This window comes from Xanthobacter aminoxidans (assembly GCF_023571765.1).
Lineage (GTDB): Bacteria > Pseudomonadota > Alphaproteobacteria > Rhizobiales > Xanthobacteraceae > Xanthobacter > Xanthobacter aminoxidans.
Map to the genome: position 1 here is coordinate 1 of NZ_JAMJXC010000023.1, position 56,966 is coordinate 56,966.

A 56,966-nucleotide genomic window follows, 5' to 3' on the forward strand; every position below is an offset into this window, starting at 1 on the left:
GCCGTGACCCGTTCAACCGCCTCCCGCTTGAACGCCTCTGGAAACACCCGACGCCGTGCGCCCATCGAACACTCCTGTGAAGCTCGCCAAAGCTAGCATGGGTGTCCACCAAAACGGGGGACGATCAAGTTCGGACTCTGCGGTCGCATCTGGCTTTTCGGTCGGTCGAGCGGGGGCTTCGGCGGTCGTCATGGCGCGATAACTCGCCGAGATTTCGAATGTTCCTGAGACGCCCCAGCTTACGCAGCGTGAATATCCAGAACGGTATCCAACTCATGGAGAGCAGACTCCCCCGCCGAATAAGCGGGCTGGGCCGCCTCGGGCGACCGGGGAGAACATGCCAAAGTGAATGATCTCTCCCGTTCCGATTGACGCCCGTCTGCAGCCCCTATTTTTGGCTGTGAGTGGCGCTGCCATCATTCGGCGCGTCTTCAGCGGGTCGAACGCTCCGCGGGAAAGAACCCCGTGTCAGGCATGCGGCATGGCGAGTTCCAGGCCGTCCAGTTCCGGCCCCACGCGCAACTGGCAGGAAAGACGCGATCCGGCGCGCGTGTTGAAGGCGCAGTCCAGCATGTCCGCCTCCGCGTCCTCAGGCTCGGGGAGGCGCGCGAGCCAGGCGGCATCCACCCACACGTGGCAGGACGCGCAGGCCGCTGAGCCCTCGCACTCTCCTGTGATGCCGATGCCGAGCGGGCGCAGCACCTCCATGACGGAGAGGCCGTCCTGCGCCTCTACGTGATGGCGGCTGCCGTCGCGGGCGGTGACGATGAGGCGTGTCATGGGCCGAAGGGCTCCTCAGACGTTTGCAGCGCGCGCGGCCGGGTCGCCACGGCTGGTGGAATGCTCGAAGTGGCGCGCCGCGGCCGGGCGCAGCAGGGCGAGCGTGCTGTGGGCGGCCCGAGCGGCCTCCGCGAAGCCGGTGAGGATCAGCTTCAGCTTGCCGGGATAGTCGGCGACGTCCCCTACGGCGAATACGCCGGGGCGCATGGTCTGCATGCTGGCGGGAGCGACCGGGATGCCGGCGGCGCCCGCAGCGATGCCGAAGCTGGCGAGCGCCGAGAGATCCTTGGCGAGGCCGTAGAAGCACAGGAGCGCATCGGCCGCCACCTCTTCCTGTCCACCCGCGCCATCGGCGAGATGCACGGCCTCGATCCGCGCGCCGGTTCCAGACACGCCCGCAAGGGTACGGGGCGCGCAGATGCGGATGCGCCCCTCCTGCACGAGGCGCTCGATCGCGGCGAGCGTCGCAGGCGCGGCCCGGAAGACGGGCCGCCGATGCACAAGCACCACCTGAGCGGCGATGCCGGCGAGGATCACCGCCCAATCGGCTGCCGAGTCTCCGCCGCCCGCGATCACCACCATCCGGCCGCGAAACCGCGCGGGGTCGTCCACCGCATAGAAAAGGCTGGTCCCCTCGAAGGCCGCAAGATTGGGGATCGGCGGACGGTTGGGGCCAAACGCCCCGGCGCCCGCCACCACCACCACGGCGCGGGCGCCCACCTCGCTTCCGTCGGAGAGGGCGATGCGGAACTGTTCCCCCTCCTGCCTGAGGCCGATGGCGCGGCGGCCGAGGAGATAGAGGGGGTCATAGGGCGCCGCCTGTCCCACCAGATCGGCGACCAGCGCGCCCGCCGTCACGGAGGGCCGGCCGGGAATGTCATAGATGGGCTTTTCCGAGTAGAGCGCCGCGCACTGGCCGCCGGGCACGTCGAGCGCGTCCACCACCAAGGCGTCGAGCCCCGCCTGGCCGAGGGCGAAGAGGGTGAACAAGCCCACGGGCCCCGCGCCGATGACCGCCACGTCCCGCACGGCGGCCGTCCGCAATGGACTCATTCCGCGGCCTCCGCGCGTATCAGGCGCGCCTCCGTACCGTGGACGGTGGTGCTCTCGGCGATGTCGCTCTTGTGGCCCGGCACCAAGGCGTTGACGTTGGCATCACCCGGCGAGAGGCTCGGCCAGCGGCCCTTGTGCATCAGGACGACGCCCGGAAGGGTGCGGTCGGAGATCGCGACCGTGACCGGCACGCGGCCCTCGCCATTGGCAAGCACTACCTGATCGCCCTCCGCGAGGCCTTCGCGCGCCGCGTCGTCCGGATGGAGCGCCACGGTCGGCGGTCCGAGCCGGCGCCGGATCACCGGATCATTGCCGTAGCTCGAGTTCATCTGCCATTGGGAGGCGGGAGAAAGGATGCGCATCCTGCCATCCGCAGGCGGCGCGTCGACGTGGGCCATGGGCAGGCGCGGCAGGCCGAGGGCGGCCGCCTGCCCGCTCGCAAGCTCAATTCGTCCCGAAGGCGTCCCGAAGGCGAGGCCTTCGAACTGCACCTTCGGCTCGGGGAAGACGGTGGCCGTACCCACGGCGGCCAAATCGGCGAAGGTGCCTTCAAAGGGCGTCTGGGCGAGAAGCCGCGCGATGAGGTCGGCATCGGTCTCAAACAGCTCCGGCTCGGCGAAGCCCATAGCCGCCGCGAGCCGGCGGAAAATTTCCGAATTCGGCAGCGCCGTGCCGGGAGGATCGCCCGCCTTCACCTGCGCCGAGACGGTGAGGTCAAAATAGGACAGCACCAGGTCGTCGCACTCGAGAAAGCTCGCCGCCGGCAGCACGATGTCTGCATAGGCGGTGGTGTCGGTGTGAAACAGGTCCACCGCCACGTGGAACAGGTCCTCGCGCATCAGTGCCCGGCGCAGGCGGGCCTGCTCCGGCGAGGAGGCGGCGGGGTTGTTGTTCCAGTTCACGAAGGCACGGGCGCGCTGCGGATCCTCCAGCGTGGCCGCGAGGTCCATGTGGCTTATGGCGGGCGGCGCGTTCGTCGCAAGCGCGGGGCAGGTTAGCGTCGCCATGTCGATGCCGCGCCCGCCGGGGCCGTTCATGTAGAGAAACCCGGCGCCGGGCTTGCCGAGATTGCCGGAGAATGCCACCAGCGCCGCCAGCGCACGGAAGGCGTTGCCGCCATACGGCTGGCGCTGCACGCCCTGCCCGAGCCACAGGAGCGAGGGGCCCGCTCCGTAGGCGCGCGCGGCCTCCTCGATCAGCTCCGCGGGCACGCCGCAGAGCGTCGCCGCGCGCTCGGGGCTCATGGCGGCGATGGTTGGGGCAAGGTCCTCCGCCCCCAGAACGTGGGAGGCCAGGAAATCCCGGTCGTCGAGCCCGTCGCGGAGCAGCACATGGATGAAGGCGAAGGCGAGCGCCGCATCGCTGCCGGGCCGCAGTTGCAGATGCAGGTCCGCGGCGCGCGCCGTGTCGTGGGCGACGGGATCGACGGCGATGATGCGCGTGCCCGCGGCCTGCGCATCCGCGAGCCAGCCCTTGTTCTGGTGCGGCGCCGAGAAGGAGGGGTTGGCGCCCCATACCAGGATGGTGCGGGCATCGCGTGCGGTGCGCGGGTCGAAGCCTTCGAGGGAGTTGCCGAAGGTCATTTCCAGCGCGACATGCCCCGCCTTGTTGCAGACGGTGTCGGGATCGACCTCCGTCGCGCCGAGGCGGTTGAAGAAACGGATGGGAAACCAGCCGCCCACCAGCCCCACCGTGCCGGTGTAATGGGTATGGAGGATCGTGCGGGCCTCGCCTTCGGCGCTGAGCGCGCCGAAACGCTCGGCGATCAGCGCCAGCGCCTCGTCCCAGCCGATGGGCTCGAACGTCCCTTCGCCCTTGGCCCCCACGCGCTTGAGCGGCGTCGCCAGCCTGAAATCTGTCGCGCGCCAGCTGCCGTTGTAGACGATGGCGCACTTGCCGCAGAGGGCGCCCCGGGTGACGGCGTGGTCGGGATCTCCGAGAACCTTCCGGATCATGCCGTCGCGGCGGCCCACGACGATCCCGCAGGCGTCGTAGCAGTCCCTCGGGCAAGTGGTCTTGATGAAGTCCGCGTCCGCCATGGCGCTGGTCGGCCTCGTTCTGGTGAAGGGAAGAGCGGTCGCGGCCGCCCACATCGGCCGGCTCGCATGGAAAACTTATGCGAAGGGCCTCCCGCCCCGAAGCCCTCCCTGAGCTGGTCCTATCGATTTTTCCCAAAGCGGAACCATCGCACGCCTTGTGAACCGGACATCCCGGGCTCAGGCTTCATAGTGAAGACGGGGAGCCGAGGCATGACCAGAATGAATATCGAGGGTGTTGTTCTGTTTTCAGTGACGCCGGTCGCGGCGGATGGCTCCATCGACTACACTCGGTGGAAGAAACATCTTGATGATGCACTCGCGGCCGGCATCCACAGCGTCACCCTGTTCGGAAGCACGGGCGCGAACGGCTATTTCACCGAAGCCGAGAAGATGAAGGCGCTGGAAGAGGTCGCCACGCATCTGGGCGGCCGGGTGCCGGTGATGACGGGCATCGGTGCCATGACCACGGCGGAAAGCGTCCGCCTTGCAAAGCACGCGGCCGACCATGGCGCGGATGCGGTGCTGGTGGTGCCGCTCAACTACTGGAAGCCGACCGAGCGGGAGATCATCACCCATTACGAGACGGTCGCCGCAGCCAGCGACCTGCCACTGTGGCTCTACAACAACCCGCCGCTCGCCGGCATCGACCTCACCCCGGCGCTGGTGAAGACGCTCTCCTCCATCCCGACGCTGGTGGGCATGAAGGACTCCTCCGGCGACCTGTCGCGCGCCTTCATGGTGCCCAAGATCACCGGCGGAAAGGTCCAGGTGGGCATCGGCCAGGATACGCTCATCCTGGAGCCGGCGCTGGCCATCGCGCCGGCCTGGTTCACTGGCCTTGCCAACATTTGTCCGGCCGAGTGCGTCGCCTTCTGGAACGCAGCCAAGGCCGGCGACGTGGCGGCGGCCTATGCCGCCGCGGCCCGTCTCTTTCCCCTGAGCGAGATCGGCGGTCGTTACGGCATCATCCGCGTGGCCCATGAGGGCTTGGCGCTGATGGGCAAGAGCGCGGGGTATCCGCGCCCGCCGCTTCTGCCGCTGGAGGCAGCGGCCGCCGCAGAGGTGAAGGCGGCTATCGATGCGTTGGCCGCCTGAGGCGGACCGGCAAGGCCATTCATAGGCAAGGCCCATTCATAAAAGCATAGAGCGCCAAAGGCGCCGCTTCTCCAAACCTTCCGGAGATCGACATGGACCCGAAATCAGGTATCGACCCGAAATCAGGTATCGACCGTCGTGGTGTCCTCAAGGGCATGGCGGGGCTGGCGGCGGGAAGCGCCGTCGGCGCCTTTCCCATGCCCGCCCTCGCCCAGAATACACCGTTGAAGGTCGGCATCATCGCGCCACGCGCCGGCACAGCGGCCTACATCGGGGCCAACGGCCTGCGCGCGGTGGAGTGGAGCACCGAGAAGATCAACGCGTCCGGCGGCATCGCCGGCCGCAAGGTTGAACTGGTGGTGGAGGAGGAGACCAACGCCAAGGAGACGCTGGAGCGCGCCCGGCGCCTCGTGCTCCAGGAAAAAGTGGACTGCATCCAGGGCGGCTATTCCACCGGCGTGACGCTGCCGATGGCGCCGACGCTGGAGGACATGCAGGTCCTCACCATCTTTTGGGACGGCACCACTCAGGACGGCGTGAAGGAGACCATGCCGTCGCCGAAATACGTGTTCAAGAGCGCCGACAACGAGTGCGAAGCGGTGATGGCCTCGCTGATCGCGCTCAAGCATCTGAAGGGCCAGTTCAAGCGCATCGCCGCCATCAGCCCGGACTATACCTACGGGCGCAACGTGTGGACCGCCTTCAAGGCGCTCAACAAGAAGTTCGGCATCGACGCCGAGGTGGTCTCGGAGCAGTGGTCGAGCTTCAGCCAGCTGGACTTCACCGCCAACGTGGCGGCGCTGAAGGCGGCCAAGCCCGATCTCATCTATTGCGTGCTGGGCAATGCGGACCTGCCCATCTTCATGCGCGCGGCCACCAGCGCCGGCCTCACGGATACCGCCCGCATGGTGCTGGTGCAGGCCGGCCACCAGCACGGCCAGTTGAAGAAGCCCTTCACGCCGGTCGGCACGCTGCTGTGCTACAACACCATGTATTTCGCGCGACCAAATCCCTCTCCAGCGCAGAAGGAATTCGTCGAATACTACATGGACAAGTACAAGGACTATCCCCACTGGGAGAGCGACCGCGCCTTCTTCGCCATGAACGTCTACAAGGCGGGCGTGGAGAAGGCGATGGCCGCGAAAGGCGGGTCCTGGCCGAAGCCGGAGGAGATCGCCCAGGCGATCGAGGGCATCAAGGTGGAATCGTTCGGCGGGCCGGCCGGAATGCGCAAGGACCATATCGCCGAGGAGATGTTCTACGGCGGCTTCGCCACCCACGACAATCCCTATGACGTGTGCACGCTGAAGGACACCTACAGCTACGACGCCTCCGTGCTCCAGAAGCCGCCGGGCGCCGATTTCTGGGGCTGGCTCGAAACGGCCAATTTCCCGGTCTGACCGGCCGGGAGCAGAGACGCGACATGGCCACGGTCGACCTTCTGTTCGCCGCGCTGTTCAACGCTGCGGTCCTGTTCCTCGTCACGGCGGGACTGCAGCTCATCTTCGGTGTCCAGCGCATCGTCAATCTGACCGCCGGCTCGCTCTATGCCCTCGGGGCCTATTTCGGGGCCTCGGTGTTCGAGTGGTTCTCGGCGCAGGGCGGCTCTCCCGTCCTGCTCCTGCCGGTGCTCATCCTGTCCGGCCTCCTGGCGGGACAGGTGGGCTTCATCGTCGAGCGGGTGCTGCGCACGGTCTACGGCCGCGACGAAGCCTTCCAGCTGCTCATGACGTTCACCTTCGTGCTGATGTTCCAGGATGTCCTGCGCTACGTCTGGGGCGCTCAGCCGCGGCTGCTCGGCGATCTGCCATCGGTCTACGGCACACTCGTGGTCGGCGAATTCACCTTCCCCGTCTACAACCTGCTGGTGATGGCGAGCGCGCTGGTGGTGGCCGGCCTGCTCTACTGGCTCATCGAACGCACAAGTCTCGGCCACGTGGTGCGGGCCACCGCCGAGAACGGCCGCATGGCGGAGGCGCTGGGCGCCAACACCCGCCGCATCAACATGCTCGTGTTCGTGCTCGGCTCCATGCTCGGCACGGTCGGCGGCGCGCTTGTCATTCCCACCACGGCGGCCTCGCTGGAAATGCCCATCGCGCTCATCGTCGAAGCCTTCGCGGTGGTGGTGATCGGCGGGCTGGGCAGCATCCGCGGCGCCTTCCTCGGCGCCATCATCGTCGGCGTGCTCAGGGCGCTCTCGCTCACCTATTTCCCGGAGCTGGAGGTGATGTCCATCTATCTTGTGGTGATCGTCGTCCTCGTGGCGCGGCCCTACGGACTGTTCGGGAAGGCCGAGGCATGAAGACCATCCTCGCCTTCCTCGCCGTGCTCGCGGCCTTCGTCGCCGCCCCGTTCGCGCTGGGGCCCTACTACACCACACTCATCATCCCGATCCTCGCCTATGCCATCGCTTTGACCGGCCTCAACCTCCTGTTCGGCTACGGCGGGCTCCTGTCCTTCGGCCACGCCATGTTCCTCGCCATCGGCGCCTATGCGAGCGCGGTGATGGGGGCGAAGCTCGGGGTTCGCGCGTTCGAGGCGCAGCTCATCGTGGCGATGCTCGCGAGCGGCACGGTGGCGGCGCTGATCGGCCTCCTCTGCCTGCGCTATACGACCATCTTCTTCTCGATGCTGACGCTCGCCTTCGGCATGATCTTCCATTCCTTCCTGTTCAAGTTCTACGACCTGACCGGCGGAGAATCCGGCATCTCCGTGCCGCGCCCCAGCTTGTTCGGCGCCAGCTTCGCCTCCATGAGCAAGACCGCCTTCCTGGTGGGGCCGTTCTACTGGTACGCGCTCGGGCTGTTCTCGGTCATGTTCCTCCTCATGGCGCTGATCGTCTCCTCGCCCTTCGGGCTCGCGCTCAAGGCGGGGCGGGACAACGAGCGCAAGACGTCGTTTCTCGGGGTGCCGGTGTTCAAGGTGCGCTACGTGGCGTTCATCCTGTCCGGCATCTATTGCGCGGTCGGCGGCGCGGTGCTGGCAGTCAGCATCGGCGCTGCGGATCCGGAGCTGTCCTACTGGACACAGTCCGGCAACATGATCTTCATCATCATCCTCGGAGGGCTCGGGCAATTGTTCGGCCCGATCGTCGGGGCCGTGTCCTTCACCCTGCTGCAGGACACGCTGATGGCCAATACCGAGTACTGGCGCTTTGCCCTCGGCGCGATTCTCGCGCTCATCATCATCTTCGCCCCGCGCGGTATTCTCGGCCTCATCACGCGTGCACTGGAATGGAGGCGGCGATGACCGAGATGCTGCTGCGCGCGCTGAACATCACCAAGCGCTACGGTGCCTTCACCGCGCTCGCGGGGGTGTCGTTCGATATCTCGAAAGGAGAGGTGGTGGCGGTGGTCGGCCCCAATGGCGCCGGCAAGACCACGCTGGTGAACACGCTCTCCGGGCTGTTCATGCCCGACGAGGGCGGCGTGATGTTCGAGGGGCGCCCGGTGGCGGGGCTCGGGGCCAGCGCGCTCGCGTTGCGTGGGCTGGCCCGCTCCTTCCAGCTCGTCACCATCTATCCGAGTTTCACCGTGGCCGAGATGATCTCGGTCGGCGCCTTCGCCCGCGCCGGGCAGACCTTTCGCCTGCTGAGGCCGTCCGCCACCTGCCGGCGCGAACAGGCGCAGGTCCGCGAGGTGGCCGCGGCCTTCGGCCTGGAGCACCGGCTTGAAACCACCTGCTCCGCCTTGTCCCAAGGCGAGAAGAAGCTGGTGGATATCGCGAGCGCGCTCACCCTGCGCCCGCGCCTGATGCTGCTGGACGAGCCGACCAGCGGCATCTCCAGCGCCGACAAGGACCGCATCATGGAGACCCTGCTCGCGGCGGCCCAGCGGCTCGGCGTCGAGAGCCTCGTCCTTGTGGAGCACGACATGGAATTGATCGCGCGCTACGCCACCCGGGTGATCGGCCTGAAGGCCGGCAGTCTCGTCGCCGACATGCCACCTGATGCCTTCTTCCGGGACCCGGCGGTGATCGAGACCCTCGTCGGCAAGGTACCTCACAATGCTCTCGGTTGAACGCCTCAGCGTCGACATCGCCGGAACGTCGATCCTGCGCGCCATCTCGCTGGAGGTGGCGGCCGGTGAGATCGTCTGCCTGGTCGGCCGCAACGGGGCCGGCAAGACAACGTTGCTCCGCGCACTCATGGGGCAGCTCGCGCCCCGCGCCGGCACCGTCCTGTGGCACGGGAACGCGCTGGCCGGGCTTCCGCCGCACGAGGTCGCCCGGCGCGGCATCGGCTTCTCGCCCGAGGAAAGCGAGGTGTTCGCAAGCCTCTCCGTGGCCCAGAACATCGCCTTCGGCACCTGGACGCGGCCATCGCGGGAGCGTCCTGCGGCCGATCGCATCGCCTTCGCCTATGAAGTCTTTCCCAAGCTCCTCACCTACATGACGCGCGGCGGTGCTGAACTCTCCGGCGGCGAGCGCAAGATGGTGTCCATCGCCCGCGCGCTGGCCCTCGATCCGGACCTGCTGCTGCTCGACGAGCCATTCGAGGGCCTCTCGCCCGCCATCATTCCCACCATCGCCGCCGGCATCGCCTCCATCCGCGCCTCGGGCCGGGCGGTTCTGATGGCGGAATCCAACGTCCAGCATATTCCCGACTATGTTTCGCGCATCTATGTGATCGAGCGGGGGGAGATCATCTTCCACGGCAGCCTGGAGGCGGCGCGGGCGGATCCCCTGGTCCGGCAGGTGGCTTCGGGCCTCGCCTGACGGGGATCTGGAGGCGTTGGATGGCACGTGAATTGCTTTGCTCACCCTTGGGGCAAGGATCGAGCAGGCACATGATTCCACTGCATCTGGACCCGGCCGCGGGCGTCACGCTCCAGGAGCAGGTCTACGACCAGGTCCGTGCGGCCATTCTCGCCCGCACCCTGCCGCCGGGGGCGGCACTGCATTCGACCCGGGAACTGGCCCGCACGCTCAAGGTGTCGCGCAACACCATCGTGCTTGCGTTCGAGCGCCTCGCCAAGGAAGGCTACCTGGTGATGCGCCCGGGCGCCGGCACCTTCGTGTGCGAGGTGCTGCCGGAGGCCTGCGTCGGCCTGTCGGGATCGCCCAATCCTGAGGCATCGAGCCCCTCGCCGCGCCGGCCTGAGCCCACAGTCGTGCACCCGCCAGTGCTGCTGCGTGCAGCGCCGCTGCGCATGGTGCAGACCGGCCCCACCCGCATGCAGGTGGATTTCTGGTACGGCAGCGCCAACAGCCGGAATTTTCCGATCCGTGAATGGCGGCAATTGCTGCTGGAGAACCTTTCGCGCGCCTCCGGCAACCTGTCCGGGTACGGTCCGCCGGAAGGCGCGATCGAGCTGCGCCGCGCCATCGCCAGCCATGTCTCGGCAAACCGCGCCATTCCGGCCGAGCCGGATCAGGTCATCATCACCGCCGGCGCGCAGGAGGGCTTCAACCTCATTAGCCGCCTGTTCGTGCAGCCGGGGGTGAAGATCGCGATCGAGGACCCCTGCTATGCCGGCGCGGCGCATGTCTTCTCCAGCTTCGGCGGTGCGCTGGTCCCGGTTCCGATAGATGCGCAGGGCCTGTGCACCGAGTATCTGGCGGGCTGCGGCGCATCGCTCGCCTACGTCACGCCCTCCCACCAGTTCCCCACCGGCGTCACCATGTCGTTCGGGCGCCGCCGTGAACTTCTGGCCTGGGCCCGCAGCAGCGGCGCCTATGTGGTGGAGGACGATTACGACAGCGACTTCCGTTATGACGGTGCCCCGCTCGCCGCGCTGGCGGGCCTCGATGCCAACACCTCGGTGATCTATCTCGGCACCTTCTCCAAGTCCGTCGGCGCCGGCATCCGCACCGGCTACATGGTGGTTCCGAAGCAGCTGGTCGGGCCCTTGCGGCAGGCCAAGAGCCTTGCCAACTACGGCCATCCCTGGCTCGACCAGATCGTGCTCGCGGACTTCATCGACCAGGGCCGCTTCGCCCGGCACGTGCGGCGCATCCGCCAGACCTACAGCGAGGCGCGCCAAGCGTTGGTGGAAAGCCTGAACAGCCATTTCGGGCCCACGCGCATCTCCGGTGCCGATGCCGGCATGCACGTGATGTGGACGCTGCCGGACCACCTTCCGCCGGTGCGCGAGGTGGCGCGGATCGCGGCCGATGCGGGCGTCGGGATCTACACGCTGGAGGCGGCGGGCGCTCACGAGATCGTCCCGTTCCGCTACCCCCGCGCCGTGGTACTGGGATATGCGGCGCTGACGCCGGAGGCGATCCGCAAGGGCATCGCCCGGCTTGCATCCGCCTTGTCCCGGGAGGGCGTTGACCTCTCCCCCCGCTTCGTGCGGCAGCGGCCGAGCGTACTGGCGGCGCCGGGACCGCAGCGATAGCGCGTCAAAGCTCCTCCCGCCCGTCCAGACGGTGACCGGGTGCAACGCAAACGTTGCCCCGCCATCACCCGCCGATGGCTCCACCGTCCCAGGCGATCTCATAGAGACGGACGATCTCGTCCTCGGACGGGATCCGCGGATTGTTCCCCGGGGTGCCGGAGGCGAGGGCCTGGCGGGCCATTTCCGGCCGCAGGCGGAAATAGGCCTCCTCATCCACGCCATAGGCCTTGGGCGTGGGAACCTCGAGGCGGGCGTTGAGATCCCGGAAGCCCCTCACCAGGGCATGCCCGGCCTCTTCATCCCCCATGGTCGCCGGCGCCCAGCCGAGCGCGCGGGCGGCGGCGGCGTAGCCGGCGGGCGCAGCGGAGAGGGAATATTCCGTCACGAGCGGCAGGAGCATGGCGTTGGAGAGGCCGTGCGGCACGTGGAAGAAGGCGCCGATGGGCCGGCTCAGCCCATGAATGAGGGCGGTGGACGTGTTTGACACCGCAAGCCCCGCATGGGTTGCCCCCAGCATCATGGCCTCGCGCGCGGCGCGGTTCGACGGTTCGCGCGCGACCGTTTCCAGATTCGCGCCGATCAGCCTGAGCGCGGAGAGCGCCAGCGCTTCAGCGTGGGCATTGCCGTTGCGATTGATGAGGGCTTCCAGCGCATGGGTCAGGGCGTCGAGCCCCGTGTCCACGGTGACGCGGAACGGGCAGGAGAGGGTCAGTTCGTAGTCAACGATGGCTGCGGCCGGAAGGGCCGCGGTACCGAGGATCAGCATCTTCTCCTGCGCAGCCGTATCGGACACGACGCAGGCGCGGGTGACTTCGCTGCCGGTGCCGGCGGTCGTGGGGATAGCCACCAGCGGCATCACCTGAAGATCCACGATGCGCGGCACTTTCAGGGCATGCACGTCCTCGCCCGTGCTCGCGAGGATCGCCGCCGCTTTCGCCGTGTCGATGGCGCTGCCGCCACCGAAGCCGATGACGCCATCATGGGAGCCGGAGCGGATCTCGTCGGCCGCCGCGATCACGCTGGTGTCGGTCGGATCTTCCACCACCGCCGAGAACACGCCGAGGCCCAGCCCCGCCTCCCGCATGGCGGCGATGGCCGTATCGACGAGGCCCAGCCTGAAAATGGTGGGGTCGACCACCAGCATGGGCCGTCTCACGCCGAGGCGGCCCAGCAAAGGCACGAGCTGGGAGAGGCTGCCGCCGCCGATAAGAAGCTCACGCGGGGTCAGGATGCGGTTGATCATGCAGCGGTCCTCAGCGCATCACGAAGGGATCGGGGATTGGGGCGTCGGACGTGTTGATCCACACCGATTTTGTGCGCGTGTAGTCGCGGATGGAATCCATGCCCGCCTCGCGGCCGAGACCGGACATGCCATATCCGCCGAACGGCACCATGGGTGAGACGGCGCGATAGGTGTTCACCCAGACGATGCCGGCGTGGATCTTCGCCGTCATGCGATGGGCGCGTGCGAGATTGGTGGTGAAGACACCGCTGGCGAGGCCGAAGACGGTGTCGTTCGCCTTGGCGACCGCCTCCTCCTCCGTGTCGAACACGGTGGCGCTCAGGACCGGACCGAAGAATTCCTCGCGGAAGCAAGGCAAGTCTGTGTCGTGGGAAAAGAGGATGGTGGGGCAGACGTAATAGCCCTGGGAGAGGCCCCGGGGCCGGCTGCCGCCCGTGATGCACTCGGCCCCCTGCACGATGCTGGCGGCCACCGTGCGCTCCATGTGGGCCACCTGCCGCGCGGTCGCGAGCGGGCCCATCTCCGTCTCCATCCGCTGCGGATTACCGATGCGGATGGCGCGAGCCTTGTCTGCCAGCAGTTTCAGGAAGGGCTGTGCGACCTTCCGCTCCACCAGCAGCCGCGAACCCGCCGTGCAGCTCTGCCCGCTGGCGGCGAAGATGCCTGCAACCACGGCGTTGGCTGCGCTTTCGAGATCGGCGTCGTTGAACACCACGACGGGAGACTTGCCGCCCAGCTCAAGGGTCGTGAAGGCGAGGTTCTCCGCGCTGTTGCGCACGATATGCCGCGCCGTCGCCGGCCCGCCGGTGAACGCGATGCGGGACACGAGCGGATGGGTGGTCAGCGCTTTCCCACACTCGGGCCCGAAGCCGGTCAGGATATTGACCACGCCCGGCGGGAAGCCGGCCTGATGCACGAGCTTGGCGAAGGCGAGAAGCGGCGCCGGGCCATCCTCGGACGCCTTCAGCACCACGGCGCAGCCGGCGGCAAGCGCGGGGGCGAGCTTCACCGCGGACAGGAAGAGCTGCGAATTCCAGGGCACGATGGCCGCGACCACGCCGATGGGCTCGGGGCGCAGCGTGACGTCGAGGTCGGGCTTGTCGATGGGCACGACGGCGCCCTGGTGCTTGTCCGCAAGGCCGGCGAAGTAACGGTAGTAAGCCGCCACATAGCCGATCTGCGCCTTGGTCTCGCGGATGATCTTGCCGGTGTCGCGGGTTTCCAGCTTGGCAATCTCGGCCGCGTTCTCCGCCACGAGGTCGCCGAGCTTGTAGAGCAGGCGCCCGCGCTCGGTGGCGGTCATGCGCGCCCAGGGCCCTTCATGCATGGCACGATGGGCGGCGGTGACGGCGCGGTCCACATCCGCCGCGTCGGCCTGGGGCATCAACGCCCACGCCGCCTCGGTAGACGGGTCCACGCTCTCGAAACGCTCGGTGGGATAGGAGAAGACACCATCGATATAGTGCTCGAATGTCTGCAAGGCGTTCATGGCTCGGCCCTCGCAAGGCTCGCGGCAGGCGCCTGCGCTTCGGCCAGGAAGGCGAGCAGGCTGCGATTGACAGCATCGGGATGGGTGAGGGCCATCATATGGCGCGCGCCGGCGAGAATTTCCGCCCGGCCACCTGGAGCGCGGGCTGCCATCTCCAGCGACATGGCCGGGGAGGAATTGGCGTCGTGCTCGGCCGTGAAGAACAGGGCCGGCGGGACGAGTTGCCGGAGCGCCTCGGCAAACACCGCATCGGAACTGGCGAACAGCCGGTAGGTCAACCGATAGCCTTCGGGCCGCACCTGCTCCAGCGCCGCGCGGGTCAGGGCCGAGGCCTCGACGAGATCGTCCGGCACGGGATCGCCGAACCAGCGGGCCAGGGTTGGATCGATGGAGGCGGCGACGCCCTTTTGGTCCAGTTCGTCGGCGCGGGCCTCAACGGCGCGCTTCAGTTCCGGTGGCCGGCAGAAGACGGCGTTCATCGCCACCAGCCGGGTGACGCGCGCGGGATGGCGCAGGGCCGCCTGCATCGCCACCAGGGCCCCCATGGAATGCCCCACCAGGGCCGCCCGCTGGATGCCCAGCGCATCAAGCAGCCCGACGACCGCCTCGCCATAGTCCTCAAGGCGCGCCGGGTCCGGCGGCAGGGTGCTTTCGCCGTGACCGGGCATGTCCACCGAGATGACGTCGTGATGCGCGGCGAGGACACGGACCTGCGGTCTCCAGACGTCGGCATTCATGCCGACGCCATGGATCAGCACCACGGGCGCGCCCTGACCCGCCCGAAGATAGGCGACCGAGGCCTCCACGGCGCCACCGCGCAGCCGGACGGCGGCGTGGCGGCGACCTGCGTCTGCGACCTCAGCCATGGAGGTCCTTCAGGGTCTCGAGGTCCTTGTAGCGGTCGCCGATGCGATGATGCGGTCGCCCACCGATGGAAGCGCCGAGCGCAATCACCAGTTCGTCCGGCGCGGGAGCGTCGGAGATGGCGAAGTGGACCGTCAGGTAGTGCGAGCGCCGGCCCTCGTCCTGCTTGTCCATCAGCGGAATCATGATGGGGCAGCCCGGCCCCCCGCGGACGTTGGTGAAAGCGAGATAGGTCTTCGCCCCCACCGCACGGCGGAAGTGATTGCCGAAATGCAGGGTATGGATGAGCGCGGAGGCGTGCTCGATTTCGCCGGAGGTACCGCACAAAGCGGCCTTCCCGTAGCCCTCCACCGCGTCGCCGGAGCCGACGCGGCGCAGGATCTCGTCGGTCAGGAGCGCACCGAGTTCCGGCGCGATGGCCATGATCTCCGGCTTGAGGTCGTCGACGAAGCCGCGGCCGGCCCAGGGATTGGCGATCACCGCCGCAGCACCGAACAGATGGAGGGGGGTCGGCGCCGCCTTGCCACCCTCGATAAGCACCTTCTCGTCGTAGCCGACGATCTTGCGAAGCTTCAGCATGATCTCTTTTCCAAATTCCGGATTACGGCATGCCAGGACAGGAGGCGCGCAGGGGCATGGCACCGCCCCCGGCAGCCTCAGTGAGACAGGATCTTGGAGAGGAACGCCTTCGCCCGATCGCTCTGCGGATCTTCGAAGAAACGCGCCTTCGGCGTGTCCTCGACGATCTCGCCGCGATCCATGAAGACGACACGATCCGCGACCTTTCGCGCGAAGCCCATCTCGTGGGTCACGACCATCATCGTCATCCCCTCCTGGGCGAGGGAGACCATCACGTCGAGCACCTCGGTGATCATCTCCGGATCAAGCGCCGAGGTCGGCTCGTCGAACAGCATCGCGATGGGGTCCATGGCGAGCGCGCGGGCAATGGCGATGCGCTGCTGCTGGCCGCCCGAGAGCTGGAGCGGATACTTGCCCGCATGGGCCGTCATGCCGACGCGCGCGAGCAGACCCATGGCCTTGTCGCGGGCCTCCTCGCTCTTGCGCTTCAGCACCTTCTCCTGGCCGATGCACAGATTCTCCAGCACGCTCATGTGCGGGAACAACTCGAAGTGCTGGAACACCATGCCGACGCGGGCGCGCAGCTTCGACAGGCTGGCCTTGCCGTCGGTGATGGAGGTCCCCTCGATGAGGACGTCGCCCGTGTTCACCGGCTCCAGTGCGTTCACGCACTTGATGAGGGTGGACTTGCCCGAGCCGGAGGGCCCGCACACCACCACCACCTCGCCGCGCGCCACCGAGAGCGAGCAGCCTTTCAACACCTGAAAGGTGCTGTACCATTTGTCGACACCGCGGATTTCGACCACGGGTGTGGTGGCGCGGGCGGATGTGCCGTCAGCTGCATTCATGGCGCCCTCACCTCTGCTCGACCAGGCCGGCCTGGGGATCGTAGGCCCGGCCGAAGCGGCGCTCGATGCGGCGCTGGATGAACTCCCAGGCGGTGGTCATGATGAGGTAGTAGATCGCCGCCACCACGAAGAGTTCGAGCACCAGAAACCGCTCCTGAATGAGCACCTGCGTGCGCCGTAGCAGTTCCTCCATGGAGATGATGGAGGCGATGGAGGTGGTTTTCAGCACCCCGTTCACCGAGTTGCCGAGCGGCGGGATGATGATGCGGAAGGCCTGCGGCGCCACCACGTAGCGCATCACCTGGAACGGCGTCATGCCGATCGCGCGCGCTGCGTTCACCTGGCCCCGGGACACCGCCGCGATGCCGGCGCGCACGATTTCCGAGAGGTAGGCCGCCTCGTTCAGCGTAAGTCCGATGAGGGTCGACTCCACCACGGTGAACTTGATGCCGAGCTGCGGCAGGCCCGTGTAAATGATGATGAGCTGCACCAGAAGAGGCGTGCCCCGCATGATCCAGGTGTAGAAATACGCGGGAGCGGAGAGTAATTTGTATTTCGACATGCGCATCACTGCGATGACGAATCCCAGGATGAGCCCGAAAAATATGGAGAAGACGGTGAGCCCGAGGGTCACCAGCGCACCCTCTATGAGGTAGCCGTTGGTGAGATACTCGAAGAAGCCGTCCCAATGCCAACCCTTCACGTCAGCCTCGCGGGAATGAGAGAGGTCTCGGGCTGCGCGGGGCGCCCGGCGAGGCGGCGGGGACGAAATCCCCCGGCCGCAATGAGGAAGACGTCATGTATTGGGGCCGAGAACGCGCACCCCGCCCTCGGCCCGGCCGACGCCGTATTCGCCGAGCAGCTTGTCGAGATAGCCGTCCTTCTCCATGTCCTTCATCACCTCGGCGACGGCGTCCGCCACCACCTTGTCGCCGAAGGCCAGAGACCCGGGGGTGGGGTACAGACGCGACAAGGCGTGGGTGAACTCGCCGCGGTCCTGATACTGCTTCGCCACAGGATCGATGGACACCGCAGCATCCACCTGCCCGGCGCGCAGCGCCTGATAGACGGTGGCGTAGCCATCGAAGAGGTTGATGGTCATGGGCTTCAGGCCCCGCGCCTCGAAATCCTTGTTGAGGTCGCGCATCTTCTTCTCGGCATAGCCGCCGATGTCGGTGCTCACGGCCTTGCCGGAGAGATCGTCGAGCTTGGTGATGGGCGCACCCGACTTCACCGCCGTCGAGATGGAGATGGCGAGGTTCTCATACGGGATCATGTAGAGAATCTTGGTGCGCTCGGGCGTCACGAAGAGGCCGGCGTTGATCATGTCCCAGCGCTTGCCCTGGAGACCGGGGATCATCGCTGCATACTCGGCGCTGATGTATTCCGGCTTCAGGCAGAGGCGCTTGGCCACCTCATAACCGAGTTCGATCCTGAGCCCTTTCAGCACGCCTTTCTGGTCGGCATAGGCCATGGGCGGCAGGGTCGGGCTCGTCGCCATCACGAACGTGCCAGGCTTGACGAGATGACTGTCGGCGATCTTCGGCTGACAGGTCTCCGCGCGGGCGAGCCCGGCCGTGAGGCAGACTGCGGCGGCCGCCGCGAGGGTGGCCGCACGGCGCGCGGACCGGGACAGCGAGGTCGGAAGCGTGATGGGGGCCATGAGTTCACCCTGAGGAATATTATTGTATGCCGTACTATGGCATACCATAATCTGACGTCAATCGGCCTCAGCCAGCGACGATTGGTTTTCTGAGATGGCGCTGGGTTGAGTTGAATATTCGGCGCGGCTGCGGCACCAGTGCCGGCAAGAGGGAATGCGAGAAGATGAACGCTGCCACTGAACCCCTGAGGGTTGATCGCCCCGCCAAGACGCTTCGCGAGCTGACGCTTGAGAAGATGCGCGAGGCCATCTTCTCGCAGCATTTCCGGCCGGGCGACCGGCTGGTGGAGCGCGACCTGTGCGAGCGTCTTGGGGTGAGCCGCACCATCGTTCGCGAGGTTCTGCGGCATCTGGAGACGGAGGGCCTGGTCTCCAATCTTCCGGCGCGTGGTCCCATCGTCTCGCGCACCACGGCGGCGGAGGCCTTGCAGATCTACGAGATCCGGGGGGCGCTTGAGGCCATAGCCGCGCGCGCCTGCGCCGAGGCCCGGCAACCCGCGACGATCGCGGCCCTCGATGCCTGCCTCGCCCGCATCCTCGCCGGCTACGCCCGGGGCAACTCGACGTTGGTCCTGGAGGCGACCTCGGACTTCTACCGCACCCTGTTCGCCAGCTCCGGCAAGGAGGTCGCCTGGAACATCGTCAACGCTCTGACGATGCGCATCAACCACCTCCGCTCGATGACGATCAAGACCCCAGGCCGAGAGGTGGAAGGCCCCAGGCAGATGCAGCGCATCGTGGAGGCGATCCGCGCGGGCAAGGGGGAGGAAGCGCATGCCGCCGCTCTGCAGCACGTCGCGAGTGCCTCGGCCATTGCCCAGCGCCTGTTGCGGGAGCGGGAGGGCGGGTGATTGAGATTGGGTGCAGGCGCCCCGAGAGCCAGTAGGGAAATCGGCGGACTGAACCACCCCTGGGTTCACAGGCGCCTTCTTCCCTGGGGTCCGGCCCCTAACGCCCGGCTTGACGGGCGCTCCGTGCCGCTCTTGGCCTCCAGCGAAGCGCTCACCGCGTTCATCGCCGGACCATGACCAAGCCACTGAAGGGCAGATGACCTATGACGCCACCAAATGGCGGCATCTAACCAGGCTCGCGCCCACCTCAACTACTCTTCAATTGATCTTCTGCGCCCGCCACATCTTCAAGGTGCTTCAACAGCCATTTCAAGCCGGCATCTCGGTTGCCCCGCTGATGCCAGATCGCTTCGACTACGGCTTCTTGCGGAGCGTGAGGGAGAGTCAGCATCACATGGTGCCCCGCTTCAACCAGCCGACGGGCGAAGCGCTCGGGCAACGTGGCCACCATGTCCGTACGCGACAAGATATCCGCGACGGAGGCATAGTGCGGCAGTGAGACCGCGATATGAGCTACGGCCGCGTCATCTTCGTCCGCCTCCATGAGCAGTCGATCGATCCACACCCTCCGCCAAACTCCGCGCTCATCGAGGAACCCGTCGGCGGACTGATCGCCTGAGCCGGTCAGTTCCACCACAACGAACGGGTAAGAGAACAACCGCTCCCGGGTCACGGCGCTTCCTTCCAGTGGATGACCGCGCCGGGCCACGAGCGCCTCTTTGTCTTTGAGCAGCGGCGACCGGTGGATGCGTTCAGGGAGCTCCGAAAACCAGCCTATTACCAAGTCGAGTCGCCCTTCGTCCAAATGCTGGACGACGTCGATGCGGCTGTAGGGAAAAATTCGGAGTTCAAGCTGGGGAGCCAGTTCCGCGATGCGCTGGACGAGGCCCGGAAGGATGATGCTGCTGCTATACTCGCTGGCGGCGACGCGGAAGGTTCGCACGGCTTGGCACGGTGAAAACGGCGTCGCTGAAATCGCCTCATCGAGGCGCCCGAGACCGTCGCGAACCATGGGAGCGAGTTCGCGCGCCCGCGCCGTCGGAACCATGCCGTCATCGCCATAGATGAACAGATCGTCCCCAACCGCAAGGCGCAGGCGTGCCAGCGCATGGCTGACGGCAGATGCCGTCACGCCCAGTTCCCTGCTGGCGCCGCTCACGCTGCCGGTGAGCATGATCGCATCGAAGACGCGGAACAGGTTGAGATCAACGCGCTTCAGAGACATTCGCCACCCTGTGATTGAAATTCATTGCTGCACTGAAGCAAATTCAGCATTTACGGCCCCGCTTCACATTGGCATGGTTCGCTCGCGAGAAAAATGGCGGTAGCAGCGTGCGAGAATCGAGTGGCCGGCCCATAAATCGTGAGGCGGGAGTCCTGAAAAACGGCCCCACATCAAGGTGATCCGCGCTATCAGCAACGCCCCTCGCATGAAATCTCCGCTGCAGCACAGTATAAATACGCCGCGATGCAATATATGTCTGAAATCATTATCATTCAAAAAAGAATGGCGGGTTGAGACTCTCTGCCTCCGCGCATAAGCTTCGGTTAGACGCTTGGCATCTGACCTGCCCGTCGTTCGCGTTTTTGCTTTTGTTTGAAGGAGAATGGCAGCACGCCGTCTCGGCGAGGCCCGATCAGGCTTCATCAAAACACGCCCAAGAAAAACGAGGAAACGCTCATGTTCAGAGACGACGATCTGCCTTCGCCCGCCTACATTTCCACAGGTCACCTACCCGAGGCAGACGAGGTCGAGCGCCTTGTGCGGCGGGCTCACGCGCGTTTCAAGGACAATGACGAGGGGGCGAACTCCAAGGTCTATCCGGCGCTGGAGCGGGTACCGCGCGACCTGTTCGGCATCTGTATCGCCGGCACCAGCGGGCGCATCTACGCCGCCGGGGACGTCGAGCACGAATTCACCATCATGAGCGTGTCGAAGCCGTTCATCTTCGCCCTCATCTGCGAACTCATTGGCCCGTCGCAGGCGCGTGCGAAGCTTGGCGCCAACGCCACCGGCCGCGCCTTCAACTCGCTCGCGGCGATCGAGGCCATGCCGGGTGGCATCACCAATCCCATGGTCAATCCGGGCGCCATCGCCGCCACGAGCCTGGTTCCCGGCGCGACCAGCGCGGAGAAGTGGGCATTCATCCACGGCGGGCTCTCGCGCTTTGCCGGCCGCGCGCTTCCTTTGAACGAAGAGGTATACGCCTCCGCGATCGCGACCAACTTCCGCAATCGCTCCATCGCCCGCATGCTTCAAAGCGTCGGCGCCATCTACAGCGATCCGGACGAGGCGACGGAGCTGTACACGCGCCAATGCTCCCTCAATGTGAGCGCGCGCGACCTCGCGGTGATGGGCGCAACGCTGGCTGACGGCGGCGTCAATCCCATCACCAAGGAGCGTGTGGTGGAACCGGACGTCTGCCACTACGCCCTCGCCGTGATGGCGACCGCCGGCCTCTACGAGACCTCCGGCGACTGGCTTTACGAGATCGGACTGCCGGGAAAGAGCGGCATCGGCGGCGGTATCCTCACGGTCTCGCCGGGCAAGGGCGGCCTCGGCACCTTCGCCCCGCCGCTGGATGCCGCGGGCAACAGCGTGAAGGGGCAGTTGGCCGCGCGCTACCTCTCCCAGCATCTCGGCATGGATCTGTTCGTCTCGCGCCCTGAAGAGTGACGGCGCCGCCTCGCCACCGGCTCCCGCGCACCAACACCAGATTTCGGAAGGAAAAGCCCATGACAGGTTCGACCCCGGCGCAATCGCTGGCGGGCCAGCCGGCCGGCCAGGACGCCAAGGAAAGCTGGGTGCCGATGATCGCCATCGCGCTCGGCCAGGTGATCATGTCCTTTAACGTCGCCTCGCTGCCTGTCGCGATGGGCGGCATGGTGAAGAGCTTCAACGTGCCGCCCACCACGATCGCCACGGGCATCGTGATGTATTCCATGCTGGTGGCGGGCTTCGTGATGCTCGGCGCCAAGCTCAATCAACGGTTTGGCGCGGTCAATGTCTTCCGTGCCACGGTGGTTCTGTTCGGCTGCGCCCAGGTGCTGATGACCTTCAGCCCCAATGCGACGGTCATGATCACCGCGCAGGGCCTGTCAGGCGCAGCAGCGGCGGCCATCGTGCCATCGCTGGTAGCGTTGATCGCGGAAAACTATCGCGGCACCCAGCAGGCGACGGCGCTCGGCGCGCTGGGCTCGGCCCGCGCGGCGGCCGGTGTCGCCGCCTTCCTCATCGGCGGCGTCCTCGGCACCTTCATCGGCTGGCGCCCCGCGTTCGGCATCCTCATCGTTCTTTCAGCCGTGGTGTTCGTCCTGAGCTTCCGTCTCAAGGCGGACCATGGCCGGCCGGAAGTGCAGATCGATCTGGTGGGCGTGGTGCTGGCGGCTGCCGCCATCGTGCTGATCTCGTTCGGCTTCAACAACCTCAACCGGTGGGGCCTCGCGGTGGCGACGCCGGCCGCGCCCTTCAGCATCGCGGGTCTTTCGCCCGCGCCGGTCTTCATCGTGGTCGGCATCGTGCTCGGCCAGTTGTTCGTGCGCTGGACCCGGCGGCGGCAGGAAGCCGGGAAGACGCCGCTGCTGGCGCTGGAGGTCATCACCTCCGGCCAGGAACGCGCGGCGGTGATGGCCATGTTCGCGGTGGTGGCGCTGGAGGCGATGCTGAACTTCTCCGTGCCGCTCTACATCCAGATCGTGCAGGGGCGCTCTCCCCTCGCCACCGCCATCGCCATGATGCCGTTCAACCTCACGGTGTTCTTCTCGGCGATGCTGATCGTGCGCTTCTACGACAAGCTCACCCCGCGCCAGATCGGCCGCTACGGCTTCATGCTCTGCACGGTGGCCCTTGTCTGGCTCGCCTTCGTCGTGCGCAACGACTGGAGCGCGGTTCCGGTGCTGTTCGGCCTCGTCGTCTTCGGGATCGGCCAGGGATCGCTGGTGACGCTGGTGTTCAACGTTCTGGTCACGGCCTCGCCGAAGGAGCTGGCCGGGGATGTCGGCTCCTTGCGCGGCACCACCAACAACCTTGCCGCCGCCGTCGGGACGGCCGTGGCGGGAGCGCTGCTCGTCGGGCTGCTCTCCACCATCGTGCTGGGCCGCGTCGCGGCGACGCCGGAACTGACCCCCGAGGTTCAGGCCATGGTGAATCTCGACAGCATCAACTTCGTTTCAAATGATCGCCTGAGGACGACACTGGAAACCGCCGGTGCGACGCCTGAGCAGGTCACGGCCGCTGTCGTGGTGAACGCAGAATCCCGGCTGAGGGCCCTGAAGATCGGCTTGCTCCTGATGGCCGCTATAGCGCTCCTCAGCATCATTCCCGCCGGACGCCTGCCGGACTACAAGCCCGGGGAAATACCCGATCCAGACACGCCGCCGCCCGCCAAATAGGGCAGAGTCTGCCGAGGTGCGCCCTGCCTATTCAACAGCACCTCGGCAGGCCCAGGAAAGGCGTCGGCTCGTCATCAACGAGAAGAGGTGACCTCGGTCGGCAAAGCCCCCCAGGCGCCTCCCTCGGCCTCTTGGACTTGATACCGAGACGGTCGTCGCAAAGTGCAAAGGGCGAAGAAGGCCCCGCCCCGTGGCAGGGTCGAAGCAATCCTTTGGTCGCTTGGTTTTGGCTAGCGCGAAGGGAACTTCAATCCTCTCTCGCAGCACCGTCCCAAAGCATTGAAATTGCACGACGCAAAGGCTTGAAACGGCACAGCGCATGCCTGTTTGTGATCCCCCGGCTGGCCCGTGCGCGCGCACTCTCCGACCCGCCACGACAGACATGCCAGCCGCCTTTCCTTACGGCACCCAGGGTTCGCGCCCGGAAAGGCGGAGGTTGCAGTTCTGGCGGCAAGGGGCATGATCGCGCCCCTCGGTCGCGGCGGGAGCCTTCAGGGCGCATGAACATAAGGTTCCTTGAAACCTTCCTCTGGGTCGCCCGGCTGCGCAGCTTCTCCAGCGCGGCGGACCGGCTCTGCACCACGCAGGCGGCCGTCTCCAATCGCATCGCGACGCTGGAGAAAGACCTCGGCGTGCGGCTGTTCGACCGCGACCTGCGCAACGTCAGCCTCACGCCGGCCGGCGAGCGGGCGCTGGCCCAGGCGGAGACCATCGTGCGACTCGCAGCCGATCTCAGGCTCGGCGTGGGCGACCCCCAGCGGCTGCGCGGGCGGGTGGCCATCGGCACCATCGATACCGTCGTCTATGCGTGGCTGCCGCGTCTCGTGGAGCATGTGAAATCCATCTATCCCGAGGTGGACCTGGACCTCACCGTGGACAACAGCCTCACGGTCGCGCGCATGCTGCTCGAGGGCCAAGTGGACCTTGCGCTCATCGCGGGGCCGGTGCTGGCACCGGGCTGCCGCAACATCGAACTGTGCAGCTACGGCTGCGTCTGGGTCGCCTCCCCGCGCCTCGCCCTGCACGGCCGCCGGCTGTTGCTGGAGGACATCGTGACCCAGCCCATCTTCGCCTTCTCGCGCGGGTCGCAACCGCACCAGAACGTGCAGAAGCTGGTGGAATCCTCCGGCCTCGACCCGCACCTCGTCCGCATCCTCAACTCCAACTCGCTGGCCACCATCACACGCCTCGTCCGCGACGGCATGGGCGTCGCGGTTCTGCCGGATGTGGTCGTCGCCGAGATGCTGGAGCGGGAGGAACTCGTTCTGCTGGAGGTGGATGCGCGCATTCCGCCGCTGAACCTGCACGCCATTTTCCGTGACGAACCCGGCAGCCCCCTGCCCGGTCTGATCGCCCACATGGCCGCAGCGATCGCCGCCGGCGACCCTCTCGACGGGCATGCTGCACTGCACACGGAATAAGCAACCCCCGCCTATGCCGCTCTCATAAGCATTGCTTGTCACGGCGGACAATTATTTCGCGTTTGTCGGACCTTGGTGGCTCTGCTCTGCTTGCCTCACCAGCAAGGAGGCAGGTGCGTGAAGGTTTCGCTCATCCAGATGAACAGCCAGGGCGACAAGGCGGCGAACCTCAGCGCCGCCAAGGCCCTGATCGAGGACGCAGTCGCTCTCGAACGTCCCGACCTTGTGGTCCTGCCGGAATATTACGCCTGCCTCGGCGATACGCCCGAGGAGACTCAGGCCTCCGCCGAGACCTTCCCCGAGGGAGAGTCCTACCAGCTCATGTCCGGCCTCGCACGGCGCCTGAAGGTGGCGATCCATGCCGGCAGTGTCGCCGAAAAAGACGGCAACGCCTTCTACAACACCACCCTGGTGTTCGGCCCGGACGGCAGCGAGATCGCGCGCTACCGCAAGATTCACCTGTTCGACGTGGAGATTACCGGCGGCACGGTCTACCGCGAATCCGACACGGTCAGCCGCGGCGACGAGGTCGTGACGTACAAGATCGGCGACACCACCGTCGGCTGCGCCATCTGCTACGACATCCGCTTCCCCGAACTGTTCCGCAAGCTGGCCGACAAGGGCGCCGACGTGATCGTGCTGCCCGCCGCCTTCACCCTCATGACCGGCAAGGATCATTGGGAAGTGTTGGCCCGCGCCCGCGCCATCGAGACCCAGACGTGGTTCCTCGCGGTGGGCCAGACCGGCTCGCATGCCGGTGGCAGAAAGTGGTGCTGGGGCCATTCCATGGTTGTCGACCCCTGGGGCCACATCGCCGCCCAGTGCTCCGACGGGGTGGGCTTCACCTCCGCCCGCCTCGACTTTTCCTACACCGGCAAGGTGCGCGCCAACGTTCCCGTTGCCCGCCATCACGTCCTCGCCTGAGCGGAGCCTGCCCCATGTTCATCGTCAACCCCATGCCGGAGCAGATCGCGCCGGACCTCGTCGCCGACCTTGAGAAGTGCGAAGTGGCGACCATCGGCCACGTGCTGCATTCCGGCTTCGTGGACCCCGACATCCGCGCCGTTCTGCCGGGCAAGCGGGTGGCCGGCACCGCGGTGACCCTGCGCATTCCCCATGCCGATTCCACCCTGCTGCACTATCTCACCGCCTATGTGCGCCCCGGCGACGTGGTGGTGATCGAGCGCTGCGGCGACGCCCGGCACGCCTGCTGGGGCGGCGTCATCACCAATGCCATGAAGATGGCCGGGGTGACGGCCGGCGTCATCGACGGCCCGGCCACCGACTTCTCCGAGATCGTGCGCGTGGACATGCCCATGTGGTGCCGTGGCCCCTCGCCCATCACCACCAAGCTGCTCGGCCTCGAAGGCGCGCTGAACGTGCCGGTGAACGTGGGCGGCCAGACCGTTTCGCCCGGCGACGCCGTGCTCTGCGACGAGAGCGGCGTGGTGGTGCTGAAGCCGGCCGAGGCGCCGGCGGTCGCGGCCCGCGCCATCGCCATGCAGGAAGCGGAGGTCGTCCTCCTGTCGCGCCTCGCGGCCGGCGAGAAGCTTCCCGACATCTCCGGCGCCCGCGCCATGGTGGAGGCGAAGCTCCTGTCCGCCTGAGCCCGCCCAACCGCTGATTCAACACTTCACGAGAGGCCGCCCGAGCGGCCCGGTCACCTTTCCAGAGGGACAACGAGATGAACGCAGCATACAAGTTCGGAACCCTGTGCCTCCTCGCCGCCGGCCTCATGGCTGGTCCGGCCGCGGCGGAAACCAACCTGACGGTGATGGCCTATTCCGGCCTGTTCCAGGAGCGCTACACGAAGGCCGTGATCGAGCCTTTCATGAAGGCGCATCCGGACATCAAGGTCACCTTCTTCCCCCTGCCCTCCTCCGCCGCCATGCTGGGCAACCTGCGCGCCCAGAAGGCCGCGCCGCAGGCGGACGTGGTGATCATGGACGTGTCCGTCTCCAAGGCCGGCACGGATGAAGGCCTCTTCACCAAGATCGACGAGACCAACATCCCCAACGTGAAGGATCTCTACCCCAACGCCCGCATCCCCAGCGTGGCCGGCGTGGGCGTGACCTTCGACAACCTCGTGCTGCTCTACAATGCCGAGCAGGTGAAGGAGGCTCCCAAGTCCTGGATGGAGATGGCCAAGGCGCCCTACAAGGGCAAGGTGGTGATCCCCGGCGTGCCTGATATCCAGGGCCTCGGCCTCGTGCTGATCCTCAACAAAGCCAATGGCGGCACCGATTATCTCGCCAATGTGGACAAGGGTCTCGCCGCCGTGGCCGAGATCGCGCCCAACGTGCAGACGTGGGAGCCCAAGCCAGAGGTCTACGCCCCCATCATCACCGGGCAGGCGGCACTGGGCGTCGGCTACAATGCCCGCGCCCAGGTGAACAGCGAGCAATCCGGCGGGAAGATCAAGGCAACCATCCCGCAGGAAGGCACCATCTTCCAGATCAACACTATCAATTTGGTGGCCGGCGCCCCCGCGGCCGACGCGGCGAAGACCTTCGTGAACTACGCGCTCTCCCCCGAAGCGCAGAAGAGCTTCACCGAGACCATGTTCTACGCGCCCACCAATTCCAAGGCCGAGATCACCGGCGCCGCGCTCGACCGCACCGCCGTGAAGAACCTCGACAAGGTGATGTCGGTGGACTGGATCGCTCTCGCGCAGGTGCGCGACAAGATCGCGGAGCAGTGGCGCCGCCGCGTCCTGCCGGCGAGCCGGTGAGGGCAGCCATGATCCACGCCGAGCCCACCGAGATGACGCGCCTGGCGCAGGGACAGGGCTTCCTGTCCCTGCGGGGCCTCACCCGCCGCTATGACCATTTCACCGCGGTGGACGACCTCAATCTCGATGTGGCCAAGGGCGAGCTCGTCGCCTTCCTCGGCCCGTCGGGCTGCGGCAAGACCACGTCGCTGCGCATGATCGCCGGGCTGGTCCCCGCCTCCTCCGGCCATATCGTCGTGGACGGCCGCGACCTGACCGGCGTGGCGCCCTACAAGCGGGACATGGGGCTGGTGTTCCAGTCCTATGCCCTGTTCCCGCACATGGATATCGCCCGCAACGTGGCCTTCGGGCTGGAGATGCGGAAGGTGCCGAAGGCGGAAGCGGCGCAGCGGGTGAAGGAGGCCATCGCCATGGTCCGCCTCACCGGCCGCGAGCACCATCGCCCGGCCCAGCTTTCCGGCGGCCAGCAGCAGCGCGTGGCGCTGGCCCGCGCGCTGGTGGTGCGCCCCTCCATCCTGCTGCTGGACGAGCCCCTCTCCAACCTCGACGCCAAGCTGCGCGACGAGATGCGCACCGAGATCCGCGACATCCAGAAGCGGCTCGGCATCACGGCCATCTTCGTCACCCACGACCAGATGGAAGCCCTCACCATCTGCGACAAGGTGGTGGTGATGAACCACGGCCGGCTGGAGCAGGTCGGCACGCCCCACGAGATCTACGAGCATCCCAAGACCGCCTTCGTGGCCGGCTTCGTCGGCCGCATCAATCGCCTGCCCGGTCGGGCCTCCGGCGGTGTGGCGCAGGTGGCGGGGATCACCGTTTCCGCCCCCGGCTTTGACGGCCCCGTGGATGTGATGGTGCGGCCCCATCGCATGATCCTCTCCACCGGCCCGGTGCCGGCCGACGCGGGGCTGCACCAGCTCTCCGGCACCGTGACCCGCGCCACCTTCGCCGGCGACATCCTCGAATATGAGGTGGAGGCCGCCGGCACCCTTCTGAAGACCGAGGCATCCACTCGCGGCGGCGAGGCCCTGCTCGCCCCCGGCACGCCCGTCACCCTGTCCTGGCGCCCCCAGGATACGTTCGTGTACCCCGCGTCATGACGAGCCTCGCCCTCTCCCACACTGAGCCGCGACGGCTCGGCCCCCTCGGCACGGCCAGCGCCCTGCTGCTGCCCATCGCCGTGGTGAATGCCATCGGCTTCCTGTGGCCGGTGGTGAACCTGCTGAAGATGTCGTTCCGCGAGGCGCAGGCCTCCGGCGCGCTCGGCGCGGGCTACAATCTGGACACCTGGACCAACGCCCTCACCGACAGCTTCACCCTGGAGCTGATCACCAACAGCGTCGGCGTCAGCCTGCTCATCACGGTGCTGACGCTCATCGCCTCCTACCCCATCGCGCTCTACCTGCACCGCTCAACCGGCACGTGGCGCACGGTGCTGATGGTGCTGGTGGTAGCACCGCTCCTCACCTCCGCCGTGGTGCGCACCTATGGCTGGATCGCCATCCTCTCCGACCGGGGACTGGTGGCCAATGCGCTGATGGCCCTTGGCATGGCGGAGCCGCCGCGCCTCATGTTCAACCTCACCGGCGTCGTCATCGGCCTCACCGAGATCCTGATGCCCTACATGATCCTCGCGCTGCTCTCGGGCTTCGGCCGGCTCGATCCGCGGCTGGAGGAGGCGGCCCTGACGCTGGGCGCCTCGCCGCTCAAGACCTTCTGGCGGGTGGTGCTGCCGCTCACGGCGCCGGGCATGGCGCTGGGCGGGCTCCTGTGCTTCGTGCTCGCCATCTCCTCCTTCGTCACGCCGAAGCTGCTCGGCGGCGGGCGCGTGTTCCTGCTCGCCACCGAAATCTACGACCAGGCCATCGTGACCCTCAACTGGCCGCTCGCCGCCGCGCTGTCCATGATCGTGCTCGTGGTGTTCGGCATTTCCCTCACGCTCTACGCCCGCGCCCTGCGGCGCATCGCCTGAGGAGGAGAGACATGGACGAACGCCCCGTCTCCCCGGCCCTGAAGATCGCCGCCGGACTGATGTTCCTGTTCCTGCTGGCGCCGCTGCTGGTGGTGCTTCCCATCTCCTTCAGCGGCGACGACTTCATGGCCTTCCCGCCCTCCAGCTGGAGCGTGAAATGGTATGGCGCCATCTTCGCCAATTCGGTGATGATGAACGCCTTCTGGATCAGCCTCGCGCTGGCCTTCGTGGTCACCGTGCTGTCGCTCGGCATCGGCCTGCCGGCGGCCTATGCGCTGGTGCGCCTCAAGCCGCCCGGTGCGGAAGCCCTCGCCAACCTGTTCTCGGCGCCGCTCCTCCTGCCCACCATCGTGCTCGGCCTCGCCTTGCTGCTGGTGTTCGCGCCCATGGGCCTCATCGGCTCCTTCCAGGGTCTGGTGGCCGCCCATCTGATCGTCACGCTGCCCTATGCGGTGCGGGTGCTCTCGACGGCGCTGGCCAACCTGCCGCTCACGGTGGAGGAGGCGGCCGGAATGCTCGGCGCGCGGCCGCTGACCGTGTTCTTCCGCGTCACCCTGCCCATGATGCGCTCGGGGCTCGTCTCCACCACGGCCCTGTGCTTCCTCGTCTCCTTCGACGAGGTGGTGCTCTCCCTGTTCATGACCGGCCCCCGCCTGCAGACGCTGCCGGTAGCCATGTACAACCACGTGGATCAGCAGGCGGACCCCATGGCGGCCGCCATCTCGGTGCTGCTCGTGGTGCTGACCCTCGCCGTCGTGCTGGTCGTGGACCGCACCGCCGGCCTCACACGGACCTTCGTGAAATGACATTGGCCGGCGGCTGACGCCGGCCTCATCCCCTCGCGCCTCGACCGACCCGCCTTGCGCGGGAACGGGAGAGCTTTGCCTGACGCCCGGAGCCCTGACGTGACCTCTTCCCTCGCCTCCTTCGCCTTCTGGCTCACCGCCCCGGTCTTCCCGCACATCGAAATCGCGCGGGACGCCGGCTTCACCGCCGTGGTGCTCGACATCGAGCACGGCACCTTCAACCTCGACGACCTCGACCGGGTGATCCCCTTCTGCCGGGCGCTGGGCATCAAGGTCTACGCCAAGGTGCTTGGCCCGCTCACCGAGCCGATCCAGCAGGCGCTCGATTTCGGCGCCGATGCGGTCATCATTCCCCACATCGCCGGCGTGGACCATGCGCGGCAGGTGACGGCATCGGCCAAGTATCCCCCGCTCGGGGTGCGCTCCTACGCCGGTGGCCGCACGGTGATGTACGGCCCCGCCTCGCCCACCTACGCCTCGGACGAGAACGCCCGGGTCAAGTGCTGGCCGATGATCGAGAGCCGGGAATCCCTCGCCGATGTGGAGGCCATCGCGGCCCTGCCGACGGTGGACGGCCTGTTCGCCGGCCCCACCGACCTCGCCATGGCGGCCGGCAACGAGCGCTACACTTTCTCCGACGCCGACAAGGCCGACATCGCCCGCATCGCCGCTGCCGCGAAGGCGGCCGGCAAGCCCTGGGTGATGCCCTGCTGGACCCAGCCGGAGCGCGCCTTCGCCAAGGCGCACGACGTCTCCGTCACCGTGGTGGGCGCCCAGTTCTACATGGTGCGCGCGGCCTTCGCGTCCCTGGTGGATGGCCTTTCCGCCGAAGGCCTCATCTGACCCACCCCTTCATCCAGATATCGAGTGACCCCATGAGCACCCCCTCCATCCGCATCGCCGTGGACATCGGCGGCACCTTCACCGACATCGAGATCCTCGACGGGCGCACCGGCGAGATCCATCAGATGAAGACGCCGAGCACCCCGTCTGATCCATCCATCGGCCTGCTCACCGGCATCAAGCAGGCGAGCCAGCGCTTCGGCTTCTCCCTGGATGAGGTGCAATACCTGCTGCACGGCACCACCATCGCCACCAATGCGGTGCTGGAGCGCAAGCTGCCCCTCGGTGCGGTGGTGACAACCGCCGGCTTCGAGGACGTGATGCAGATCGGCCGCCATGGCCGCACCGATGTCTACGCCATCACCGCCTCGCCCCAGGCGGCGCTGGTGAAACGGCGCTTCTGCTACGGCCTCAAGGAACGCATCGGTGCCGACGGGCGCATCATCACCGCCCTCGACGCGGCCGAGGTGCGGGCGCTGGCGGGCCAGCTGAAGCAGGCCGGCGTGAAGTCGGTCGCCGTCTGCTTCCTCAACGCCTACGCCAATCCCGCGCATGAGCAGCAGGCCGGCACCATCCTGCGCGACCTCCTACCGGGCATCGAGATCTCGCTCTCCTCCGACATCTCTCCCGAGCTGCGCGAATACGAGCGCATGTCCACCACCACGCTGAACGCGCTGCTGGTGCCGGTGGTGAAGACCTACACCGACCGCCTCGCCGGCAAGCTGAAGGAAGAGGTGCCGCAGACGCAGGTCTATCTGGTCCAGTCCAACGGCGGCGTGGCGGGTCTTGCCAAGGCCGGACGCGAGCCGGCCCGGCTGCTGCTGTCCGGCCCCTCCGGCGGCGCAGCGGCGGCCAAGCGCCTGTCGGTGGCGCTCGACGAACCGAACCTCGTCGCAGTGGACATGGGCGGCACCAGCTTCGACGTGTCCGTGGTGCACGAGGGCAATGTCTCCATGGTCAACGAGGGCGAGGTGGACGGGCTGCCCGTGCGCCTGCCCATGATCGAGATGCGCACCATCGGCGCCGGCGGCGGCTCCATCGCCTGGGTGGATGACGGAGGACGCCTGCGCATCGGCCCCCACAGCGCGGGCGCCGAGCCCGGCCCGGCCTGCTACGGCCGCAGCGGAAAGCGCCTCACCGTCACCGATGCCAATCTGCTGCTCGGCCGTCTCGACGGATCGAGCTTCATGGGCGGCGGCATGGGCCTTGATCGCGAAGCGGCCGCGCGGGCGGCGGACGAGGTGTCCGGCAAGCTGAAGCTCTCGGCCGAAGAGACGGCGGCGGGCGTCATCGCCGTCACCAATTCCAGCCTCGCCACCGCCATCCGCCTGTCCCTGTTCGAGAAGGGCATGGACCCGGAAGATTTCGCGCTGCTCTCCTTCGGCGGCGCCGGTGGCGTCCATGCCTGCGAGGTGGCCGAGGAGCTGGGCATGAACAAGGTGATCTTCCCCGCCCACGCCTCCACGCTTTCGGCGTGGGGCATCCTGTGGTCGGACATCACCCACGACCTCTCCTCCACGCAGATCGGGCTGCTGGCGGACCTCGGCGACAGCCTCGCCCAGCGCGCCGTCCAGCTGGCGCAGGATGGCGACCGGCTCTTGGCGGAAGATGGCGTCACGGCCGAAAATCGCGGCTTCGAATGGGCGCTGGACCTGCGCTACCAGGGCCAGGCCTTCGACCTGCGCGTGCCGCTGGAGGAGGCCGATTTTTCGGCCGACGGCATCGCCCGCGCCACCGCCGCTTTCCATGCGCTGCACCGCCAGCGCTTCTCCTATGACGAGCCCGCCGTGCCGGTGGAGGTGGTGGCGCTGCGGCTCTCCGCCATCGGCCGCCTCGCCAAGCCCACGCCGGCTCCGGCGGTGGCGGGCGTCGCCGCCGCGGACAAGTCCCGCTCCGTCTATGGCCGGGGCGGCTTCGTGGATACCCGCGTGGTGGCCCGCGAGGCGGTGACCGCCGAGGGCATCGCCGGCCCCGCCGTGGTGGAGGAGGTCTATACCGCCACCTATTTGCCCGCCGGCTGGACCATCCGCTCCCATGCCACCGGCGCGCTCGTGGCCGAGCGCACCCAGCGCCACTGACACCTTGAGGACACTCAAATCATGACAACCATCGATCCCGTCCGCCTCGAGGTGATCCGCAATGCGCTGGTCGCGGCCTCCGAGGAAATGAGCCTCACCATCTGGCGCACCAGCCGCTCCACCGTGGTGCGTGAAATCCTCGACTTCTCCACCGCCGTGTTCGACGCCGAGGGCCGCAACATCGCCCAGTCGGCCCGCATTCCGGTGCATCTCAATTCCATGTCCGACTGCCTGAAGACCGTGCTGGAGAAGTTCATTCCGCTCGAAAGCTGGAATGAGGGCGACGTCATCGTCACCAACGATCCCTATGCCGGCGGCCAGCATCTGCCGGATATCCAGACGTTCCGCCCGGTGTTCGTGGACGGCAAGCGCGTCGCCATCGTCGGCACGCTCTGCCACCATGTGGACGTGGGCGGCGGTGCGGCCGGCTCCTATTACGCGGCGGCCACCGAAATCTTCCACGAAGGCATCCGCATTCCCCCGCTGCGCCTCGTCGAGAAGGGCACGCTCAACACCGGCGTGTTCGAGATGCTGCTCTACAATGTGCGCCAGGCGGAAGAGACCCGCGGCGACCTCAACGCCCAGATCGCGGCGCTGGGTATCGGCGCCAAGGCGGTGGCGCGCATCGCCCGCAAGTATGGCGCCGACACGCTGTCCGCCGCCATGTCAGCCATTCTCGATGGCTCCGAGCGCATGATGCGCGCGGCCATCGCCGCGCTGCCGGACGGCACCGCCTCCTTCGTGGAGACGGTGGACGACGACGGCCAGTCGGAGGAGCCCATCCGCCTTGAGGTGACGATCACCAAGGCGGGCGATGTCATCACCCTCGACTTCGCCGGCTCCAGCCCGCAGGTGCGCGGCCCGGTGAACAACACGCCGGCCATGACCTGCTCGGCGGTCTATTACGCGCTGCTCGCCGCCCTCGGCTCGGACATCCCCGCCAATTCCGGCTGCTACCGGCCGGTGACGGTGGCCTTGCCCGAAGGCAGCGTGGTGAATGCGCAATTCCCCGCCCCCGTGGCCGGGCGCATGGTGGTGAACCACCGCATCGCCACCGCGGTGTTCGGGGCCCTCGCCCAGATCGCGCCGGAGCGCATTCCGGCGGCATACTACGCCATCTCCTACGTCTATGCGGTCTCGCTGGTGCGGCCGGATGCCAAGCGGCAGGTCTATTTCGACATCGAGGTGGGCGGCTGGGGCGGCCATGCGGGCGGAGACGGCGCGAGCGCTTTGTCCTGCGGCCTCCACAACAACACCAACGCGCCCATCGAGATGGTGGAGGCGAAATATCCCGTGGTCTTCACCCGCTACGGCCTTCTGCCGGACAGCGGCGGCGCGGGCGAGAACCGTGGCGGACTCGGCCTCGTGCGCGAATTCCGGCTTGAAGCGCCGCAAGGCTCCCTCTCCACCAATTTCGAGCGCTTCCGCTTCCCGCCCTACGGCATCAAGGGCGGAAAGCCCGGCTCCCTCTCCTCCACCACCGTGACGCGGGCGGACGGCTCCGCCGTGAGCCTCAATTCCAAGGTCTCGGGCATTCCGCTTCAGGCCGGGGACACGGTGACCATCAAGACCTCCGGCGGCGGCGGCTTCGGCGACCCGGCGGACCGAGATCCGGCACGCATCGCCGAAGACATCGCCGAGGGTCTCGTGACGGAGGACGCCGCCCGCACCCTCTATGGCTATGCCCGCGCGGCGGAAAAGGGAGAGGCGGCGTGAGCGCCGCGTCTTCCGTGCCCATGACCTGCCTCAGCCTCAAGGAGGTGGAGGACCTGACCTTCCGGGCGCTGACCGCGTGCGGCGTCAGCCCGGCCAACGCCCTGTCGGTCACCGCCTCGGTGGTGGCCGCCGAGGCCGAGGGCGTCCACAGCCACGGCCTCGCCCGCCTGCCCACCTATTGCGCCCATGCCAAGGTCGGCAAGATCGACGGCAAGGCCATGCCGGAACTGACCCGCCCCCGGCCGGGCCTTGTCCGCGTGGACGCAAGGGACGGCTTCGCCCATCCCGCCATCGACCTCGGCCTGCCGGCCCTGTTCGAAGCGGCCAAGACGCAGGGTATCGCCGCGTTGGCCGTCACCAATTCCTACAATTGCGGCGTCGTGGGCTACCATGTGGAGCGCATCGCCAAAGCCGGCCTGATGGCGCTCGGCTTCGTGAATGCGCCGGCCTCCATCGCCCCGGTGGGCGGCACGAAGCCGGTGTTCGGCACCAATCCGGTCGCCTTCGCAGTGCCCCGCAGCGGCGAAGATCCGCTGGTGCTGGACCAGTCGTCCAGCGTCATCGCCAAGAGCGAAATCGTTGTGCATCAGCAGCGGGGCCAGAAGATTCCGCTGGGCTGGGCGCTGGACCGGAACGGCAATCCCACGGACGACCCCGCTGCCGCCTTGGATGGAGGCACCATGGTTCCCTCCGGCGGTCACAAGGGCGCGGGGCTGGCGCTGATCGTGGAGCTGTTCGCGGCCTGGATTACGGGGGCGAACCTCTCCATCGACGCCTCCTCCTTCGCCGACAATGCGGGCGGCTCGCCGCGCACCGGGCAGTTCTTCATCGCCGTGGACCCCGGCCCGCTGGCCGGCCCCGACGCGGCGGCGCGGCTCGCGCACCTGTTCGCGGTCATCGCGGAGCAGGAGGGCGCACGGCTGCCGGGCTCCCGCCGCGCCGCCGCCCGGCGCCAGACGGCAGATGCCGGGGTGCGCATTCCGGCAATCTTGAAGGACCGGCTCGACACCATCGCGGCCGGCGCCTGAGGGACGAGCGGATGGGCGCGCGGCATTGCCCCGCCCACCCGCTCAAGGTGCCGAGGATGCCTCAGGCCGCCTCGACGACCATGGCGATGCCCTGCCCGCCGCCGATGCACATGGTGACAAGACCGTACTTGCCGCCGATGCGCTTGAGCTCATGGAGGATCTTGACGGTCAGGATGGCCCCGGTCGCCCCAACGGGATGGCCGAGGGCGATCGCCCCGCCATTGGGGTTGACCTTGGCCGGGTCGAAACCGAGCGCCGCTCCGACCGCACAGGACTGAGCGGCGAAGGCCTCATTGGATTCGATCACATCGAGGTCGGCGACGCCGATGCCCGCGCGTGCGAGCGCAATGCGCACGGCCGGCACCGGGCCCATCCCCATCTCGGCGGGATCGACGCCCGCGAGCCCCCAGGAGACGAGGCGCGCCAGCGGCGTCAGACCACGCTTGGCGACCGCCTCCCGCGAGGCGAGGACGACCGCGCCCGCCCCGTCGTTGATACCGGACGAATTGCCGGCGGTGACGGTTCCGCCCTTGGCGAAAACCGGGCGCAGCCGCGTGAAATCATCGAGGCTCACCTCCCGCCGGACATGCTCATCGGTGTCGAACGTGACGGTGCCCTTCCGGCCGGAGAGATCGAAGGGGGCGATCTGGTCCTTGAAGTAGCCCGCAGAGATGGCGTGCGCGGCCCGCCGGTGGCTTTCGAGCGCGGCGGCGTCTTGCGCTTCCCGGCTGACATCGTAGCGCTGCGACACGGTTTCGGCGGTCACGCCCATGTGGCCGTGGCCGAACGGATCGGTCAGCACGCCCACCATCATGTCAGCCGCCTGCGCATTGCCCATGCGCTGACCCCAGCGGGCGCCGGGCAACAGATAGCCGGCACGGCTCATGCTCTCGGCACCACCCGCGAGCGCCGTCTCCGCATCGCCAAGCATGATCGCATGGGCGGCGGTGAGGATCGCCTGGAGGCCGGAGCCGCACAGGCGGTTCACCGTGAGCGCCGGCGCCTCCTTCGGCACGCCCGCCTCCATGGCCACCACGCGGGAGATGTACATGTCGCGCGGCTCGCCATGGATGACGTTGCCCACCACGGTCTGGCCGATCTCCTCGGCCGCAAGGCCGGACCGGGAGATGGCGGCACGGGCCGCATGCGCGCCGAGCGTCGTTGCCGGCACGTCCTTCAGACTTCCCCCGAAATCGCCGATGGCCGTACGCGCTGCTGAAACGAAAAAGACTTCGGCGCCACTCATGGGAACGTCCTTCGGTGTGCGGTCATTCGATGCGGAATCCAAATATCAGCGAATTGGAAGTCGACCTACTCTTACGACAGAGCGCCGTATTGACGGCGGCGTCGCTCTGCGGTGAGCGGCAAGAGCGGCGCTGGCTTCATCCCTGCCGCCATGCCCGCTCGGCCTCGTCCCAGGCCGCGAGGGGCTGGAGATCGGGCACCCAGGCGAGGCCCGATTTGCCATCGGAGGACACCGCGTCCGACGTGACGACCACATCCAGCAGCGCCGGCCGGTTGGCCAGCGCGCGGGCGATGGCGGGAGCGAGATCCTCCTCGCGCTCCACGCGCTCGGCATGCATGCCGAAGGCCCGCGCCATCATGGCGTGGTCGGAATGCTGGAGGCGCGTGCCCACCACCTTGCCGTGGGTCTCCTGCTGGTCGTGGACCTCGATCTGCCATGCCCCATTGTTGGCGACGACGATGAGCACCGGCGCCTTGTGGCGCACCGCAGTGTCGATCTCGATGGCATTGAAGCCGAAGGCGCCGTCGCCGGTGGCCACCAGCACCGGCTTGTCGGGATATTCGAGGCTGGCGGCGATGCCGTAGGGCACGCCCACGCCGATGCAGCCGAACGGCCCGGGATCGAGCATGGCATCGGCGCTAAGGCCAACGCGCCCGAAGGCGAGGAAATCGCCGCCGTCATTGATCACCACGGCGTCGCGGCCGACCGCATCCTGCAAGGCGGCGAGCAGGCGATTGGGGTGGAGCCGGCCATCGGCGCCGGCGGGCGCGGCCGCCATGGACTGGCGCAGCTTCGCCGCGCGCGCCCGGTGCCCCTCGCGCAGCTTGCCCGCCCAGTCCGGATCAATGGCGGACGCGCGATTGCCGGCTGCCTCGACCAGCGCATCGAGCGTGGCCGCCACGTCCGCGACGATCTCCACAGCCCCGCGCCGGTTGTCGCGGACCTCGGCAGCGGCATCGCTGATGCGCACGAACTGCGCGGCGCCGAACACGGCCGGCGAACCGAAGCCGAGCTGGAAGTCGAGCTTGCGTCCCACCGTCAGCACCACATCGGCGTCGCCCATGGCCGCGCCGCGCATGGCGCCGACGACGGCAGGATGGTCATCGGGGATCACGCCCCGGCTCTCGCCGGTGTCGAGATAGACCGCACCGAGCCGGTCGAGAAATGCGGAAAGCTCGGGCCCCGCCTGCCGCGCGCCGCGACCGGAAATGACGAGCACGCGGCGTGCGCTCCACAGGAGATCGACCGCCGCGGCGATACGGTCCGGGTCAGGCAGCGCGCGCACCCGCGGCTTCGCGACCATGTGCTCCGCCATCCGGAGCGCCTCGGGGACAGGAGCGCGCAGGGTGTCGACCGGGAAGTCGATGAAGGCCGGGCCGGGCACGCCGCCTTCGCCGAGCGCACACGAGATCGCCTCGTCCAGCTCGGCAAGCGCCAGCGAGGGCTCGCGCACGGTTCGGGCATAGCGGGTGATGGGGCGCAGCAGCTGGCTCTGGTCCATGTCCTGAAGGCCGCCGCGGTTCTCCTGCGGGCGGGGCGAGGCCCCGGACAGGATCAGCACCGGCGCCCGCGAGACATTGGCATTGGCGATGCCGGTGATGGCATTGGTCACGCCCGGGCCGGCCGTCACCAGGGCGACACCCAGGTCGCCCGTCAGCTCCGCATGCGCCTGCGCCATATGGACCGCCGCGCGCTCGTCGCGGACATCGATGATAGCGATGCCTTCGGCGTCGAGACGCATCCACAGCGGCATGATGTGCCCGCCGCACAGGGCAAACACGCGCTTCACGCCGCGTTGCTTCAACACCTTGGCCACCATGGCGGCGACGCTGTCGGCAGAGACCTTCATGGACGTTCTCCCTGGCGCCTGCGCGGGCGCGCGGCGCTGTTCTGATGCGGCGAACCTTGGAGGATCAGACCTTCTCGCGGGCGAAGCGGGTCTTCAGCTCGCGGTAGAGCACCTTGCCGGTGGCGTTGCGCGGGATGTCCTCATGGCGGACGAAATCGAAGGAGCGCGGGCGCTTGTAGCCGGCGAGCCCATCCTTCACCCATTCCGCGAGCGCCGCTTCGGAGAGCGAGGCACCGTTCTCGGTGACGATGACGGCGTGGACGCGCTCGCCCCATTTGCCGTCCGGCACGCCGATGACCGCCACGTCGCGCACCTGCGGATGGGAGGCGAGCACCTGCTCCACCTCGGAGGGATAGACGTTCTCCCCGCCGGAGATGATCATGTTGCTCTTGCGGTCGACGAGATGGATGTATCCGTCCGCATCCCGCCGCGCCATGTCGCCCACCGAGCAATAGTCGCCGCGGAAGGCCTCACGGGTCTTTTCCGGCAGCCGCCAGTAGCCATCGAAGGTGTAGGGCGTGCGCGAGAAGAGTTCGCCCACGCTGCCGTCCGGCACCTCGTTTCCGTCCTCGTCCAGGAGGCGGATCGGCGCCGAGCCGATGCATTCGCGCCCCACCGAGCCGAGCTTGGAGAACTGCTCGTGGGGATGCAGGAAAGTCACCCAGCCGGTCTCGGTCGCGCCGTAGAGCTCGAACAGGCCGGAATTGGGGAACATCTCCATCACCGCGCGCTTGGTGTCCGGCCGCGCGGGGGCGGAGGACACCATGAGTTTGGTCACCGAGCCGAGGTCGTAGCGCGCCCGCTCGGCACCGGAGAGGCCGAGCATCAGCACGTAGTGGGTGGGCACCAGCGAGGTGAAGCTCGCGCCGCTTTCCGCCAAAGTGCGCACGCAATGCTCGGGATCGAAGTTCGCCCGCGAGTAGATGTTGATGGTGCCGCCGCAATAGGCGAAGGCGCCGAAGAAGTAGAGCGAATTGGCATGGCACATGGGCATCACCAGCAGGGCGCCGTCCTTGCGGTGGATACCCAGCTCGATCTCGGTGGTGAGCGCGAGCAGCGCGCTGCCGCGATGGCTGCGGATGGCCCCCTTCGGGTTGCCGGTGGTGCCGGACGTGTACATGAGCGTCCAGGGATCGTGTTCCAGCACCACCTGCCCAGGTTCGCGCGCCGAGGCTGCGGCGAGCAGCGCCTCGTAATCGCGAAAGCCCGCGGGCGCCGGCCCGGAACCGAAATGGATGATGCGGTCGTCGCTGATGGGCAGGTCCGCGCGCACCTCTTCCACCACGCCCGCCAGCGCATCTTGCACGATGAGGGCGGCGACTTCGGCATTCTCGGCGATGAAGCGCACTTCCCGTCCGGTGAGCCGGAAGTTGATTGGCACCGCCACCAGGCCGGCCTTGGCGGTGGCGGCGTAGATTTCCACCCACTCGATGCAATTATAGGCGAGCACTGCGACCCGGTCGCCCTTGACGAGGCCGAGCCCGAGCAGGGCGTTGGCGAGGCGGCACGCCCGCGCATTCCACAGCGCGAAGCTCATCTCCCGCTCCAGGTCGCGGGCACCGATCCGCTCGGGAGACAGGCGCGCGTGGGCGGCGAGCATCTGCCCGAAATTCAGCACGTCAGTCATGATGCGATCTCCGAATGCGGCGCTCGGGGCCGCGCGATCAACGGATGAAGCCGGTCGAAATCCACGGCACGGCGGCGACGATGAGCGTGCCGATGAAGAGCGCCGCGATGTACCCGATCATGGGCCGCATGCCCTCGTCCGGCCGGATGCGGCTGATGGCGGAGGCCGCGTAGTAGCCGACGCCGAACGGAGGGGCGAAGAGGCCGATGCCCATGGCGAGGATCACCACCATGGAATAGTGCACCTCGTTCACCCCCACCTGCCGGGCGATGGGAAACAGGAGCGGCCCGAAGAGCACGATGGCCGGGATGCCTTCCAGCAGGCTGCCGAGCACAATGAAGGCAACGAGAGACACCAGCATGAACCCCACGGCGCCGCCGGGCAGGCTCGTCATCATGTGCGCCAGCGCAGCGGAGAAACCGGACTGGGTGAGCGCCCAGGCCATGCCCGTGGCGGCGCCGATGATGAGGAGGATCGCCCCCGACAGGGCCGCCGTGTCCACCAGCATGGGATAGAGCCGCCGCCAGTTGAACCGGCGATAGATGAGGAGCCCGGCCAGCACCGCATAAGCGATACCGATGGTGGACACCTCGGTGGCGGTGGCCACGCCCTCGATCACCGCGGCCCGGATGATGAACGGCAGCGCGATGGCCGGTAGCGCCACCACGAGGGCTTTCGCGACCTCGCCGAAGCTGGCCCGGCGCACGCCGGAGAGGTCGTCCTTGCGGCTGCGCAGCCACACCACGCAGCACAGCAGCGCGCCCACCACCAAAGCCGGCATGAGGCCGCCCGCGAACAGCGCGGCGATGGAGACGCCGGTGACGGAGCCGATGGTGATCAAAACGAGGGAGGGCGGAATGGTCTCTGTCTGCGCACCGGTGGCGGCGAGCAGGGCGAGCAGCTCGCCGCGATCCGCCCCGCGCTTCTCCATCTCCGGCAGGAGCACGGGGGCGATGGCGGCCATGTCCGCGGCCTTGGAGCCGGAGATGCCGGAGACGAGATACATCGCCCCGACCAGCACATATTGCAGGCCGCCGCGCACATGGCCGAGCAGGCTGGCAAGAAAGGCCAGCATGGCCCGCGCCATCCCGGTCATCTCGATGAGCACGCCGAGAAAGACGAACAGCGGCACCGAGAGCAGGACGAAGTGGCTCATGCCCTCGTCCATCCGTCCGATCACCACCGAGTGCGGCAGGCGGGTGGTGAGCGCGATGTAGCCGAAGGTGGCCGTGGCGAAGGCGAACGCGATGGGAATGCCGGCCAGAACCATCGCCCCCACCAGCCCCACGAAGAAGATGAGCAGGTTGAGATTGCCAAGCCCGGTGAAGGACGGGCGCAGGGCGGCGAAGACCGCCGCCGCCACCACCACGAGCGCCACGGCGGCGAGCGTCACCCGCCAATCCGTCCGTTCGATGAGGCGCAGCACCGCAAGAACAAGCATGAGCGCGAAGCCCACGGGCAGCGCCGCCACGCGCCAGCCGGCGGAGATGTCGAGGGCGGGGGTCGAGACGATGATCTCGTCCACCGCGAACTCGTAGGCCGCGCCGAGGGCGAGCGAGAGGAAGAGCAGCGGAACCGCGATGGCCAGCGCATCGAAGAAGCCGCGGAACGGCTGGCTGAGGCCGCCCACGAAGGCGCTCATCCTCATGTGCTCGCCGCGCTCGAACGCGACAACGGCCCCGAGCATGGCGAGCCACAGGAACAGGATGCTCGCCAGCTCGTCCGACCAGATCAGCGGCGCGTGGAACACGTAGCGCGCCAGCACGCCGGCGAACAGCACGAGAATTTCGGCCACCACGAGAACCGCAACTGCGGCTCCCGTGACGTGGCGAATAACGGCGCCGATGCGCGCCGGAAGTCCGGCCGCCGCAATGGCCGGTGCGGGGGCGATGCCCATCTCGAGCTGCACGTCGGCCTCCCGTTCAACCGACGGGGCCGGCGAACTTCTGAAGCAGATTCCAGGCGTCGTCGCCGAACTTCGCACGGGCGTCCTTGTAGAAGGACGTCTTGGCCAGCGCCTGCTGGAAGACTTCGGCATTGGTGGTGTTGAAGACGAGGCCCTTGGCCTCGAGATCGGCCTGCAGGGTCTGATTGGCCTTCACGATATCGGCCCGCTGCTTGATGGCGGCGGCATTGAAGTGCTTGGCCATCACCTGCTTCAGGTCATCCGGCACGCTCTTCCAGACCTTGCCGCTGGCAAGCAGCCAGAAGCCGTCCCAGGCATGGTTGGTGAGCGAGCAATACTTCTGCACTTCGAAGAACTTGGCGGTGTAGATGAGCGCCAGCGGGTTTTCCTGCCCATCGGCGATCTTCGTCTGGAGCGCGGAATAGGCTTCGGCGAGCGGGATCGACACCGGCGATGCGCCGAAGGCCGAGAACATGGAAACCCACAGCGGAACCAGCGGCACGCGGATCTTGAATCCGGCGAGGTCGCCCGGCTCCCGGATCGGCCGGGTGGAGCTGGTGATCTGGCGGAAGCCGTTGTCCCACACCTTGTCGAAGCCGACGAGGTTGGCCTTCACGAGGTTGGACCGGATGAGGTCGCCTACCGCCCCGTCCATGGCCGCCCACACCTTGTCATAGCTGGTGAAGGCGAAGCCCACGCCGGTGAGAGCCGTGATGGGCAGGATGGTGGAGAGCACCGTGCCCGGCATGGTCGCGAGCTCGAGGGCGCCGGAGCGCAGCTGGCTCATCATGTCCGGATCGCTGCCCAGCTGATTGTTGGGGAACAGCGAGATATCGAGCGCGCCATCGGTCTCCGCCGAGATGGCGGCGATGGCCTCGCGCAGGCGCACGTTCACGGAATGACTGTCCGGCAGGTCGTTGCCGAACTTCAGCTTCAGCGGCTCGGGCTTGGCGAACACGGCGGGCGCCGCGAGCGAAACACCGCCCGCGGCAGCGCCGCAAGCGGCGGTGAACTGAAGGAACGAGCGTCGATTGAAGGTGGTCATCTGGCGTTTCTCCCAGGGCAGCGTGCCGGACTGAATGTCCAGTCTGAATTCGAATTCAGAATACGAATTCAGAATACGAATTCAAAAATCAAATGCAAGCCCTATCCAGAATCCGCCCGTAAGGGGTATATTCGTCGCGTGAAGAGGGGACCGATGCGCGCGCTTGCCAGCCAGCCCAGCCTTGTCGACCAGGTGGTTGAGGCCATCACTGCGGAGATTGTCCGCGGTGATCTTCCGTCCAACTCACGCCTGATCCAGGACGAGTTGGCGCGCGCCTATGGCGTGTCGCGCCAGCCGGTCCAGCAGGCGCTGCTTCTGTTGCGCAGTCGTGGACTGGTGAAGGAGGCGGAAGGCAGGGGCCTGATCGTCGCGCCGCTCGACGTGGACTTCATCCGCAACCTCTACCAGATCCGCGCGGCCATCGAAGGGCTTGCGGCCAACCTCGCCGCGCGCAACGGCAGCGCGCGGGCGAAGGCGGAAGGCGGGCGCTATATCGAGCTGGGGCTGGAGGCGGTGAAAAGCGGCTCGCTCGACAGGCAGATCGAGGCGGACGTCGCCTTCCACGCCTTTCTCGGCGACATCTCTGGAAATCCGCTCCTCAACGAGACGACGGTGCCGCATTGGCCCGCGCTCCGCCGCGTGATGGGCGAAGTTCTGAGAGAAGACGTGGGAATGCCCAGTAACATCTGGGATGAGCACTCCGCGATCATGGCCGCGGTCGTCGCGGGCGACGGGGAGACGGCCGAGCGGCTCGGCCGCGAACACATCCTGCGCGCGGCGGACGTCTTCGTCGCGCGGCTGAAAGCCCAGCAGAAGCTGCAGAGCCACGCCTCGACCAGCCGCCGCATCCGGCTCAGTCCGCGCGCGGTGGCGGCGGACTGAGCCGTCCCAGCAAGGAAGGTCCAGCGTCAGGCCTGGCCGTCGGCGCGCCCGCCGGCGCAGGTGCGCTCAGCGCGTCTTGCCCGCGAGATAGGACGCAATTCGCGCCCGCAGCCCCGGCGCGGCCAGCGAGCGGACGAGATCGGAAAGGTCGGCGTCGTCCGTGTCGTGTCCGGTGAGTCCCAGGATGCGGGCGGTCGCCGGCGGCGTCAGTCCACTCTGCGCGGCGACGAGACGTTCGGCGCTCGGCAGCAGATCGTCCTCTTCGACGAGGTGCGTGAGAAGGCCAATGGCAAGGGCCTCCTCGGCACCGACAGTGGCGTCCGCCAACAGGATGGCGCGGGCGCGATCCGTGCCGACGATGGCCGCGAGCCGCCGCGTTCCCAGGGCGACGCCGAAGCGGAATCCGGGCAAGCGGAAGCGCGCCCGCCGGGTGCCGATCCGGTAGGTGCACGCCACGGCGAGATCCGCGCCCGCCCCGATGGCCGCCCCTCCGATGAGAGCGAAGGACTGCACGGATGCCCGGCTCACGGACTGCAGCAGCATTTCGAGCCGCACGAAGCGCAGCAGCAGGTCGCCTTCGCTCTGCTGCTCGAAGCCGCCAAGGTCGAAGCCGCCGCAGAACACCCGGCCGCCCGCCAGCGCGAACGGCCGCCCTTCCCCCGTGGCCTGCTGGACGAATGCGCCCAGGCCGGCGACCAGCGCCGGATCGAGGGCATTGGCCTGCTCGGGACGCGCCAGCGTGGCGATCCTGAGCACCCCGGCCTCGCTGAAGCCGATCACTGCGCTGCTTTCAGGGGGCGCGCGGTCCATTCCTCGAACACCTCGTCATTGTGCTCGCCGAGCAGGGGCGGCCGCCGGCTGATCTCGAATGTGAAGTCCGACAGGCCGACAGGAAAGCCCACCGTGTCCGCCACCGCGCCGTTCGGCATGGTGATGGGCAACACCCATCCCCTGTTCTGCACATGGGGATCGGACAGGATTTCGGCGAAGTCGTTGATGGGCGCGCAGGGGACCCCCAGCCCATCGAACGCCGCCAGCCAGTCCGCTGCTGGCCGGGTGGCGAAGATGGGCTGGAGGATCGCCGCCAGTTCCTGCTGGTTGCGCGCCCGCAGGGACTGGGTGGCGAAACGGGGGTCGTCGGCGAGGTCCGGCCGGCCGACAATATCGCAGGTGTCGCGCCAGAGCTTGTCGTTGCCGGCGGCGATGGTGAAGGGCTTGTCCGCCGCATCGAACCCGGCATAGGGCGCGTTGCGCGGGTGGGCCGAGCCGAGCCGCCGGGGCGGCGCGCCGGTGCCGAAATATTCGCTCGTCTGCAACGCGGATATGCCCAGCAGCGCCCCGAGGATGGAGCAATCCACATAGGCGCCCTGCCCCGTCTCGCGCGCCCGCATCACCGCGGCGAGCGTGACGAAAGCGGCATAGAGGCCGGTGGCGAAATCTCCCACCGGAACGCCGCACTTCACCGGCGGGCCGTCCGGCTCGCCGGTCACACTCATCACGCCGCTCATGGCCTGCACGGTGACGTCGAAAGCGCCCTTCTGGGCATAGGGGCCGGACTGGCCGTAGCCGGTGATGGAGCAATAGACCAGGCGCGGATTGCGCGCCTGGAGCTGCTGATAGCCAAGCCCGGCCCGGATGAGCGCGCCGGGGCGGAAGTTCTCGATGAACACGTCGGCGGATTCGATCAGCGTAAGCAGCCGCTCGCGGTCCGCCGGCGACTTGATGTCGAGGGCGATGGAGCGCTTGTTGCGGTTGAGCGAGGTGAAGTTGCCGCTGAACACCCCCTCCCCTGCCTCCGGTCCGTCATGGAGCGGCGGCCAGCCGCGCATGCCGTCGCCGCCATCGGGACGTTCCACCTTCACCACGTCCGCGCCGAGATCGGCGAGAAGGCTGCCGGTGAAGGGGCCGGCCGCGATCTGCGCGAATTCCAGGACGCGCACGCCGGCCAGCGGCTTTGGGGTGCTGGATGGCGCGCTCATGCCACCTTCCTCTCGGCTTCGAGGGCCGTGTAGCCGCCCCGGTGATAGAGCAGCGGCTCGCCCCCGAACACGTGGGTGCGCTGCACCTCGCCGATGACGATCATGTGGTCGCCGATGGTGCAGATTTCCGACAGCCGGCATTCCGCGGCCGCCAGCACGCCACGGATGAGCGGGCTCCCGCTCTCGCCGACGATGTGCTCCACACCCGCGAACTTGTCCTCCTGCTTGGAGGCGAAGACGCGGGAAATCTCGGACTGGCTCCGATCGAGGAAATGCACCGCGAAGTGGCCGCTTTCCTTGAGCGCCTTGAGCGTGTTCGAGCGGTGATCGAGACAGACCAGATAGAGCGGCGGATCGAGCGACAGGGACGTCACCGCATTGAGCGTGAGGCCGTGCAGGGCGCCGTCGGGATGGGCGGTGGTGACCACCGCCACGCCGGTCGCGAAATGCCCGGCGAAGGCCCGCAATTCGGTGGCGGAAACGGCTGAGGGGGCAGACGTGGTTTCGGACATGGCTGTGTAGCCTCTGGAAAGAAGGAAAGTCAGGCTGCGGTAGCGAGGGGCTGGTCGAGGCGCAGGCCGGCTTCGTGCATGATCGGCAGCACCCGCTCACCGAAGAACTTCAGGTCGGGCAGGAAGTCGTAGAAGTTCACCTGCACGCCGTCGCAGCCGGCGGCCTTGAGGCGCTGGAAACCCTCCACAACCTGGGTCGGGGTGCCGACGATGTGGACGTTGCCACCGATGGTCCATTCCTCGCGCGTCGCCGCCTTCCAGGAGGATTGGTCGCCGCCGGTGAAGGTGCGGTAGAAGTTCTCGGCTGCCACCGGATCCTGATGGCGCAGGATGGCGTCGTATTGCGCCCAGGCCTCCGCCTCCGTCTCGCGGCAGATGACATGCGGATTGATGAGCGTGCGCACATCCCGCCCCTGCGCCGCTGCTGCCTGCTTGATCCGCGCCGTGTGGGGCGGGAGCGCGGCGCACGCGCGGTCGAGGTTGGCGCCGGCAGGGCTGGTGACGAAGATCAGGTCTGAGTGCTTCACCGCATAGTCGAGCCCCGCGCCGGACGACGAGGCATTGACCAGAACGCACTTTCCGCCCGAGGGCTTCGGCGCGATGAAAGCCTCCTTCATCTTCCAGAAGCGGCCATCGAGGGTGATGTTCTCATCCTCCGACCACAGGCGCTTCATCATGGTCACGAACTCATCGGCCATCACATAGCGGTGGTCATGCTCGATCTGCTCCAGACCGAACATCTCGAACTCGCTCCTCTTGTAGCCGGTGACCATGTTGAGGCCCCAGCGCCCGCCGCTCATCTCCGAAATGGTGGCGCCGAATTTGGCGAGATGCAGCGGATGCCAGCCGTAGAGGATATGCACCGTGGACACGAGCAGGATGCGCCGGGTGATCGCGGCGAGGCCGGCGGTCACGAGCAGCGGGTCGGTCGCCATCTCGCGGAACTTCATCTCGCCGCCATAGCCGCCCTTGCCCATCCACTGCGCCAGCCCGAACACAAGGTCGAAGCCCAGTTCTTCCGCCATCACGGTGCAGCGGGCATTGTAATCAAAAGTCCAGGAAGTATCCCGCGGAGCTGTCGAGGGACTCCAGGCGCCGGACTGGATGGGCAGGAACAATCCCAGCATCAGCGGATTGGCCTTGGCTTGTTCCAGCGGAGAGAGTACCGGCTTTTGCCCTGAAATCTTGACCATGACTTTCCTCCCGTTTCAGCTCCCGCCAGATCCGGGATCAGGCCTCGCGACGGGCCCCTCCTCTTCTTGTCTGGCATCAAAATTATGGAGATTGTATTTGACCGAAAAAAGCGATTGTTTTCGATCTATTTCGATCGTGAATTTCGATATTTCGGCGCGGGAGTAAGCGACACGATCGCCCTCCCGCGCCGCACTCGGCCTATTCGCTCGGTGACGAGGCGGCCCGGGGCGCCATCGGGGCTGCGCCCGGATGGACGGCCACGGTCGCTTCATCGCGCACCCAGCCGGCATTGCTGGTGTAGTCGTCGTGCGATCTGTCACGCAGGAAGAGGGTCGAGACGAAGCTGATCGCGGCGATGAAGGCGATGTAGGCGCTGATCGCCGCCGACGTGCCGTAGGTATGCAGCAGGAAGGCTGCGATGATCGGCGCCGGGCCGCCCGAGGTGATGGAGGCGAGCTGGTAGCCGATCGAGGAGCCGGAATATCTCACGCTTGGCGGGAAGCTCTCGGCGATGAACGCCGCCTGCGGCGCGTACTGCATGTCGTGGATGGGCAGCGACACCAGGATGGCGAGGACGATGAGGGCAGGAACACCGGTATCGAGCAGCCAGAAATAGGGGAAGGCGAACGCCATCATGGTGAAGGCGCCGATCAGGTACATCCGCTTGCGGCCGATGCGATCCGACAGGTAGCCGAAGAACGGGGTGGTGAAGAGCGAAAGTGTCGCCGCCACCAGCACGCAGTTGAACAGGAACGACTTCTGCAGGCCGAGCTGCGACGTCCCGTACGACAGGAGGAACGTCGTGAAGATCACGAACGGCGCCTGCTGTCCCGTCCGCATCAGGCAGGTGAGGAGGATTTCCTTCCAGAACCCGCGCACCGCCTCGATCACCGGAGCCTGGGCGATCTCCTTTTTCTCCTGCATGCGCTGGAACACCGGTGTTTCAAGAACCCCGAGCCGGATGTAGAGGCCGACCACGATCAGAAGGGCGCTGACCAGGAAGGGAATGCGCCAGCCGATGGTTTCGAACCACTCGGTGGTTCCGAACTGCAAGGTCAGTGTCAGCATGCCCACGGCGAGGAGCATCCCGAGGGGCGAACCGAACTGCGGCCAACTGGCTGCGAGACCCCGGCTCTTGTTGAACTTGGACCACTCGGTCGCGACGGCGATTGCACCGCCCCATTCGCCACCGACGCCGATGCCCTGCAGAACACGAAGAACCGTAAGGGCGACCGCACCCCAGATGCCGATGTGCTCATAGGTCGGCACCAGGCCGATGAAGACGGTGCTGATGCCCATGAGCATGAGCGTCGCCACCAGCGTGCCCTTGCGGCCGATGCGATCCCCGAAATGGCCGAAGATGATGGCGCCCACGGGCCGCGCGACGAAGCCCAGGAAGAAGGTCGAGAACGCCAGCAGCGTCGCGGCGTAAGGGTCCTGCGACGGGAAGTAGAGCTTGCCGAAGACGATCGCGGCGACGAGGCCGTACAGATAGAAATCGTACCACTCGATCATGGTGCCGACGGTCGAGGCCAGCACGGCGCGCTTCGCATGGCGTGACAGATCGGCGTCGCTCATGGGCGACGTCTGCGGGTTCGGGGCCATTCATTCCTCCCAGACGCTTCCGTGACGGAGCGCATTTTTCTGCTTTTCCCGCCCGGACGCGCGCTGCGAGCCCGCCGGGCGACCCGGCATGTGTGGCCGGCCTGGCGGACTCTTGCAGACGGCTTCGCCTGCACGGGGCTGTGTTTCGGCAAGGAGTCTCCCCCCGGCCGATATCAGCGTACCCATGTGGGTTAAGCGCAAAAAGCGATTGTTTTCGATTGAGATGCGACGGAATAATCGATCGGCGGGAGGAAAACAAAAATGAATTTCCGGCAATTACAAACCTTTCTGGAGATCATCCGCCTCGGAAGCTTCGCAGCTGCAGCAAACAATCTGAATGCAACGCAATCGACCGTCTCGGCCCGCATCCAGGAACTTGAGGGCGAGCTTGGCGTCGCCCTGTTCGACCGCAGCCAGAGGAAGATCGCGGTCACCTCGAAAGGGCGCGAGCTCATCAGCTACGCCGAGCGCGCCCTGGAGCTGCACGACGAGATTCTCCACAACATCACCCCGCGCCAGATGCTCTCTGGCATCGTGCGGGTCGGCGTTGCGGAACTGGTGGCGATGACCTGGCTTCCCGCGTTCGTCGCCACCGTGCACGCGCGCTACCCCCACATCTCGCTGGAGCTGGACATTTCCCTCACCGCGCCGCTGCGCGCACGCATGCTGGCCGGCGACCTGGATGTGGTCCTGCTGCCGGGCGAGATCGCAGACCCTGCGCTGGTGGTCCATCCGCTCGGCCTGGTGACGTTCCGGTGGATGGCCGGCGCCGGCATGGATCTGCCGGACCATGTTCTGTCTGCCCAGGACCTGACGCGCCTGAGGGTCCTGTCCCTCGGCGAGAACTCGGTGCACTACAGCACGATCCTGTCGCTGCTGGGCAGCGGCGGCTCGGCTCAGCGCCCCGATCTGTGCAACAGCATGACGGTGATCGCCACGCTCATGATCGCCAATACCGGCATCAGCGTGCTGCCGCCCGCCTGCTACGGAGACGACATCGCCGCCGGTCGGCTGCGCGTGCTGCGGACGAGGTGTGATCCCGCCCCGGTTCCCTTCGTGGCGGCGTACCGGAAGCGGCGCCTATCCGGCCTCCACGACCTGATCGCCGCCACGGCGGCCGAGGTCAGCACCTTCGCGACAGCCGAGGACTGCGCCTCCGCCTGACTTGACATAACGTAAGGTCAGAGGCCTCATGGACTCATGAGCGGTTTGCGATACCACCACTGCCGTCCCTGCCCCATCGCAGGAGAGTAGCCCCGCGTCCGGCGTTTGCGCCCCGGATGCCGGGGTGACGCGACGTCGTGCCCGTATCGCGCGCGGCGACCAGCGATAGCGCAGACAAGCCCCCAATCCCGTCCTGAACCGGCACCCGCTGCACCGACAGCGGCGCCGGTGCGTGCCTGTGTGAAAGTCCATTCCCATGACCATGAAGTCCCGCCGCGAGCGCCTGCCGGCGCTCGTCCTCAACCGCGCCGATCACGAGCGCCTCACCAGCCTTGCCACCGCCGCCCTCGACAGGATTCCTGATGTGGCGGAGGAGTTGCTGTCCGAGCTGGATCGGGCGCGGCTGGTGTCACCGGACCGCGCACCGCCAAACTCGGTGCAGATGGGCACCACCGTCACCTACCGGTCGGCGGACAGCACGCGCACGGTCCGGCTCGTCTATCCCGAAGACGCGGATATCGCGGACGGCAAGGTGTCCGTCATGACCCCCATCGGTGCCGCGCTGATCGGACTGTCCGAAAACCAGTCCATTTCCTGGACCGCCCGGGACGGACGGCGCCACAAGCTGGAAATCGTCGCCGTCGTGCCCGCCACGGCACAGGTTCCGGGCTGATCTTCCCGAGCCGCCGGCAACCGGCCGGGTGATACGGCGGCTCCGGCACGGCGCCGGTTCGCACGAGCGCCGCGCCGTCGCGTCACGCGTTCACGTCGAACGCCGGCACCAGGCGCAGCGCGGCGCTTGCGCCGTCGCGCGGGGGCGAGCCGCCCCTCGTCCTCCACCGCCCTTTCCGCCACGGCGGAAAGAAGGGCCGCTGGCGCCGCTCCATGGCGGTCCAGCCGTCGGGCTGGTCGAGCACCGACGGTTCGGCGGGAAGCGCCGCCAGGGCCGCGAGAATGTCGTCGACGGGAACGACAGCGCCGCTGTCGAGGCGCCGCAAGGCCGGCGCATTCTCGACCGCATGGCGATCCGACACCCAGGACGACAGCAGCTCCCGCTTCTCCTCGGCACTCATGGACGGGTGATCGAGCACCTGGTCCGGATGGACCAGAGCAGCCTTTGATTGAAGGGACAGCGGCGCCTGCGGCCGCTCGCCTCGCGTGGTTCTCATAGCCACATCCTCCTTCGAGCAACATGGGTACAAGCACCTCGCACGCAGGGTGCGATGCCTCTGCCGGCCAGGGGCCGGCAGACTTGATTTGGGTGCGCCCGCGCGCGCGTCAAGACACCGGCCCTGCTCTGCTGGGAGCCGTCTCAATTCACGAAAAGAAGTCGTTTTTACCGTCACGAGATCGCGTTACCCTATGGAAGGCGAGTGATTTGCGGACGCTCCATGCCCGCGCAAATCAGCATTTCGCCGCGTATGGGAGGGGACGGCATGTGCATCGCGTGTGAATGGGCGCCCTATTTCGAGGCGTTCGGCCGGGCGAGTGGCCTGAACCGCCGGTCGGTCCTCGGCGCGGGCATGGCGATGACGGCGGCAGCGGCCATGGCGCCCGTCTTCCGCGCGACCGAGGTGAAGGCACAGGATGCCCGCGCCGCCACGAGCGGCCCGGCCGATTTCGTGTTCCACAACGGGCTGGTCTACACCGTCTCCGCTGCCCAGCCCTGGGCGAAGGCGGTCGCGGTGCGCGGCAAGACCATCATCCATGTGGGCGACGAGGCCGGTGCCATGGCACTCGCCGGCCCGAAGACGCAGGTGATCGACCTCAAGGGCCGGCTGCTCATGCCGGGCTTCGTGGAGGGGCACACCCATCCCCTGCTGGGCGCCTTCCTCTCCTCCGGCATCGACCTTCAGCTGCCGACCATGAAGGACGCCCTCGCCGCCATCGCGCAATATGCCAAGGAGAACCCCACCGGCCCCATTCGCGGCTTCGGCTGGCGGGTGGACATGTTCCCGCCCGAAGGTCCGACCCGCGCCGACCTCGACCGCATCCTGCCCGACCGCCCGGCCTTCTTCTTCGCCATCGACGGCCACAGCCTGTGGGTGAATTCCAAGGCGCTGGAGATGGCCGGCGTGACCCGCGATACGCCGGACCCCATCCCGCGCTTCAGCTATTACGCCCGCGACGAGAAGGGCGAGCCCACCGGCTATGTCCTCGAAGTCAACGCCGTGCTCGCCCTCGTCAACGCGGTGGAGCCGATCACCGCCGCCAACCTGGGCAAGCTGCTGGATGGCTGGCTGCCCAAGGCCGCAGCGGCCGGCATCACCACGCTCTTCGACGCCGGCGTGCCGCCCATCGGCTCGGATCAGGCTGCCGTCATCAACATCTATGTGGACGCGGAGAAGCGCGATGCCCTGCCGTTCCGGGTGTCGGCCTCCTATTCGGTGAAGAGCCCGCCCATCGACAACGTGGTCGAGCAATTCAGGGACGTCCGCGGCCGGGTGTCGAGCGAGCTGGTGCACGTGGACGTCGTGAAGATCATCGGCGACGGCTCGCAGGGCGGGTACACCGCGTGGCTGATCGAGCCCTATGCGGACATGCCCAATTCCATCGGCGCCTCGCCCTTCACCGAGGCCCAGTGGCACCAGCTCGTCGGGGCGGTGGACGCGGCCGGCTACGACGTCCACGTCCATGCCTGCGGCGAGCGTACGGCCCGCGTGGCGCTGGATGCCATGGAGAAGGCCATCGCCACCAATCCCAAGCGCGACCGCCGCAATGCCATCGCCCATCTCGTCTATGTGGAGGACAGCGACGCCCCGCGCTTCGCCAAGATGAACGTGACGGCGCAGTTCTCCGCCAACTGGTCGTCGGCTGATCCGGACACGACGATCAACATGCTGGCCCGCTACGGGCAGCCCCGCGCCAGCAAGATGTACCGCACCAAGACCATCCTCCGGGAGGGCGGCCGTGTGTCGCTCGGCACCGACTGGCCGGCGGCGGGCTATTTCTCCACCTACAAGCCGCTCGATTCCATCGAGGTGGGCGTGACCCGCCGGTTGATCGGAAAGCCGGACGCCGCCGTGCTCGCGCCGGCCGACGAGCGGCTGACGGTGGCCGAGGCGATCCACGCCAACACGATGGGCGCCGCCTACCAGCTCCGCATGGACGACAGGATCGGATCGCTGGAGGTGGGCAAGTTCGCCGACCTCATCGTCCTCGACCGCAACATCCTCGAGGGCGATCCCCGCGACATCCACAAGGCCAAGGTCGAGCTGACCATGATGAATGGTAAGATCCGCCACAAGGCCTGATTGCGCGCGATCCGGGCGGCGGGATGCCCGCCGCCCCAAGGACCAGGAACGGTGGATCTCATGAAACGGCTTTTGGGATTGCTGATGCTCGTCGCGGCTCTGGGCGGCGTTTCCGCCCAGGCTCAGCCGGTGCCCGAAATCTGCTCCAAGAAGCGATCCTGCTTCATGACCTTCGACGGGCTAGAGCGCGGCTTCTGCCAGGCCTATGTCGAGGGAAAATCATGCTTCATGTCGTTCAACGACGCTTCCGATCGCGGCTGGTGCCAGCACCTGCGCGAGGGCAAGTCGTGCTTCATGGCGCTTGATGGTGATGCCCGGCGCGCCTGCGAGGCCGGTCGCATCCCGCGCGAGCACCGCCACTGGATGCGGCTCTGCAGCGACTGGTAGGCCGGCGCGACGGGTGAAGCGCGCAAATGCTTCACCCGTTCCCGAGCCCTACCGGCTCCGGCGATCCGCGCGCGCCGCATGGTGGTGGGCGAGATAGATCCGGTCGTCCACCGTCGAGCAGACCACCGCCAGCACGATGCCGATGATGGCGCCGACCAGCGTGTCGAACACCCGTTCCGGCGCCATGGCGGTCCCCGCGGCACCGGGGGCCGCGAGGTAGCTCATCAGCAGGGCCATGGGCGTGACCAGGATCTGCCCGAGGGCGTAGTTCGCGCCGATGATCATCTCGGTGGCGAACTGAAGGAAAATGAGCAGAGCGACCACGCTCCACACCGATGGCTCCTGCGAGAGGATGAGCCAGACAAGCCCCGCACCCACCACGGTCCCGGACATGCGCTGCATGGCGCGGCTCATGCTGATGTGCAGGTGCGTCCCCTGCATCACCGCCACCGTGCCCATGGCCGCCCAGCCGGGATGCGCCGCGCCGGCGGCATAGGCGGCAAACGCCGCGATCGCCGAGCCGAGGGTGATGCGCGCCGCCGCGACGAGGCGGTGGTCCAGGGGCCGAACCGGCTCCACCGGAAAGGGGGCCTCGGGCGTTTCCTGCTGGCGGAACGTTTCCGTTCCCACGCAGATCAGCCACGTCAGCCCCGCCGCCAGCGCCGTCGCGGTGGCGCGCTCGACCACCTCCTGCCAGGACGCCACATGGCCCATCGCCGCGCCGGCGGCGAACACGAAGATGAGCGCGCCCGGCGGGCCATACTGCCCGGTGTTGGCGACGAAGAAGAACAGGCCGCAGGCGAGCGCCAACAGGGCCAGCTGGAGGAGATAGGGCGCGCCCAGCCAGGCCGCTGTCGACATGCCGAGCACAGCCAGGCTCAGCCACATGGCGCAGATGAGGACGATGCGGCCACGCCCCGCCTGCGGAGCGAAGCGGCCGAACAGGGCTGCGAGGGTTCCCAGCGAGGCGAAGCCCACAAGGTGCGGCCAGGGCGAGACGAGGGCCAGCGGCAGGGCGATCGCCGCCGCGAGCGACGCCTGCAGGCCGGCCAGCACGGCGTTGCGCTGCCACGGCTGCGCTGCGAGGGCCCAGCTCTCGCGGATCTGGTGCGGCTTGAGCAGATGGCGCGCGGCGTCGAGGCGACGGGTCGCGAGGGTGGCTGAATCGGCAGATGCCGCGTGCGGCGGTTCGGACAGGCTCATGGGGCGGTCTTTTCCCGGCGCGGGACCTGAAGGCGTTGCAGCCGCTGCTCGATCCGCTCGAAATGCGCGAGCATGGTCGCGACATCGGCGTCCGAAAGGTCCGCCAGCATCTCCGCCTCCCCCTTGGACAGCTCGCGCCGGATCTCGGCGACCCGCGCCCTGCCCGCTTCGGTGAGGTGGACCAGCCGGGCGCGTCCATCGGAGGCGTCAACCCGCCGTTCCACGAGCCCCTGCCGGCTCAGGATGTCGAGCAGGCGCACGAGGCTCGACCCGTCGATGCCCACCAGCGCGGCGAGTTCCTTCTGGGTGATGCCGCCTCCGGACTCCTGAAGATGGACCAGCGGCACCCATGTGGCGTCCGACAGCCCCGCCTCGGCGAGGCGGGCGTCCAGCGCCCGCCGCCAGCGACGGGCAAGCAGCGCGAAGCGCACGCCGAAGCGGGCGCGGGGAGAGGCGGGATCGAGCGACATGGCGGCATGAAAAGCAGAATATAATTTGCATTGCAATGCAAATTATATGGGTACTCCGCCATCCGGTTTGTCGTCCCCGCCGCGGAAGGCCTCTTCAGCGCATCCGGCGGGGAGCTTCGGGGGCGCTCCCCGCCGGTAGCGCCCCTCTTGCTCTCAGCGCCAGCCCATGGCCGGCGCGACGTGGGTCAGGATGGCCTCGATGACGTGGGCGTTGTAGTCGACGCCCAGCTGGTTCGGCACGGTGAGGAGCAGCGTGTCGGCCTCGGCGATGGCTTCGTCCTCGGCGAGCTGCTTGATGAGCGCGTCCGGCTCGGCGGCGTAGCTGCGGCCAAAGATGGCGCGGGTCTTCTCATCGATGAAGCCGATGGAATCCTCCTCCTTGCCGCCCCCGCCGAAATAAGCGCGGTCGCGGTCGTCCACGAGGGCGAAGATGGAGCGGCTCACGGAGACGCGTGGCGTCCGGGTGTGGCCGGCCTCGGCCCAGGCGGCGCGGTAGGCGCGGATCTGCGCGGCCTGCTGGACGTGGAAGGGCTCGCCCGTCTCGTCATCCTTCAGGGTGGAGCTTTGGAGGTTCAGCCCGAGCTTGGCCGCCCACACGGCGGTGGCGTTGGAGCTGGCGCCCCACCAGATGCGTTCGCGCAGGCCCTCGGAGTGCGGCTCGAGCCGCAGCATGCCGGGCGGGTTGGGGAACATGGGCCGGGGATTGGGCTGGGCGAAGCCCTCGCCCTTCAGCACCTCCAAGAACACCTCGGCGTGGCGGCGGGCCATGTCAGCCGCGGTCTGGCCTTCCGGCGGGCCGTAGCCGAAA

At 67.4% G+C, this 56,966-nt stretch carries 51 protein-coding genes (1 of these 51 running past the window's edge); 26 read left to right on the forward strand and 25 right to left on the reverse strand.

The features are described 5' to 3' along the window. Positions 1-468: 468 nt before the first annotated feature. Genes EJ105_RS23970 through EJ105_RS23980 form a run of 3 tightly spaced genes read right to left on the reverse strand, consistent with a single transcriptional unit; the run spans position 469 to position 3,872 of the window. Positions 469-780, reverse strand: coding sequence for a 2Fe-2S iron-sulfur cluster-binding protein (locus EJ105_RS23970; RefSeq protein WP_250168301.1), 312 nt, complete (start codon positions 778-780; stop codon positions 469-471). A gap of 15 nt (positions 781-795) precedes the next feature. Beyond that, on the reverse strand, positions 796-1,833 hold the full coding sequence (locus EJ105_RS23975) for an NAD(P)/FAD-dependent oxidoreductase (protein WP_250168302.1): 1,038 nt from the start codon (positions 1,831-1,833) through the stop codon (positions 796-798). Further along, a complete protein-coding gene (locus tag EJ105_RS23980) occupies positions 1,830-3,872 on the reverse strand; it encodes a molybdopterin-containing oxidoreductase family protein (RefSeq protein WP_250168303.1) in 2,043 nt (680 codons plus the stop codon). Before EJ105_RS23980 ends, EJ105_RS23975 begins: the two co-directional genes overlap by 4 nt. Before the next feature lie 210 nt (positions 3,873-4,082). Between EJ105_RS23980 and EJ105_RS23985 the strand changes: the two genes are divergently transcribed. The 7 genes from EJ105_RS23985 to pdxR all read left to right on the forward strand — a co-directional run bounded on the left by EJ105_RS23985 (position 4,083) and on the right by pdxR (position 11,308). Further along, positions 4,083-4,967 (forward strand): dihydrodipicolinate synthase family protein, encoded by an 885-nt coding sequence (locus tag EJ105_RS23985; RefSeq protein WP_250168304.1) that lies wholly within the window; start codon positions 4,083-4,085, stop codon positions 4,965-4,967. Between the two features lie 92 nt (positions 4,968-5,059). Further along, positions 5,060-6,367, forward strand: a complete 1,308-nt coding sequence (locus EJ105_RS23990; RefSeq protein ID WP_250168305.1) for an ABC transporter substrate-binding protein — start codon at positions 5,060-5,062, stop codon at positions 6,365-6,367. A 23-nt stretch (positions 6,368-6,390) separates the two neighbouring features. After that, positions 6,391-7,269, forward strand: a complete 879-nt coding sequence (locus tag EJ105_RS23995) for a branched-chain amino acid ABC transporter permease (protein ID WP_250168306.1) — start codon at positions 6,391-6,393, stop codon at positions 7,267-7,269. Next, entirely contained in the window at positions 7,266-8,216 is a 951-nt protein-coding gene (locus EJ105_RS24000) for a branched-chain amino acid ABC transporter permease (protein WP_250168307.1), read from the forward strand. Before EJ105_RS23995 ends, EJ105_RS24000 begins: the two co-directional genes overlap by 4 nt. Then, the gene (locus EJ105_RS24005) at positions 8,213-8,986 is read left to right on the forward strand and encodes an ABC transporter ATP-binding protein (protein WP_250168308.1); all 774 of its coding nucleotides are present in this window, start codon (positions 8,213-8,215) and stop codon (positions 8,984-8,986) included. The genes EJ105_RS24000 and EJ105_RS24005 overlap by 4 nt, the downstream gene beginning before the upstream one ends. Then, complete coding sequence (locus EJ105_RS24010; protein ID WP_250168309.1) at positions 8,973-9,683, forward strand: ABC transporter ATP-binding protein; 711 nt, start codon at positions 8,973-8,975, stop codon at positions 9,681-9,683. The genes EJ105_RS24005 and EJ105_RS24010 overlap by 14 nt, the downstream gene beginning before the upstream one ends. A gap of 71 nt (positions 9,684-9,754) precedes the next feature. Continuing rightward, on the forward strand, positions 9,755-11,308 hold the full coding sequence (pdxR, locus tag EJ105_RS24015; protein ID WP_250168310.1) for a MocR-like pyridoxine biosynthesis transcription factor PdxR: 1,554 nt from the start codon (positions 9,755-9,757) through the stop codon (positions 11,306-11,308). Positions 11,309-11,372: 64 nt separating this feature from the next. Here pdxR and EJ105_RS24020 read toward each other — a convergent pair whose 3' ends face one another. The 7 genes from EJ105_RS24020 to EJ105_RS24050 form a co-directional block, all read right to left on the reverse strand. Further along, positions 11,373-12,551: an iron-containing alcohol dehydrogenase gene (locus EJ105_RS24020; protein WP_250168311.1), complete on the reverse strand. Its 1,179-nt coding sequence runs from the start codon at positions 12,549-12,551 to the stop codon at positions 11,373-11,375. 10 nt (positions 12,552-12,561) lie between these two features. Next, positions 12,562-14,031, reverse strand: coding sequence for an aldehyde dehydrogenase (locus EJ105_RS24025; RefSeq protein WP_250168346.1), 1,470 nt, complete (start codon positions 14,029-14,031; stop codon positions 12,562-12,564). 5 nt (positions 14,032-14,036) lie between these two features. Further along, positions 14,037-14,906 (reverse strand): alpha/beta fold hydrolase, encoded by an 870-nt coding sequence (locus EJ105_RS24030; RefSeq protein ID WP_250168312.1) that lies wholly within the window; start codon positions 14,904-14,906, stop codon positions 14,037-14,039. After that, positions 14,899-15,483: an amino acid synthesis family protein gene (locus tag EJ105_RS24035; protein ID WP_284145621.1), complete on the reverse strand. Its 585-nt coding sequence runs from the start codon at positions 15,481-15,483 to the stop codon at positions 14,899-14,901. The genes EJ105_RS24030 and EJ105_RS24035 overlap by 8 nt, the downstream gene beginning before the upstream one ends. 77 nt (positions 15,484-15,560) lie before the next feature. Next, complete coding sequence (locus EJ105_RS24040) at positions 15,561-16,289, reverse strand: amino acid ABC transporter ATP-binding protein (RefSeq protein WP_250168347.1); 729 nt, start codon at positions 16,287-16,289, stop codon at positions 15,561-15,563. Positions 16,290-16,338: 49 nt separating this feature from the next. Next, a complete protein-coding gene (locus EJ105_RS24045) occupies positions 16,339-17,034 on the reverse strand; it encodes an amino acid ABC transporter permease (protein ID WP_250168313.1) in 696 nt (231 codons plus the stop codon). A 93-nt stretch (positions 17,035-17,127) separates the two neighbouring features. Continuing rightward, complete coding sequence (locus EJ105_RS24050) at positions 17,128-17,994, reverse strand: ABC transporter substrate-binding protein (protein WP_051679137.1); 867 nt, start codon at positions 17,992-17,994, stop codon at positions 17,128-17,130. Positions 17,995-18,158: 164 nt separating this feature from the next. Here EJ105_RS24050 and EJ105_RS24055 point away from each other — a divergent pair, with 164 nt between their 5' ends. Further along, complete coding sequence (locus tag EJ105_RS24055; RefSeq protein ID WP_250168314.1) at positions 18,159-18,845, forward strand: GntR family transcriptional regulator; 687 nt, start codon at positions 18,159-18,161, stop codon at positions 18,843-18,845. Positions 18,846-19,092: 247 nt separating this feature from the next. On the opposite strand, the gene EJ105_RS24060 is transcribed toward EJ105_RS24055, so the two are convergent. Next, a complete protein-coding gene (locus EJ105_RS24060; protein WP_250168315.1) occupies positions 19,093-20,070 on the reverse strand; it encodes a LysR family transcriptional regulator in 978 nt (325 codons plus the stop codon). A gap of 456 nt (positions 20,071-20,526) precedes the next feature. On the opposite strand from EJ105_RS24060, the gene glsA reads away from it, so the two are divergent. The 13 genes from glsA (at position 20,527) to EJ105_RS24125 (ending at position 35,835) form a co-directional block, all read left to right on the forward strand. After that, entirely contained in the window at positions 20,527-21,522 is a 996-nt protein-coding gene (glsA, locus tag EJ105_RS24065) for a glutaminase A (protein ID WP_250168316.1), read from the forward strand. Positions 21,523-21,581: 59 nt separating this feature from the next. Then, the gene (locus tag EJ105_RS24070) at positions 21,582-23,237 is read left to right on the forward strand and encodes an MFS transporter (protein ID WP_250168317.1); all 1,656 of its coding nucleotides are present in this window, start codon (positions 21,582-21,584) and stop codon (positions 23,235-23,237) included. 500 nt (positions 23,238-23,737) lie between these two features. After that, positions 23,738-24,658, forward strand: a complete 921-nt coding sequence (locus EJ105_RS24075) for a LysR family transcriptional regulator (protein ID WP_024279796.1) — start codon at positions 23,738-23,740, stop codon at positions 24,656-24,658. A 117-nt stretch (positions 24,659-24,775) separates the two neighbouring features. Beyond that, positions 24,776-25,582 (forward strand): carbon-nitrogen hydrolase family protein, encoded by an 807-nt coding sequence (locus EJ105_RS24080; protein WP_250168318.1) that lies wholly within the window; start codon positions 24,776-24,778, stop codon positions 25,580-25,582. A gap of 14 nt (positions 25,583-25,596) precedes the next feature. Then, a complete protein-coding gene (locus tag EJ105_RS24085; protein ID WP_250168319.1) occupies positions 25,597-26,265 on the forward strand; it encodes an RraA family protein in 669 nt (222 codons plus the stop codon). A 77-nt stretch (positions 26,266-26,342) separates the two neighbouring features. Then, positions 26,343-27,389, forward strand: coding sequence for an ABC transporter substrate-binding protein (locus EJ105_RS24090; RefSeq protein ID WP_250168320.1), 1,047 nt, complete (start codon positions 26,343-26,345; stop codon positions 27,387-27,389). Between the two features lie 8 nt (positions 27,390-27,397). Further along, positions 27,398-28,492 (forward strand): ABC transporter ATP-binding protein, encoded by a 1,095-nt coding sequence (locus tag EJ105_RS24095; protein WP_250168321.1) that lies wholly within the window; start codon positions 27,398-27,400, stop codon positions 28,490-28,492. Next, a complete protein-coding gene (locus EJ105_RS24100; RefSeq protein WP_250168322.1) occupies positions 28,489-29,364 on the forward strand; it encodes an ABC transporter permease in 876 nt (291 codons plus the stop codon). The genes EJ105_RS24095 and EJ105_RS24100 overlap by 4 nt, the downstream gene beginning before the upstream one ends. 11 nt (positions 29,365-29,375) lie before the next feature. Further along, entirely contained in the window at positions 29,376-30,170 is a 795-nt protein-coding gene (locus EJ105_RS24105) for an ABC transporter permease (protein WP_024279802.1), read from the forward strand. Positions 30,171-30,269: 99 nt separating this feature from the next. After that, positions 30,270-31,013, forward strand: coding sequence for an aldolase/citrate lyase family protein (locus EJ105_RS24110; protein WP_029557818.1), 744 nt, complete (start codon positions 30,270-30,272; stop codon positions 31,011-31,013). 32 nt (positions 31,014-31,045) lie between these two features. Next, entirely contained in the window at positions 31,046-33,091 is a 2,046-nt protein-coding gene (locus EJ105_RS24115) for a hydantoinase/oxoprolinase family protein (protein ID WP_250168323.1), read from the forward strand. A 21-nt stretch (positions 33,092-33,112) separates the two neighbouring features. Then, complete coding sequence (locus EJ105_RS24120; protein WP_250168324.1) at positions 33,113-34,807, forward strand: hydantoinase B/oxoprolinase family protein; 1,695 nt, start codon at positions 33,113-33,115, stop codon at positions 34,805-34,807. Then, positions 34,804-35,835, forward strand: a complete 1,032-nt coding sequence (locus EJ105_RS24125) for an Ldh family oxidoreductase (protein ID WP_250168325.1) — start codon at positions 34,804-34,806, stop codon at positions 35,833-35,835. Before EJ105_RS24120 ends, EJ105_RS24125 begins: the two co-directional genes overlap by 4 nt. A gap of 61 nt (positions 35,836-35,896) precedes the next feature. Here the strand turns inward: EJ105_RS24125 and bktB are convergent, their stop codons facing one another. The 5 genes from bktB to EJ105_RS24150 form a co-directional block, all read right to left on the reverse strand. Beyond that, a complete protein-coding gene (gene bktB / locus EJ105_RS24130) occupies positions 35,897-37,081 on the reverse strand; it encodes a beta-ketothiolase BktB (RefSeq protein WP_250168326.1) in 1,185 nt (394 codons plus the stop codon). Positions 37,082-37,217: 136 nt separating this feature from the next. Continuing rightward, the gene (locus tag EJ105_RS24135; protein ID WP_250168327.1) at positions 37,218-38,930 is read right to left on the reverse strand and encodes a thiamine pyrophosphate-binding protein; all 1,713 of its coding nucleotides are present in this window, start codon (positions 38,928-38,930) and stop codon (positions 37,218-37,220) included. Between the two features lie 64 nt (positions 38,931-38,994). Beyond that, complete coding sequence (locus EJ105_RS24140; protein WP_250168328.1) at positions 38,995-40,557, reverse strand: class I adenylate-forming enzyme family protein; 1,563 nt, start codon at positions 40,555-40,557, stop codon at positions 38,995-38,997. 37 nt (positions 40,558-40,594) lie between these two features. Then, positions 40,595-42,454 carry a TRAP transporter large permease gene (locus EJ105_RS24145; protein ID WP_250168348.1) on the reverse strand — a complete coding sequence of 620 codons (1,860 nt, stop codon included), beginning with the start codon at positions 42,452-42,454 and terminating at the stop codon, positions 40,595-40,597. A 25-nt stretch (positions 42,455-42,479) separates the two neighbouring features. After that, the gene (locus tag EJ105_RS24150; RefSeq protein WP_029557810.1) at positions 42,480-43,508 is read right to left on the reverse strand and encodes a TRAP transporter substrate-binding protein; all 1,029 of its coding nucleotides are present in this window, start codon (positions 43,506-43,508) and stop codon (positions 42,480-42,482) included. A 153-nt stretch (positions 43,509-43,661) separates the two neighbouring features. Here EJ105_RS24150 and EJ105_RS24155 point away from each other — a divergent pair, with 153 nt between their 5' ends. Continuing rightward, a complete protein-coding gene (locus EJ105_RS24155) occupies positions 43,662-44,390 on the forward strand; it encodes a GntR family transcriptional regulator (protein ID WP_250168329.1) in 729 nt (242 codons plus the stop codon). Positions 44,391-44,456: 66 nt separating this feature from the next. On the opposite strand, the gene EJ105_RS24160 is transcribed toward EJ105_RS24155, so the two are convergent. The 5 genes from EJ105_RS24160 to EJ105_RS24180 all read right to left on the reverse strand — a co-directional run bounded on the left by EJ105_RS24160 (position 44,457) and on the right by EJ105_RS24180 (position 49,680). Then, complete coding sequence (locus EJ105_RS24160) at positions 44,457-45,200, reverse strand: enoyl-CoA hydratase/isomerase family protein (protein WP_250168330.1); 744 nt, start codon at positions 45,198-45,200, stop codon at positions 44,457-44,459. Then, entirely contained in the window at positions 45,167-46,369 is a 1,203-nt protein-coding gene (locus EJ105_RS24165) for a CaiB/BaiF CoA transferase family protein (RefSeq protein ID WP_250168331.1), read from the reverse strand. Before EJ105_RS24165 ends, EJ105_RS24160 begins: the two co-directional genes overlap by 34 nt. Then, positions 46,366-46,881, reverse strand: coding sequence for a flavin reductase family protein (locus EJ105_RS24170; protein ID WP_229643154.1), 516 nt, complete (start codon positions 46,879-46,881; stop codon positions 46,366-46,368). Before EJ105_RS24170 ends, EJ105_RS24165 begins: the two co-directional genes overlap by 4 nt. Before the next feature lie 29 nt (positions 46,882-46,910). Next, entirely contained in the window at positions 46,911-48,074 is a 1,164-nt protein-coding gene (locus tag EJ105_RS24175) for an LLM class flavin-dependent oxidoreductase (RefSeq protein ID WP_250168332.1), read from the reverse strand. A 199-nt stretch (positions 48,075-48,273) separates the two neighbouring features. Then, entirely contained in the window at positions 48,274-49,680 is a 1,407-nt protein-coding gene (locus EJ105_RS24180) for an MFS transporter (RefSeq protein WP_081837656.1), read from the reverse strand. Positions 49,681-49,941: 261 nt separating this feature from the next. Here EJ105_RS24180 and EJ105_RS24185 point away from each other — a divergent pair, with 261 nt between their 5' ends. Beyond that, positions 49,942-50,844 carry a LysR family transcriptional regulator gene (locus tag EJ105_RS24185; RefSeq protein WP_250168333.1) on the forward strand — a complete coding sequence of 301 codons (903 nt, stop codon included), beginning with the start codon at positions 49,942-49,944 and terminating at the stop codon, positions 50,842-50,844. A 256-nt stretch (positions 50,845-51,100) separates the two neighbouring features. Beyond that, positions 51,101-51,517 (forward strand): nucleoside diphosphate kinase regulator, encoded by a 417-nt coding sequence (gene rnk / locus EJ105_RS24190; RefSeq protein ID WP_051679135.1) that lies wholly within the window; start codon positions 51,101-51,103, stop codon positions 51,515-51,517. An 82-nt stretch (positions 51,518-51,599) separates the two neighbouring features. On the opposite strand, the gene EJ105_RS24195 is transcribed toward rnk, so the two are convergent. Continuing rightward, the gene (locus tag EJ105_RS24195) at positions 51,600-52,013 is read right to left on the reverse strand and encodes a hypothetical protein (protein ID WP_250168334.1); all 414 of its coding nucleotides are present in this window, start codon (positions 52,011-52,013) and stop codon (positions 51,600-51,602) included. A 267-nt stretch (positions 52,014-52,280) separates the two neighbouring features. Between EJ105_RS24195 and EJ105_RS24200 the strand changes: the two genes are divergently transcribed. Both EJ105_RS24200 and EJ105_RS24205 read left to right on the forward strand, forming a co-directional pair. Further along, complete coding sequence (locus EJ105_RS24200; RefSeq protein WP_029557800.1) at positions 52,281-54,098, forward strand: amidohydrolase; 1,818 nt, start codon at positions 52,281-52,283, stop codon at positions 54,096-54,098. An 84-nt stretch (positions 54,099-54,182) separates the two neighbouring features. Beyond that, positions 54,183-54,485, forward strand: a complete 303-nt coding sequence (locus EJ105_RS24205) for a hypothetical protein (RefSeq protein ID WP_250168349.1) — start codon at positions 54,183-54,185, stop codon at positions 54,483-54,485. Positions 54,486-54,533: 48 nt separating this feature from the next. On the opposite strand, the gene EJ105_RS24210 is transcribed toward EJ105_RS24205, so the two are convergent. The 3 genes from EJ105_RS24210 to EJ105_RS24220 form a co-directional block, all read right to left on the reverse strand. Beyond that, positions 54,534-55,688 (reverse strand): FUSC family protein, encoded by a 1,155-nt coding sequence (locus tag EJ105_RS24210; RefSeq protein WP_250168335.1) that lies wholly within the window; start codon positions 55,686-55,688, stop codon positions 54,534-54,536. After that, the gene (locus EJ105_RS24215; RefSeq protein ID WP_250168336.1) at positions 55,685-56,158 is read right to left on the reverse strand and encodes a MarR family winged helix-turn-helix transcriptional regulator; all 474 of its coding nucleotides are present in this window, start codon (positions 56,156-56,158) and stop codon (positions 55,685-55,687) included. The genes EJ105_RS24210 and EJ105_RS24215 overlap by 4 nt, the downstream gene beginning before the upstream one ends. 153 nt (positions 56,159-56,311) lie before the next feature. Further along, positions 56,312-56,966: the 3' portion of an LLM class flavin-dependent oxidoreductase gene (locus EJ105_RS24220; protein WP_250168337.1), read on the reverse strand. 368 nt of this gene lie beyond the right edge of the window; 655 of the gene's 1,023 nt are visible here — the last part of the coding sequence; its start codon lies off the right edge, out of view — the gene reads right to left on this strand; the stop codon is at positions 56,312-56,314.

Bases quoted from the DNA above. Each gene is read 5' to 3' on its own strand.
- EJ105_RS23970 (WP_250168301.1), bottom strand. From the start codon at position 780: ATGACACGCCTCATCGTCACCGCCCGCGACGGCAGCCGCCATCACGTA.
- EJ105_RS23975 (WP_250168302.1), bottom strand. From the start codon at position 1,833: ATGAGTCCATTGCGGACGGCCGCCGTGCGGGACGTGGCGGTCATCGGC.
- EJ105_RS23980 (WP_250168303.1), bottom strand. From the start codon at position 3,872: ATGGCGGACGCGGACTTCATCAAGACCACTTGCCCGAGGGACTGCTAC.
- EJ105_RS23985 (WP_250168304.1), top strand. From the start codon at position 4,083: ATGACCAGAATGAATATCGAGGGTGTTGTTCTGTTTTCAGTGACGCCG.
- EJ105_RS23990 (WP_250168305.1), top strand. From the start codon at position 5,060: ATGGACCCGAAATCAGGTATCGACCCGAAATCAGGTATCGACCGTCGT.
- EJ105_RS23995 (WP_250168306.1), top strand. From the start codon at position 6,391: ATGGCCACGGTCGACCTTCTGTTCGCCGCGCTGTTCAACGCTGCGGTC.
- EJ105_RS24000 (WP_250168307.1), top strand. From the start codon at position 7,266: ATGAAGACCATCCTCGCCTTCCTCGCCGTGCTCGCGGCCTTCGTCGCC.
- EJ105_RS24005 (WP_250168308.1), top strand. From the start codon at position 8,213: ATGACCGAGATGCTGCTGCGCGCGCTGAACATCACCAAGCGCTACGGT.
- EJ105_RS24010 (WP_250168309.1), top strand. From the start codon at position 8,973: ATGCTCTCGGTTGAACGCCTCAGCGTCGACATCGCCGGAACGTCGATC.
- pdxR (WP_250168310.1), top strand. From the start codon at position 9,755: ATGATTCCACTGCATCTGGACCCGGCCGCGGGCGTCACGCTCCAGGAG.
- EJ105_RS24020 (WP_250168311.1), bottom strand. From the start codon at position 12,551: ATGATCAACCGCATCCTGACCCCGCGTGAGCTTCTTATCGGCGGCGGC.
- EJ105_RS24030 (WP_250168312.1), bottom strand. From the start codon at position 14,906: ATGGCTGAGGTCGCAGACGCAGGTCGCCGCCACGCCGCCGTCCGGCTG.
- EJ105_RS24035 (WP_284145621.1), bottom strand. From the start codon at position 15,483: ATGCTGAAGCTTCGCAAGATCGTCGGCTACGACGAGAAGGTGCTTATC.
- EJ105_RS24050 (WP_051679137.1), bottom strand. From the start codon at position 17,994: ATGGCCCCCATCACGCTTCCGACCTCGCTGTCCCGGTCCGCGCGCCGT.
- EJ105_RS24055 (WP_250168314.1), top strand. From the start codon at position 18,159: ATGAACGCTGCCACTGAACCCCTGAGGGTTGATCGCCCCGCCAAGACG.
- EJ105_RS24060 (WP_250168315.1), bottom strand. From the start codon at position 20,070: ATGTCTCTGAAGCGCGTTGATCTCAACCTGTTCCGCGTCTTCGATGCG.
- glsA (WP_250168316.1), top strand. From the start codon at position 20,527: ATGTTCAGAGACGACGATCTGCCTTCGCCCGCCTACATTTCCACAGGT.
- EJ105_RS24070 (WP_250168317.1), top strand. From the start codon at position 21,582: ATGACAGGTTCGACCCCGGCGCAATCGCTGGCGGGCCAGCCGGCCGGC.
- EJ105_RS24075 (WP_024279796.1), top strand. From the start codon at position 23,738: ATGAACATAAGGTTCCTTGAAACCTTCCTCTGGGTCGCCCGGCTGCGC.
- EJ105_RS24085 (WP_250168319.1), top strand. From the start codon at position 25,597: ATGTTCATCGTCAACCCCATGCCGGAGCAGATCGCGCCGGACCTCGTC.
- EJ105_RS24090 (WP_250168320.1), top strand. From the start codon at position 26,343: ATGAACGCAGCATACAAGTTCGGAACCCTGTGCCTCCTCGCCGCCGGC.
- EJ105_RS24095 (WP_250168321.1), top strand. From the start codon at position 27,398: ATGATCCACGCCGAGCCCACCGAGATGACGCGCCTGGCGCAGGGACAG.
- EJ105_RS24100 (WP_250168322.1), top strand. From the start codon at position 28,489: ATGACGAGCCTCGCCCTCTCCCACACTGAGCCGCGACGGCTCGGCCCC.
- EJ105_RS24105 (WP_024279802.1), top strand. From the start codon at position 29,376: ATGGACGAACGCCCCGTCTCCCCGGCCCTGAAGATCGCCGCCGGACTG.
- EJ105_RS24115 (WP_250168323.1), top strand. From the start codon at position 31,046: ATGAGCACCCCCTCCATCCGCATCGCCGTGGACATCGGCGGCACCTTC.
- EJ105_RS24120 (WP_250168324.1), top strand. From the start codon at position 33,113: ATGACAACCATCGATCCCGTCCGCCTCGAGGTGATCCGCAATGCGCTG.
- bktB (WP_250168326.1), bottom strand. From the start codon at position 37,081: ATGAGTGGCGCCGAAGTCTTTTTCGTTTCAGCAGCGCGTACGGCCATC.
- EJ105_RS24135 (WP_250168327.1), bottom strand. From the start codon at position 38,930: ATGAAGGTCTCTGCCGACAGCGTCGCCGCCATGGTGGCCAAGGTGTTG.
- EJ105_RS24140 (WP_250168328.1), bottom strand. From the start codon at position 40,557: ATGACTGACGTGCTGAATTTCGGGCAGATGCTCGCCGCCCACGCGCGC.
- EJ105_RS24145 (WP_250168348.1), bottom strand. From the start codon at position 42,454: ATGGGCATCGCCCCCGCACCGGCCATTGCGGCGGCCGGACTTCCGGCG.
- EJ105_RS24150 (WP_029557810.1), bottom strand. From the start codon at position 43,508: ATGACCACCTTCAATCGACGCTCGTTCCTTCAGTTCACCGCCGCTTGC.
- EJ105_RS24155 (WP_250168329.1), top strand. From the start codon at position 43,662: ATGCGCGCGCTTGCCAGCCAGCCCAGCCTTGTCGACCAGGTGGTTGAG.
- EJ105_RS24160 (WP_250168330.1), bottom strand. From the start codon at position 45,200: ATGGACCGCGCGCCCCCTGAAAGCAGCGCAGTGATCGGCTTCAGCGAG.
- EJ105_RS24165 (WP_250168331.1), bottom strand. From the start codon at position 46,369: ATGAGCGCGCCATCCAGCACCCCAAAGCCGCTGGCCGGCGTGCGCGTC.
- EJ105_RS24170 (WP_229643154.1), bottom strand. From the start codon at position 46,881: ATGTCCGAAACCACGTCTGCCCCCTCAGCCGTTTCCGCCACCGAATTG.
- EJ105_RS24175 (WP_250168332.1), bottom strand. From the start codon at position 48,074: ATGGTCAAGATTTCAGGGCAAAAGCCGGTACTCTCTCCGCTGGAACAA.
- EJ105_RS24180 (WP_081837656.1), bottom strand. From the start codon at position 49,680: ATGGCCCCGAACCCGCAGACGTCGCCCATGAGCGACGCCGATCTGTCA.
- EJ105_RS24185 (WP_250168333.1), top strand. From the start codon at position 49,942: ATGAATTTCCGGCAATTACAAACCTTTCTGGAGATCATCCGCCTCGGA.
- rnk (WP_051679135.1), top strand. From the start codon at position 51,101: ATGACCATGAAGTCCCGCCGCGAGCGCCTGCCGGCGCTCGTCCTCAAC.
- EJ105_RS24195 (WP_250168334.1), bottom strand. From the start codon at position 52,013: ATGAGAACCACGCGAGGCGAGCGGCCGCAGGCGCCGCTGTCCCTTCAA.
- EJ105_RS24200 (WP_029557800.1), top strand. From the start codon at position 52,281: ATGTGCATCGCGTGTGAATGGGCGCCCTATTTCGAGGCGTTCGGCCGG.
- EJ105_RS24205 (WP_250168349.1), top strand. From the start codon at position 54,183: ATGCTCGTCGCGGCTCTGGGCGGCGTTTCCGCCCAGGCTCAGCCGGTG.
- EJ105_RS24210 (WP_250168335.1), bottom strand. From the start codon at position 55,688: ATGAGCCTGTCCGAACCGCCGCACGCGGCATCTGCCGATTCAGCCACC.
- EJ105_RS24215 (WP_250168336.1), bottom strand. From the start codon at position 56,158: ATGTCGCTCGATCCCGCCTCTCCCCGCGCCCGCTTCGGCGTGCGCTTC.